56 protein-coding genes and 1 pseudogene (1 of these 57 only partly in view) are annotated in these 54,450 nt (G+C 71.0%); 28 read left to right on the top strand and 29 right to left on the bottom strand.

All coding sequences use genetic code 11. The features are described 5' to 3' along the window. On the bottom strand, positions 1-1,719 hold the 5' portion of the coding sequence (locus ACIQ8J_RS29400; protein ID WP_403275661.1) for a bifunctional FO biosynthesis protein CofGH. The gene continues 903 nt to the left of window position 1, outside the view; 1,719 of the gene's 2,622 nt are visible here — the first part of the coding sequence; the start codon lies at positions 1,717-1,719; its stop codon lies beyond the left edge, outside the window. 230 nt (positions 1,720-1,949) lie between these two features. Here ACIQ8J_RS29400 and ACIQ8J_RS29395 point away from each other — a divergent pair, with 230 nt between their 5' ends. After that, positions 1,950-3,608, top strand: a complete 1,659-nt coding sequence (locus ACIQ8J_RS29395) for a CocE/NonD family hydrolase (protein WP_403275660.1) — start codon at positions 1,950-1,952, stop codon at positions 3,606-3,608. A 44-nt stretch (positions 3,609-3,652) separates the two neighbouring features. On the opposite strand, the gene ACIQ8J_RS29390 is transcribed toward ACIQ8J_RS29395, so the two are convergent. Next, entirely contained in the window at positions 3,653-4,483 is an 831-nt protein-coding gene (locus ACIQ8J_RS29390; protein ID WP_403275658.1) for a TIGR03619 family F420-dependent LLM class oxidoreductase, read from the bottom strand. A 173-nt stretch (positions 4,484-4,656) separates the two neighbouring features. Here ACIQ8J_RS29390 and ACIQ8J_RS29385 point away from each other — a divergent pair, with 173 nt between their 5' ends. From ACIQ8J_RS29385 to ACIQ8J_RS29370, 4 genes are all read left to right on the top strand, one after another. After that, positions 4,657-6,183: a CehA/McbA family metallohydrolase gene (locus tag ACIQ8J_RS29385; protein WP_403275656.1), complete on the top strand. Its 1,527-nt coding sequence runs from the start codon at positions 4,657-4,659 to the stop codon at positions 6,181-6,183. Positions 6,184-6,268: 85 nt separating this feature from the next. Further along, positions 6,269-6,856: a Uma2 family endonuclease gene (locus ACIQ8J_RS29380; RefSeq protein WP_403275654.1), complete on the top strand. Its 588-nt coding sequence runs from the start codon at positions 6,269-6,271 to the stop codon at positions 6,854-6,856. Between the two features lie 22 nt (positions 6,857-6,878). Next, positions 6,879-7,622, top strand: a complete 744-nt coding sequence (locus ACIQ8J_RS29375; RefSeq protein WP_403275653.1) for an IclR family transcriptional regulator — start codon at positions 6,879-6,881, stop codon at positions 7,620-7,622. An 82-nt stretch (positions 7,623-7,704) separates the two neighbouring features. Then, a complete protein-coding gene (locus tag ACIQ8J_RS29370) occupies positions 7,705-8,034 on the top strand; it encodes a putative quinol monooxygenase (protein ID WP_403275651.1) in 330 nt (109 codons plus the stop codon). On the opposite strand, the gene ACIQ8J_RS29365 is transcribed toward ACIQ8J_RS29370, so the two are convergent. The 5 genes from ACIQ8J_RS29365 to ACIQ8J_RS29345 all read right to left on the bottom strand — a co-directional run bounded on the left by ACIQ8J_RS29365 (position 8,031) and on the right by ACIQ8J_RS29345 (position 14,972). Next, positions 8,031-9,485: an aldehyde dehydrogenase family protein gene (locus tag ACIQ8J_RS29365; protein WP_403275650.1), complete on the bottom strand. Its 1,455-nt coding sequence runs from the start codon at positions 9,483-9,485 to the stop codon at positions 8,031-8,033. The genes ACIQ8J_RS29370 and ACIQ8J_RS29365 overlap by 4 nt on opposite strands. 2 nt (positions 9,486-9,487) lie before the next feature. Next, positions 9,488-11,227 carry an amidohydrolase family protein gene (locus ACIQ8J_RS29360; RefSeq protein ID WP_403275649.1) on the bottom strand — a complete coding sequence of 580 codons (1,740 nt, stop codon included), beginning with the start codon at positions 11,225-11,227 and terminating at the stop codon, positions 9,488-9,490. An 801-nt stretch (positions 11,228-12,028) separates the two neighbouring features. After that, complete coding sequence (locus tag ACIQ8J_RS29355; protein ID WP_403275646.1) at positions 12,029-13,156, bottom strand: LLM class flavin-dependent oxidoreductase; 1,128 nt, start codon at positions 13,154-13,156, stop codon at positions 12,029-12,031. A 113-nt stretch (positions 13,157-13,269) separates the two neighbouring features. Next, positions 13,270-14,055, bottom strand: coding sequence for an SDR family NAD(P)-dependent oxidoreductase (locus tag ACIQ8J_RS29350; protein WP_403275645.1), 786 nt, complete (start codon positions 14,053-14,055; stop codon positions 13,270-13,272). A gap of 8 nt (positions 14,056-14,063) precedes the next feature. Then, positions 14,064-14,972 (bottom strand): LLM class F420-dependent oxidoreductase, encoded by a 909-nt coding sequence (locus ACIQ8J_RS29345; RefSeq protein ID WP_403275699.1) that lies wholly within the window; start codon positions 14,970-14,972, stop codon positions 14,064-14,066. A gap of 230 nt (positions 14,973-15,202) precedes the next feature. Between ACIQ8J_RS29345 and ACIQ8J_RS29340 the strand changes: the two genes are divergently transcribed. Further along, complete coding sequence (locus ACIQ8J_RS29340) at positions 15,203-15,877, top strand: rhomboid family intramembrane serine protease (protein WP_403275644.1); 675 nt, start codon at positions 15,203-15,205, stop codon at positions 15,875-15,877. A gap of 185 nt (positions 15,878-16,062) precedes the next feature. Here ACIQ8J_RS29340 and ACIQ8J_RS29335 read toward each other — a convergent pair whose 3' ends face one another. Continuing rightward, complete coding sequence (locus ACIQ8J_RS29335; RefSeq protein ID WP_403275642.1) at positions 16,063-17,283, bottom strand: amidohydrolase family protein; 1,221 nt, start codon at positions 17,281-17,283, stop codon at positions 16,063-16,065. Between the two features lie 238 nt (positions 17,284-17,521). On the opposite strand from ACIQ8J_RS29335, the gene ACIQ8J_RS29330 reads away from it, so the two are divergent. From ACIQ8J_RS29330 to ACIQ8J_RS29305, 6 genes are all read left to right on the top strand, one after another. Beyond that, a complete protein-coding gene (locus tag ACIQ8J_RS29330; RefSeq protein ID WP_403275641.1) occupies positions 17,522-20,533 on the top strand; it encodes a BTAD domain-containing putative transcriptional regulator in 3,012 nt (1,003 codons plus the stop codon). A gap of 370 nt (positions 20,534-20,903) precedes the next feature. Continuing rightward, on the top strand, positions 20,904-21,113 hold the full coding sequence (locus ACIQ8J_RS29325; RefSeq protein WP_403275639.1) for a hypothetical protein: 210 nt from the start codon (positions 20,904-20,906) through the stop codon (positions 21,111-21,113). Between the two features lie 188 nt (positions 21,114-21,301). Next, positions 21,302-21,451 carry a hypothetical protein gene (locus ACIQ8J_RS29320; RefSeq protein ID WP_403275638.1) on the top strand — a complete coding sequence of 50 codons (150 nt, stop codon included), beginning with the start codon at positions 21,302-21,304 and terminating at the stop codon, positions 21,449-21,451. 151 nt (positions 21,452-21,602) lie between these two features. Continuing rightward, the gene (locus ACIQ8J_RS29315; protein WP_403275637.1) at positions 21,603-21,962 is read left to right on the top strand and encodes a hypothetical protein; all 360 of its coding nucleotides are present in this window, start codon (positions 21,603-21,605) and stop codon (positions 21,960-21,962) included. After that, on the top strand, positions 21,955-22,224 hold the full coding sequence (locus tag ACIQ8J_RS29310; RefSeq protein WP_403275636.1) for a hypothetical protein: 270 nt from the start codon (positions 21,955-21,957) through the stop codon (positions 22,222-22,224). The genes ACIQ8J_RS29315 and ACIQ8J_RS29310 overlap by 8 nt, the downstream gene beginning before the upstream one ends. Before the next feature lie 104 nt (positions 22,225-22,328). After that, positions 22,329-22,799 (top strand): SRPBCC family protein, encoded by a 471-nt coding sequence (locus ACIQ8J_RS29305; RefSeq protein ID WP_403275634.1) that lies wholly within the window; start codon positions 22,329-22,331, stop codon positions 22,797-22,799. A 21-nt stretch (positions 22,800-22,820) separates the two neighbouring features. On the opposite strand, the gene ACIQ8J_RS29300 is transcribed toward ACIQ8J_RS29305, so the two are convergent. Then, positions 22,821-23,060, bottom strand: coding sequence for a hypothetical protein (locus ACIQ8J_RS29300; protein ID WP_403275633.1), 240 nt, complete (start codon positions 23,058-23,060; stop codon positions 22,821-22,823). A gap of 145 nt (positions 23,061-23,205) precedes the next feature. Between ACIQ8J_RS29300 and ACIQ8J_RS29295 the strand changes: the two genes are divergently transcribed. Together ACIQ8J_RS29295 and ACIQ8J_RS29290 are read left to right on the top strand one after the other, a co-directional pair. Further along, on the top strand, positions 23,206-24,087 hold the full coding sequence (locus ACIQ8J_RS29295; RefSeq protein ID WP_403275698.1) for a Scr1 family TA system antitoxin-like transcriptional regulator: 882 nt from the start codon (positions 23,206-23,208) through the stop codon (positions 24,085-24,087). 80 nt (positions 24,088-24,167) lie between these two features. Further along, positions 24,168-24,239 carry a DUF397 domain-containing protein gene (locus ACIQ8J_RS29290; protein WP_403275697.1) on the top strand — a complete coding sequence of 24 codons (72 nt, stop codon included), beginning with the start codon at positions 24,168-24,170 and terminating at the stop codon, positions 24,237-24,239. Here the strand turns inward: ACIQ8J_RS29290 and ACIQ8J_RS29285 are convergent. Further along, positions 24,229-25,839: a FadD3 family acyl-CoA ligase gene (locus ACIQ8J_RS29285; RefSeq protein WP_403275632.1), complete on the bottom strand. Its 1,611-nt coding sequence runs from the start codon at positions 25,837-25,839 to the stop codon at positions 24,229-24,231. The genes ACIQ8J_RS29290 and ACIQ8J_RS29285 overlap by 11 nt on opposite strands. Positions 25,840-25,928: 89 nt before the next feature. Between ACIQ8J_RS29285 and ACIQ8J_RS29280 the strand changes: the two genes are divergently transcribed. From ACIQ8J_RS29280 to ACIQ8J_RS29265, 4 genes are all read left to right on the top strand, one after another. Continuing rightward, complete coding sequence (locus ACIQ8J_RS29280) at positions 25,929-27,077, top strand: lipid-transfer protein (protein WP_403275629.1); 1,149 nt, start codon at positions 25,929-25,931, stop codon at positions 27,075-27,077. 3 nt (positions 27,078-27,080) lie between these two features. Beyond that, the gene (locus ACIQ8J_RS29275; protein ID WP_403275627.1) at positions 27,081-27,512 is read left to right on the top strand and encodes a Zn-ribbon domain-containing OB-fold protein; all 432 of its coding nucleotides are present in this window, start codon (positions 27,081-27,083) and stop codon (positions 27,510-27,512) included. Next, the gene (locus ACIQ8J_RS29270) at positions 27,509-28,282 is read left to right on the top strand and encodes an enoyl-CoA hydratase/isomerase family protein (RefSeq protein WP_403275625.1); all 774 of its coding nucleotides are present in this window, start codon (positions 27,509-27,511) and stop codon (positions 28,280-28,282) included. The genes ACIQ8J_RS29275 and ACIQ8J_RS29270 overlap by 4 nt, the downstream gene beginning before the upstream one ends. Positions 28,283-28,624: 342 nt before the next feature. Beyond that, on the top strand, positions 28,625-29,179 hold the full coding sequence (locus ACIQ8J_RS29265) for a hypothetical protein (protein ID WP_403275624.1): 555 nt from the start codon (positions 28,625-28,627) through the stop codon (positions 29,177-29,179). A 4-nt stretch (positions 29,180-29,183) separates the two neighbouring features. Here the strand turns inward: ACIQ8J_RS29265 and ACIQ8J_RS29260 are convergent, their stop codons facing one another. The 3 genes from ACIQ8J_RS29260 to ACIQ8J_RS29250 form a co-directional block, all read right to left on the bottom strand. Then, positions 29,184-29,972 (bottom strand): putative protein N(5)-glutamine methyltransferase, encoded by a 789-nt coding sequence (locus ACIQ8J_RS29260; protein WP_403275622.1) that lies wholly within the window; start codon positions 29,970-29,972, stop codon positions 29,184-29,186. Between the two features lie 81 nt (positions 29,973-30,053). After that, positions 30,054-32,417 (bottom strand): PQQ-binding-like beta-propeller repeat protein, encoded by a 2,364-nt coding sequence (locus ACIQ8J_RS29255; RefSeq protein WP_403275621.1) that lies wholly within the window; start codon positions 32,415-32,417, stop codon positions 30,054-30,056. A 163-nt stretch (positions 32,418-32,580) separates the two neighbouring features. Then, the gene (locus tag ACIQ8J_RS29250; RefSeq protein WP_403275620.1) at positions 32,581-33,357 is read right to left on the bottom strand and encodes a VOC family protein; all 777 of its coding nucleotides are present in this window, start codon (positions 33,355-33,357) and stop codon (positions 32,581-32,583) included. 343 nt (positions 33,358-33,700) lie between these two features. Here ACIQ8J_RS29250 and ACIQ8J_RS29245 point away from each other — a divergent pair, with 343 nt between their 5' ends. Next, on the top strand, positions 33,701-34,348 hold the full coding sequence (locus tag ACIQ8J_RS29245; RefSeq protein ID WP_403275619.1) for a TetR family transcriptional regulator: 648 nt from the start codon (positions 33,701-33,703) through the stop codon (positions 34,346-34,348). Between the two features lie 109 nt (positions 34,349-34,457). Here the strand turns inward: ACIQ8J_RS29245 and ACIQ8J_RS29240 are convergent, their stop codons facing one another. Further along, positions 34,458-34,916: a nitroreductase family deazaflavin-dependent oxidoreductase gene (locus ACIQ8J_RS29240; protein ID WP_403275696.1), complete on the bottom strand. Its 459-nt coding sequence runs from the start codon at positions 34,914-34,916 to the stop codon at positions 34,458-34,460. A 38-nt stretch (positions 34,917-34,954) separates the two neighbouring features. Beyond that, positions 34,955-36,142: an acyl-CoA dehydrogenase family protein gene (locus ACIQ8J_RS29235; protein ID WP_403275617.1), complete on the bottom strand. Its 1,188-nt coding sequence runs from the start codon at positions 36,140-36,142 to the stop codon at positions 34,955-34,957. 170 nt (positions 36,143-36,312) lie between these two features. Here ACIQ8J_RS29235 and ACIQ8J_RS29230 point away from each other — a divergent pair, with 170 nt between their 5' ends. From ACIQ8J_RS29230 to ACIQ8J_RS29220, 3 genes are all read left to right on the top strand, one after another. Further along, positions 36,313-37,497, top strand: coding sequence for a thiolase C-terminal domain-containing protein (locus ACIQ8J_RS29230; protein ID WP_403275616.1), 1,185 nt, complete (start codon positions 36,313-36,315; stop codon positions 37,495-37,497). Positions 37,498-37,544: 47 nt separating this feature from the next. Beyond that, a complete protein-coding gene (locus ACIQ8J_RS29225) occupies positions 37,545-38,198 on the top strand; it encodes a pyridoxal 5'-phosphate synthase (protein WP_403275613.1) in 654 nt (217 codons plus the stop codon). Between the two features lie 62 nt (positions 38,199-38,260). Next, complete coding sequence (locus ACIQ8J_RS29220; RefSeq protein WP_403275612.1) at positions 38,261-39,274, top strand: NAD-dependent epimerase/dehydratase family protein; 1,014 nt, start codon at positions 38,261-38,263, stop codon at positions 39,272-39,274. Here the strand turns inward: ACIQ8J_RS29220 and ACIQ8J_RS29215 are convergent. Further along, positions 39,271-39,531 carry a hypothetical protein gene (locus tag ACIQ8J_RS29215; protein ID WP_403275611.1) on the bottom strand — a complete coding sequence of 87 codons (261 nt, stop codon included), beginning with the start codon at positions 39,529-39,531 and terminating at the stop codon, positions 39,271-39,273. The genes ACIQ8J_RS29220 and ACIQ8J_RS29215 overlap by 4 nt on opposite strands. A 59-nt stretch (positions 39,532-39,590) precedes the next feature. Here ACIQ8J_RS29215 and ACIQ8J_RS29210 point away from each other — a divergent pair, with 59 nt between their 5' ends. Then, complete coding sequence (locus ACIQ8J_RS29210) at positions 39,591-39,890, top strand: hypothetical protein (protein WP_403275610.1); 300 nt, start codon at positions 39,591-39,593, stop codon at positions 39,888-39,890. A gap of 3 nt (positions 39,891-39,893) precedes the next feature. On the opposite strand, the gene ACIQ8J_RS29205 is transcribed toward ACIQ8J_RS29210, so the two are convergent. The 3 genes from ACIQ8J_RS29205 to ACIQ8J_RS29195 form a co-directional block, all read right to left on the bottom strand. After that, positions 39,894-40,568, bottom strand: a complete 675-nt coding sequence (locus ACIQ8J_RS29205) for a pentapeptide repeat-containing protein (protein ID WP_403275608.1) — start codon at positions 40,566-40,568, stop codon at positions 39,894-39,896. Between the two features lie 151 nt (positions 40,569-40,719). Then, positions 40,720-41,277: a GNAT family N-acetyltransferase gene (locus ACIQ8J_RS29200; protein WP_403275607.1), complete on the bottom strand. Its 558-nt coding sequence runs from the start codon at positions 41,275-41,277 to the stop codon at positions 40,720-40,722. An 8-nt stretch (positions 41,278-41,285) separates the two neighbouring features. Next, positions 41,286-41,708, bottom strand: coding sequence for a Zn-ribbon domain-containing OB-fold protein (locus tag ACIQ8J_RS29195; RefSeq protein ID WP_403275606.1), 423 nt, complete (start codon positions 41,706-41,708; stop codon positions 41,286-41,288). A 153-nt stretch (positions 41,709-41,861) separates the two neighbouring features. On the opposite strand from ACIQ8J_RS29195, the gene ACIQ8J_RS29190 reads away from it, so the two are divergent. Then, positions 41,862-43,004 (top strand): flavin-containing monooxygenase, encoded by a 1,143-nt coding sequence (locus tag ACIQ8J_RS29190; RefSeq protein ID WP_403275605.1) that lies wholly within the window; start codon positions 41,862-41,864, stop codon positions 43,002-43,004. 408 nt (positions 43,005-43,412) lie between these two features. After that, positions 43,413-43,569: pseudogene (locus ACIQ8J_RS29185) on the top strand (ISKra4 family transposase); the annotation flags it as partial. 175 nt (positions 43,570-43,744) lie between these two features. Here ACIQ8J_RS29185 and ACIQ8J_RS29180 read toward each other — a convergent pair. The 5 genes from ACIQ8J_RS29180 to ACIQ8J_RS29160 all read right to left on the bottom strand — a co-directional run bounded on the left by ACIQ8J_RS29180 (position 43,745) and on the right by ACIQ8J_RS29160 (position 46,142). Further along, positions 43,745-44,089 carry a hypothetical protein gene (locus ACIQ8J_RS29180; protein ID WP_403275604.1) on the bottom strand — a complete coding sequence of 115 codons (345 nt, stop codon included), beginning with the start codon at positions 44,087-44,089 and terminating at the stop codon, positions 43,745-43,747. A gap of 107 nt (positions 44,090-44,196) precedes the next feature. Next, positions 44,197-44,475, bottom strand: coding sequence for a hypothetical protein (locus ACIQ8J_RS29175; RefSeq protein WP_403275603.1), 279 nt, complete (start codon positions 44,473-44,475; stop codon positions 44,197-44,199). Positions 44,476-44,592: 117 nt separating this feature from the next. Then, positions 44,593-44,901, bottom strand: a complete 309-nt coding sequence (locus ACIQ8J_RS29170; protein ID WP_403275602.1) for a hypothetical protein — start codon at positions 44,899-44,901, stop codon at positions 44,593-44,595. Positions 44,902-45,271: 370 nt separating this feature from the next. After that, the gene (locus tag ACIQ8J_RS29165; RefSeq protein ID WP_403275601.1) at positions 45,272-45,622 is read right to left on the bottom strand and encodes a hypothetical protein; all 351 of its coding nucleotides are present in this window, start codon (positions 45,620-45,622) and stop codon (positions 45,272-45,274) included. Between the two features lie 277 nt (positions 45,623-45,899). After that, the gene (locus tag ACIQ8J_RS29160; protein WP_403275599.1) at positions 45,900-46,142 is read right to left on the bottom strand and encodes a hypothetical protein; all 243 of its coding nucleotides are present in this window, start codon (positions 46,140-46,142) and stop codon (positions 45,900-45,902) included. A 346-nt stretch (positions 46,143-46,488) separates the two neighbouring features. Here ACIQ8J_RS29160 and ACIQ8J_RS29155 point away from each other — a divergent pair, with 346 nt between their 5' ends. Then, positions 46,489-47,898, top strand: coding sequence for a condensation domain-containing protein (locus ACIQ8J_RS29155; protein ID WP_403275598.1), 1,410 nt, complete (start codon positions 46,489-46,491; stop codon positions 47,896-47,898). A 526-nt stretch (positions 47,899-48,424) separates the two neighbouring features. Here the strand turns inward: ACIQ8J_RS29155 and ACIQ8J_RS29150 are convergent. The 5 genes from ACIQ8J_RS29150 to ACIQ8J_RS29130 form a co-directional block, all read right to left on the bottom strand. Then, positions 48,425-48,733 (bottom strand): hypothetical protein, encoded by a 309-nt coding sequence (locus ACIQ8J_RS29150; protein ID WP_403275597.1) that lies wholly within the window; start codon positions 48,731-48,733, stop codon positions 48,425-48,427. 194 nt (positions 48,734-48,927) lie between these two features. Next, positions 48,928-49,098 (bottom strand): hypothetical protein, encoded by a 171-nt coding sequence (locus tag ACIQ8J_RS29145; protein WP_403275596.1) that lies wholly within the window; start codon positions 49,096-49,098, stop codon positions 48,928-48,930. Between the two features lie 371 nt (positions 49,099-49,469). Further along, positions 49,470-49,682 carry a winged helix-turn-helix domain-containing protein gene (locus tag ACIQ8J_RS29140; protein WP_403275595.1) on the bottom strand — a complete coding sequence of 71 codons (213 nt, stop codon included), beginning with the start codon at positions 49,680-49,682 and terminating at the stop codon, positions 49,470-49,472. Positions 49,683-50,117: 435 nt separating this feature from the next. Next, on the bottom strand, positions 50,118-50,402 hold the full coding sequence (locus tag ACIQ8J_RS29135; protein ID WP_403275594.1) for a hypothetical protein: 285 nt from the start codon (positions 50,400-50,402) through the stop codon (positions 50,118-50,120). Positions 50,403-51,664: 1,262 nt separating this feature from the next. After that, positions 51,665-52,147 (bottom strand): hypothetical protein, encoded by a 483-nt coding sequence (locus tag ACIQ8J_RS29130; protein ID WP_403275593.1) that lies wholly within the window; start codon positions 52,145-52,147, stop codon positions 51,665-51,667. A gap of 531 nt (positions 52,148-52,678) precedes the next feature. On the opposite strand from ACIQ8J_RS29130, the gene ACIQ8J_RS29125 reads away from it, so the two are divergent. Both ACIQ8J_RS29125 and ACIQ8J_RS29120 read left to right on the top strand, forming a co-directional pair. Then, positions 52,679-53,476: a hypothetical protein gene (locus tag ACIQ8J_RS29125; protein WP_403275592.1), complete on the top strand. Its 798-nt coding sequence runs from the start codon at positions 52,679-52,681 to the stop codon at positions 53,474-53,476. Positions 53,477-53,550: 74 nt separating this feature from the next. Then, on the top strand, positions 53,551-53,826 hold the full coding sequence (locus ACIQ8J_RS29120; protein WP_403275591.1) for a hypothetical protein: 276 nt from the start codon (positions 53,551-53,553) through the stop codon (positions 53,824-53,826). Positions 53,827-54,450: the final 624 nt, after the last annotated feature.

Genomic DNA, 54,450 nt, shown 5'->3' with positions numbered 1-54,450 from the left:
GTAGGCGTCGGCGTCCGTGCGGCGCTGCGCGAAGGCGCAGAAGCGGCAGCCGGTGTAGCAGACGTTGGTGAAGTTGATGTTCCGCGTGACGATGTACGTCACGTCGTCGCCCACCACCGACTTGCGGACGTCGTCGGCCACCGCGCACAGCGCGTCCAGCGCCTCGCCGTCCGCGTGCAGCAGGGCGAGCGCCTCGGCGTCGGTCAGCTTCGTCGGGTCGTCGGCGGCCACCGCGAGCGCCTGGCGTACGTCCGCGTCGATGCGGGAGGGGACCATGCCCGGGGCCGCCGCCTCGCGCAGCGCGCCCCAGTCGCCGTACACGGAGTCGAAGTCCTCGCGGCGGTCCGAGGTGCGGCCCTCGGTGTCGATGGTGTGGTGCAGGTCCGTGCGGCCGGACGCCGCGAACCCTTCGTCCGGCTCCTGCCAGGGCAGGCCCCGGACCTCCGCCGCCTCGTTCGCAAGTCCCGTCTCCGGGTCCGCGAGGGCGCGTACGTGCGGAAGCAGCCGCGGGTCGAGCCACGGCTCGCCGCGCTGCACGAACTCCGGGTAGATGCACAGCCGTTCACGCAGCGCGAAGCCCTCCGCCCCGGATTTGGCGGCCAGTTCGTCGATCTGCGGCCACGGGCGCTCCGGGTTCACATGGTCGATGGTGACCGGCGAGACACCGCCCCAGTCGTCGATGCCCGCGCCGATGAGCCGCCCGTACTCCCCCGCGACCAGGTTCGGCGGCGCCTGCAGGCAGGCCGCCGGGCCCATGATGTGCCGGGCCACCGCGACCGTCGCCACCAGGTCGTCCAGGTCGGCGTCCGGCATGCCGCGCATCGCCGTGTCCGGCTTGGCGCGGAAGTTCTGGATGATCAGTTCCTGGATGCCGTGGTACGAGCGCGCGACGCGGCGCAGCGCGAACAGGGACTCCGCGCGCTCCTCGTACGTCTCGCCGATGCCGATCAGCAGACCGCTGGTGAACGGCACCGACGAGCGGCCCGCGTCCTCCAGCACCCGCAGCCGCACGGCCGGTTCCTTGTCCGGGGAGCCGTGGTGCGGGCCGCCCGGCTCGGACCACAGCCGGGTCGCGGTCGTCTCCAGCATCATGCCCATGGAGGGGGCGACCGGCTTGAGGCGCTGGAAGTCGGTCCACGACAGCACCCCGGGGTTGAGGTGCGGCAGCAGCCCGGTCTCCTCCAGGATGCGGATCGACATGGCGCGCACATACGCGATGGTGTCGTCGTAGCCGTGCGCGTCGAGCCATTCGCGGGCCTCGGGCCAGCGGTCCTCGGGCTTGTCGCCGAGCGTGATCAGGGCTTCCTTGCAGCCGAGTTCGGCGCCCCGGCGGGCGATGTCGAGCACCTCGTCGGGGGACATGAACATCCCGTGCCCGGCCCGGCGCAGCTTGCCGGGCACGGTGACGAAGGTGCAGTAGTGGCACTTGTCCCGGCACAGCCGGGTGAGCGGGATGAACACGCTCTTGGAGTACGTGATGATCCCCGGCCGGCCCGCGGCTTCGAGGCCCGCGTCGCGGACCCGGGCGGCGGAGCCGGTGAGGTCGGCGAGGTCGGCGCCGCGCGCCTGGAGCAGCACGGCGGCCTCGGCGACATCGAGCGCGACACCGTCCCTGGCGCGTTTCAGCGCGCGCCGCATCGAGTTGGCGGTCGGTGCGGCGGAGGCCTGCGGAGCGGGGCCGGATCCTTCTGCCTGCGGGGGCTGCGCGCTGGAAGTCATCCTCCGAGGATACGAGCGTGCGTTTGACCGCGCGGCGGGCACCACCCCCGGCCGCCATCTGCCGCCCGCCGCCTGGTCGTTTCCGGCCAATCTGCTCGAAAGGGCCTCAATACGCAGCGCGTCCGCACCGATACTGGGGGTCGCTCCGGGCCCGAGCGCGACACCCGTGCAAGTCGACGAAGTGGGATGGGACCGACGTGACTTCAAAGGGAACGCGACCGGCAGCCGCAGTGAGCCTCTACCCGGAACTGGACGAAGCAGCGCTCGCGCAGGTCGTGGAGGCGCTGCGCTCCGGCGACACCTCACGGCTCGCCCCCGCGCGGGCCGCCGAGGTGGCCGAGGCACGGAAGGCGGCGACCTTCCTGGACGGCGTGGGGGTGCCGGTCGGCGACGGCGTGGAGCTCGACGCCGCGTTATGGCTGCACAACGGCGCCGGACCGCACCCGCTGATCGTGATGCCCTCGCCGTGGGCCAAGCAGGGCTGGACCGTCTACGCGGTGCAGGCGCTGCGCTTCGCCCGCCGCGGCTATCACGTACTGGCCTACACCGCGCGGGGCTTCGGCGAGTCCGGCGGCGAGGTCGAGGTGGCCGGTGACGCGGACATCGCGGACGGCATCAAGGCGCTCGACTACCTCATCGCCCAGGCCGGCGGCCCGAGCGCGACGGGCCGGATCGGGTTCCTGGGCGACTCGTACGGCTCCGGCATCAGCCAGCTGGTCGCCGCCGAGGACCCCCGGGTGCACGCCGTGGTCGCGCTCAGCACCTGGGGCGACCTGGGCGAGGCGTTCTACGAGAACGACACCCGGCACGTCGCCGCCGTGAGCACCCTGCTCGGCGCGGCCAAGACCGCCCGGCTCAGCGCGCGCACCCAGCAGGCCTTCGACGACGTACTGGCCAACCGGAACGTCGAGGAGACGCTGAGGTGGGCGGCCGCGCGCTCGCCGTACCACCGGGTCGGCAAGCTCAACGAGCGCCAGGTGCCGGTGCTGTTCGCGAACGCCTGGCACGAGACGCTGTTCCCGAGCAATCAGACGCTGAAGATGTTCAACGCGCTGAGCGGCCCCAAGCGGCTGCTGCTGTCGATCGGTGACCATTCGGGTCCGGAGATGACCGGCATCCTGGGGCTGCCCAACCGGATCTGGCAGGAGGCGCACCGCTGGTTCGACCGCCACCTGCTCGAAGGGGACGGCGCCGGCGCGGAGAGCACCGCCGTCTTCGACGCCGACTCCGGCGCCGAGGACCAGATCGTCAGCGAGATCATGTGGAGCCGCGCGCTGGAGACCCGGCCCACCTGGCACGCGGCCACCGGCGACCCGGAGCGGTTCTATCTGGCCGGGCCCGCCGAGGGTGCCAAGGACGGCGGGCTCCTGGACAAGCCCGGCAACGGCTGGCGCACCACGTTCACCACCGGCACCGACACCCCCGCGACGGTCGCGGACGCCATCCTGCTCACCGGGTACGCCGAGCTGGCCGGGCTGCCCAAGGCGTACCGGACCGGCCGGATCGACCGGGGCGCGGCCGGGGTGTGGAAGACCGCGCCCCTGCCGTCCCGGCACCAGCTGCGGGGCGTGCCCCGGCTGCGGGTGACGGTCGCGCCGAGCGCGGCGGAGTCGACGTTCGTGGCGTACCTCTTCGACGTGAACGCGCTCGGGATCGCCCGCATCATCACGCACGCGCCGTACACCGTGCTCGGCGGCGCTCCCGACGCTCCGGCCACGGTCGACATCGCGCTCCAGGCCACCGGGTACGACGTGCAGGCCGGGCACCGCCTGATGCTGGTCCTGGACTCGGTGGACCCGTTCTACGGTCCCGCCGCCGAGACGCCCGGCACCATCGCGGTCACCTCGCCCGACGAGGACCCGTCGTATCTGGAGCTCCCGCTGAGCTGAGGACCGGGGGCGGCCCGCCGGACCGGGCCGCCCCTCCCGCGGGCCTACAGGTACCGCGCGTACTCATCGAGGACCTTGAGCACCCCCGTCTCGTCCGCGGGCGGCAGCTGGAGGACAACCTCCTCGATGCCGAGGTCCGCGTAGTGCGCCAGCTTGCCCGGGGCCGGCAGCACCGCGTAGGGCACGACCTGGAGGTCCTCGGGCGCGCGCCCGGCCGCCTCCCACGCCCGGCGGAGCACCGGCAGCGACTCGGTGAGGCCGCGCCCGCCGATCGGCAGCCAGCCGTCCGCGTACTCGGCGATGTGCGCGAACAGCCTGGGTCCCGCGGCCCCGCCGATCAGGGTGCGCGGCGCCCCGTTCCGCACCGGCTTGGGATGGGCGTACGAGGCCTTCACCGAGCCGAACTCGCCTTCGTGGGCGGTCGGTTCGGCCGCCCACAGGGCGCGCATCAGGGCGAAGCGGTCCCGGCCGAGGTCACGCCGGGCCGACCACTGGACGCCGTGGTCGGCGGCCTCCTCCCGGTTCCAGCCGAAGCCGAGACCGAGTGTGAAGCGCCCGCCGGAGAGGTGGTCGAGCGTGGCGATCTGCTTGGCGAGGCCGATCGGATCGTGCTGGGCGATCAGCGTGATCCCGGTGCCGAGGTGGAGGTCCTCGGTCACCGCGGCGGCCTGGCCGAGCGCGACGAACGGGTCGAGGGTGCGGCCGTACTCGGGCGGCAGCTCACCGCCCGCCGGGTACGGGGTGACCCGCTCCACCGGGATGTGGGTGTGTTCCGGCAGGTAGAACCCGGAGAAACCGCGCTGCTCCAGCTCGCGCGCGATGCGGACGGGCGTGATCGTCTCGTCGGTCAGGAAGATCGTGGTGGCGATGCGCATCGGCATACCTTCCGGTCGGTCTGCGGTGGGGGTCACTTCCTATCGGGAGTGCCGCGCGGCCGCAAGGGACGGCTCAACTCCGCGACTCCCCGCGTTCACGCGCGGGTACGACAGTGAGCGGGCACCCCCCAGCACCTCCTCCCGCACCCCTCCAATCACTGGGAGCTCCGGTCATGACCGAGAACGGATCCGGATCCATCGGCAGACGAGGACTCATCGTGACGGGCGCGGCCGCCGCCCTTACCTTGGGAACCGTGAACTTCGCGAACGCGGAACCCGGCGGCGGCGCGAGCGCCGGTCGCCCCGACGAGACGAAGACAGTGCGCGGCACCCTGCCGCCCGGCTCCCCCGACTTCGTGTACCTGCCGGTCGAAGTGCCGGACGGCGTAAGGGAGTTGGCGGTCTCGTACACGTACGAGAAGCCCACCGTCCCGGCCGGCACCCAGGGCAACGCCCTCGACATCGGCGTCTTCGACGAGCGCGGCACGGCGCTCGGCGGGGCGGGCTTCCGGGGCTGGTCGGGCGGGGCGCGCACGGAGTTCTTCGTCCGCGCCGACGACGCGACCCCGGGCTATCTGCCGGGCCCGGTGCACGCCGGGACCTGGCACATCGCGCTCGGCCCGTACACGGTCGCCCCGCAGGGCCTGGCGTACACGGTGACGATCACGCTGAAGTACGGCGCCTCCTCCCCCACCCCGAAGCCCGTCTACCCGCCGCAGCGCGCCAAGGGCCGGGGCCGGGCCTGGTACCGGGGCGACTGCCACTTGCACTCGGTGTACTCCGACGGCAAGCGCACCCCCGCCGAGATCGCGGCGCTGGCCCGCGCGGCGGGGCTGGACTTCATCAACACCTCGGAGCACAACACCAATTCGGCGCACCGGGCGTGGCAGGGCCTGTGGGGCGACGACCTGCTGATCATGACGGGCGAGGAGATCACGACCCGCAACGGCCACGTGGTCGCCCTCGGGCTGGAGGGCGGCACCTTCATCGACTGGCGCTACCGGGCCCGGGACAACCGCTTCGGCCACTTCGCGCGCGAGGTCCGCCGGGCGGGCGGCCTGGTCGTCCCCGCCCACCCGCACGCCACCTGCGTCGGCTGCAACTGGAAGTTCGGCTTCGGCGAGGCGGACGCGGTGGAGGTGTGGAACGGCCCCTACACCCCGGACGACGAGGTGACCCTCCAAGAATGGGACAACTCCCTTACGGTTGCCCTCCGTTCGGACAGGCCGTGGACCCCCGCGATGGGCAACAGCGACGCGCACCGCGACCCGGACCGCATCGGCGGCCCCCAGACCGTCGTGCTGGCCGACGACCTGACCCGCGAGTCGATCCAGGCGGGCCTGAAGGCGGGCCGCTCGTACGTGGCGGAGTCCGCGGCGGTGTCGCTGTCGTTCTCCGTCGCCGGGGGCCGCGGCCGGCACGCGGGCATCGGCGAACGCCTGCGAGCAGCCCCCGACGAGACGGTCACGGCCCACCTGGAGGTCACCGGCGCCCCCGGCTGCTCGATCGCCTTCGTCACCGACCAGGGCACCCTGTACACCACCCAGCTCCCCGCTTCGGGCACGGGCACCGCGGAGTGGCAGACGACCCCGGCCTACGCGACCTACGTACGCGCCGAAGTCCGCCACGCCCCGATCATCCCGGGTCTGCCGGGGCAGCTGGCGGCGTTCACGAATCCGGTGTTCCTGGGCGGCCGGTAACCCGGCGTAACCCCGCTGCCGTGCTTATCGTTGTACTGCGCGGCTGCACTCGATCAAGCGGGCGGCAGCGGGGAGGAGCGCCAAAGTGACTGTTCTTGAAGAAGACAGGATCAACATGGCCGACCACGGCGACGATCTCGACAGCTGGTTCGAGCGACTCGAGCGGATGCCCGTCCCCGAGGGATACAGGGTCGAGATCGTCGAGGGGGCCGTCCATATGACGCCGCAGCGGAACGTGCACTGGCAGATCATCCGCAGGATCCTGCACGCCCTTGAGGCCAGGTTCGGGATGGATGTCGTCGTGCTGTCGGATGTGCGCATCGACTTCCCCGGGCATCTCAACGGATTCAGCCCGGACCTGGCCAAGGTCCGGGACGGTGTCGGGGAGGATGCCCACGGCCGCTGGCGTTACCAGGACATCGAGTTCGTGGCCGAGGTCATCTCCAAAGGGACCGCGACCAACGACTACGGCTCGAAGAAGCTGACGTATGCCACCGCAGGCGTGCCCGTGTACATGATCGCCGACCCCTACACCGGCAAGTGCCACGTCTACACCGACCCCAAGAAGGGCGACTACCGGACCGAGCTCAGCGTCGCCTTCGGAGCGGAGATCGATCTGACCGGGACCGTGGTCGACCTCACACTCCCCACCGACGGATTCCCTCGCGACTGAGCCCCCGCCGTACCCTCGCCCCATGACCAGCAGTACTCCCCAGTCCGTCGACCGTGCCCTGGCGATCCTCGATGCCGTGGCCGACGCGCCGGGCCCGGTCGGGGCCAAGGCGCTGGCCCGGGGCCTGGGGTGTTCCCTGTCGACCGTGTACCACCTGCTCGGGCCGCTCACCGCGCGCGGGCACCTCACCCGCACCGCCGAGGGGTACGCGCCGGGCCCGCGGGTGCCCGCGCTGCACCGGTCCTTCCAGCGGCATCTGCGCCTCGCCCCCGGCATCGGCGAACTCCTCCCGCGACTGCGCCGGGCCACCGGCGCGGAGGCGTACTACACCGCGTACCGGGGCGGTCTGATCACCGTGGTCGACAGCACCGCCCCCGTCACCGACACCGCGAACCCCTTCACCCCGGGCCCCGAGATCCGCGCCCACGCCACCGCTCACGGCAAGGCGCTGCTCGCCGGGCTCCCCCGGCCGGTGCGGCGCCGCTACCTCGCCGATCACGGCATGGCCAGGTTCACCGACCGTACGATCACCGCCGCCGACCGCTTCGAGGCCGAGCTGGCCCGGGTGCGCGGGCAGGGCTTCGCCGTGTCGATGGGCGAGGCGGACCCGGCGTACACCTGCCTCGCCGTGGCCCTGCCGGGCCCGCGCGCGGACGGCACGGTGCATGCCCTGTCGGTGTCGCTGGAGACCGCCGAGTTCCGCGGGCGGCACGGCGCGATCCGGGCGGCGGTGACCCGGGCGGCGGCGGAGCTGGCCGCGGCTTGACCGGCCCCCCGCTTTCCGACCCCCTCGGAATCCTGCCCACCCCCGCTTGCAGCGCCCCCGCGCCACCGGCACCGTGGAAGGCATGATCTTCATCGCTGTCAGGTTCACCGTCCGCCCCGAGCACGCCGACGACTGGCCGGCCATCGTGGACGACTTCACCCGGGCCACCCGCGCCGAGCCGGGCAACCTGTTCTACGACTGGTCGCGCAGCCTGGACGACCCGAACCAGTACACCCTCCTCGAAGCCTTCGCCGACTCGGCCGCGGGCGCGGCGCACGTCGACTCCGAGCACTTCCGGGCGGGCATGGAGTCGATGGCCGGCGCCATCGCCACCACCCCGGAGATCATCAACGTCGAGGTGCCGGGCCAGGGTTGGAGCAAGATGGCCGAGCTGTCCCCGAAGAACGGCTAGCCCGGCCAGACGATCGACTGGAGTTCGCTGTACGCGTGCAGCGCGTACGAGCCGACATCGCGCCCCACCCCGCTCTTCTTGAAGCCGCCGAACGGCGCCTCCATGTTGCGGCCGACGGTGTTCACGCCGACCCCGCCCGCGCGCAGCCGGCGGGCGACCCGGAAGGCCCGCGCCACGTCGCCGGACCAGACGTAGTCGAGCAGCCCGAAGTCGCTGTCGTTGGCCAGCGCGATGCCTTCCTCCTCGTCGTCGAAGGGGACGACCACGACGACCGGTCCGAAGATCTCCTCCCGGACCACCCGCATGTCGTTGGTGCAGTCGGCGAGGAGGGTCGGGGCGACGTAGAACCCCCGTGGGAAATCCGGGCGTTGGCCGCCGGCCACCACTCTCGCCCCCTCCTTCCTGCCCAGTTCGACGTAGGCCTCGACGCGGTCGCGGTGCGCGGCGGAGATCACCGGTCCGACCACCGTGCCCCGCGCCGCCGGATCCCCCACCGTCATGAAGCCGAGGTATCCGGTGAGCCTGTCGATCAGCTGGTCGTGGACGCCGCGCTGGACCAGGACGCGGGTCGGCGCGGTGCAGATCTGCCCGCTGTAGAAGGCGAACGTCGTGCCGATGCCCGAGGTCGCCGAGTCGAGGTCGGCGTCATCGAACACGAGCGCCGCGCCCTTGCCGCCCAGCTCCATCAACTGCCGCTTCATGTCCCGCCCGCACACCTCGGCGATGCGCTGCCCCACCGACGTACTGCCGGTGAAGCTCACCATGTCGACGTCCGGCGAGTCGACGGCCGCCTCCCCCACGGCGGGAGCCGACCCGGTGACGACGTTCACGACCCCGCGCGGCACCCCGGCCTCCTCCAGCGCCTCGGCCATCCTGAACACGGAGAGCGGATCCTGCGGGGCGGGTTTGACCACGACGGTGTTGCCCATGGCGAGCGCGGGCGCGACCTTGCCCGCCGGGTTGGCCCAGGGATTGTTGTACGAGGTGATGCAGCTGACCACCCCGACCGGCTGCCGCACGGCGAGCGCCCCGAACACCCCGGCCTTCCCCATGGGCCCCGCTTCGTTGATCTGCGGCACAAGAGCCTGCTCGGCCGGCTCCAGGGCACCCTTCGCGTACCGCCGGAACCGCGAGACACCGACCCCTACCTGCATGCCGCGCGCGGTGGCGGTGGTGGCGCCGGTCTCGGCGCGGGCGAGTTCGGCGTTCCGGGCGAAGTCGCGCTGCATGAGGTCGGCGGCCCGGTCGAGGATCGCGGCCCGCTCCTCGGGACGCGTACGGGACCAGGCCCCGAAGGCCTCCCGAGCGGCCGCGGCAGCCCGGTACACCTGGTCCCGACTGGCCTCGGGAGCGAACCCGACAAGGTCCTCGGTGGCGGGGTTGACGATCGGATAGCACCCGCCGTCCCCCTCAACCCACTCCCCGCCGATGAACAACTTCCGTGCGTCCACGCTCACTTGGTGGTCACCGTCCTGGTGTCGCGTCCGGACCGGAGCACCGTGCCGGGCACGGCACCCGTCACCCGGTCGTCGCGGATCGTCTCGACGCCGTTGACCCGGACCGAGACGATCCCGATCGCCTTGGAGTCGAGCCGGGGGCTGTCGCCGGGCAGATCGTGGACGAGGGTGGCGGGCCCGGCCTCGATGCGAGCGGGGTCGAAGAGAACGAGGTCGGCGTGCCACCCCTCCTCCACCCGCCCCCGCTCCCTGAGCCCGAACAGCCGGGCGGGATCGTCGGTGAGCATTTGCACCGCCCGTTCCAGGGGGACGAGTTTGCGGCCGCGCAGACAGTCGCCGAGGAAGCGCGTGGTGTACGGGGCCCCGCACATCCGGTCGAGGTGCGCCCCCGCGTCGGACCCGCCGAGCAGTACGTCCTCGTGCTCCCAGGTCTCGCGCCGCAGCGCCCAGGTGGCGGGGTCGTTGTCGGTGGGCATGGGCCAAAGGACCGTACGCAGACGGTCGTTGGCGCATATTTCGACGAGGCAGCGGAAGGGATCGAGCCCGCGCTCGGCAGCGATGTCGTTGACGACCCGCCCGGAGAGCCCCTCGTTCTCAGGACTGTAGGTGTCCCCGATGACATACCGCCCGAAATTGGCAAGCCGCCGAAAGATCCCGGCCTCCTTGCTGTCGGCGCGGCGCAGCATCTCGGCCCGTACGTCGGCGTCGAGCAGCTGGGTGATGCGTTCGGGGAGGGGAAGGCCGAGGATCTCGCCCCAGCCCGGGATGAGGTTGAGGGCGCAGAAGGTGCCGAGGGACATGTTCATGGGGGTGAGGATCGGCATGGTGAGGGCGACGATGCGGCCACCGGCCTTGCGGGCGCGCTCACTTGGGACGAGCTGGCGCGGTACGCGTTCGGGTACGGCGGCGTCGATGGTGAGGACGTTCCAGTTGAGCGGCCGCCCGGCAGCGGCACTCATCTCCACAAGAAGCTCGATCTCGTCGTCCCCGAACTGATCGAGACACCCGGCGACGATGGCTTCGAGCTGGGTGCCCTCGTGCTCCCCAACAGCCCGGCTGAGAGCGAGGAGTTCACCGGGAAGGGCATGACGCGACGCGACAGGTCGCCCGTCCCCGTCGGAATGGGTGGAGGACTGGGTGGTGGAGAGCCCCCAGGCACCGGCGTCCATGGCGTCGTGGAGGAGGGCGAGCATGGCGTCGAGCTGGGCGGGAGTGGGCTGACCACCAACAGCATCGGCCCCCATGACATGCCGCCGCAGCGCACAGTGCCCCACCATGAACCCGGCATTGACGGAGATGCGCCCGTCGAGCGCGGCGAGGTACTCCCCGAAGGATGCCCACCCCCAACCGACCCCCTCCTCAAGGGCCTTGAGGGACATGCCCTCGACCTTGGACATCATGCGGCGGGTGTAGTCGGCGTCCTCGGGGCGGTCCGGGTTGAGCGGGGCGAGGGTGAACCCGCAGTTGCCGCCGGCGACGGTGGTGACGCCGTGGTTCATGGACGGCGTGGCGTACGGGTCCCAGAAGAGCTGGGCGTCGTAGTGAGTGTGCGGGTCGACGAACCCGGGGGCGAGGACGAGGCCGGTGGCGTCCTCGCGCGTGCGGGTGTCCTCGGTGACGGTGCCGGGGTCGGCGACGACGGCGATCCTGCCGTCCCGGATCCCGACGTCGGCGAGCCGGGCCGGGGCCCCGGTCCCGTCCACGACGGTGGCCCCGGTGATGAGGTGGTCGAGCATGGCGGTCCCTTTCCTGTCCTGGTACGCGGGTGTGCCCCCGCCTTGCCGGGTACGCGGGTGTGCCCCGGCCGGAGGCCGCCGCGATGGCCTCCGGCCGGGGCCGGTTACGAGGCGGCGATCCGGGAAGACACCACCCCGCGCCTGCCAGGCCGGGGCTCATGCCCCAGCACCCCCTTTACTGGGGCTGCGCCCCCGCCCCGGCACCCCTGCGGGGAGCTACGTCCCCAGGCCCCGGGGCCCGGCCACTCTGGGGGCTGCGCCCCCAGGCCCCCAACGCCTTCGTCCGCGGACCGTGCCCGGTTGTGCCCACCCTCCCCCAAGCTCTTAAGGAGCAGGGGGGACCCCCATCGCCCTGCGGAACGCCTGCCCACAACCGGGGGGGGCGGGAAAGGTTGGCCCAGCCAAGTCCACCGCTCCCGAGCAGATCCAGCGCTGGCCGGCAAAAATCAAGCCCCTCCGGCGCTTGAGGAGCGGGGTCCGGGGCGGAGCCCCGAAGGGGGTGCAGGGGGCAAAGCCCCCGCCGGGGTTCGAGGGGCGGAGCCCCTCAGGGGGTCTGGGGCGCAGCCCCAGGGCTCAGCCTTCCCAACCCCCGTCACGGGCAGGCGGGTGGGCAAACCCGCCGGGGGTGCAGGGGGCAGAGCCCCCGCAGGGTCTGGGGCGCAGCCCCAGGGGCCGGGGCATCCAACCCCCTGCACGGGCGGGCGGGTGGGCGAACCCCCCGGGGTCTGGGGCGGAGCCCCAGGAGGGCCGGGGCATCCAACCCCGCGCAACACCGGGGCATCCAACCCCGCGCAACAGGGGTCAGGCCCCCGACGCCGCCCGGAAGCGGGAAGTCCGGTGCACCGGATCCGTATCGATCCGCGGAATCACATGCTCCCCGATCAACCGAATCGACCGCATCGTCTCCTCGAACGGCACCCCGATGGGCAACCCGAACGACAACTGATCCGCCCCCGCCTGCTCCCACCGCTTGCACTGCGCGGTGACCTCATCCGGATCCCCGCAGATCATCAGCTCCTCGGCGATCAACAGCTCGATGATCTCCGCGTTGTACTCCGGCAGGGTCTCCGGCCACTCCGGAATCCCCTCCGGCCGGGGGAACGTGTCGTGGTAGCGGAACACCAGCGACTGAAGCCGGTTGAGCCCGCCCGCCACCGCGATCCGCACCGCCTCGTCGTGGGTCGGCGCACAGATCGCCGTGGACGTCACCATCACGTTGTCGTTGACGAAGTCCGCGATCGGCTCCGCCTCCTGGATGGCCGTCTTGTACTGCTCAAGGACCCACTCCATGTCGGAGACCTTCTGGACCGAGAAGCCCAGCACCCCGAGCCCCTTCTTCGCCGCCATGGCGTACGAGGACGGCGACCCGGCGGCGTACCACATGGCCGGGTGCGACTTCCCGTACGGCTTGGGGAAGATCTTCCGCGGCGGCAGCGACCAGTGCTTGCCCTGGAAGCCCGGGTACTCCTCCTGGAGCCACATCTTGGGGAACTCGGCGATGGTCTCTTCCCAGATCTCCTTGGTGTAGTTCATATCGGTGACGCCCGGTATGAACCCGAGGATCTCGTGCGACCCGGCCCCCCGCCCGCTGCCGAACTCGAAGCGCCCCTCCGACAGATGGTCCAGCATCGCCACCTTCTCGGCGACCTTCACCGGGTGGTTGACCTGGGCCAGCGGGTTGAAGATGCCCGAGCCGAGGTGGATGCGCTCGGTGGCGTGGGCGAGGTAGCCGAGGAAGACCTCGTTGGCCGACAGGTGCGAGTACTCCTCCAGGAAGTGGTGCTCGGAGGCCCAGGCGTACTTGAAGCCGGACTTGTCGGCCTGGATGACGTACTGGGTCTCCTCCATCAGCGCCTTGTGCTCCGCCTCCGGGTCGACCGCGGACCGTGCGGCGGGCACGTATCCCTGCACAAAGAGTCCGAATTCCAAGGGACTTCTCCTTCACGAGATATCACGAGTTTCTGACGCATCGTCAGATTGTGATGCCGTCGACTGTTCCACCGGCCGCGAGCACCGTCAATACCTGACGATGAGTCAGACCGTCAGAACAGGGCCACGCCCGCCAGCCATCCGCCGTCGATCACGAAGGGCTGGCCCGTGATGTACGAGGAGTCCGCGGTGGACAGGAACAGGGCCAGCGCCGCCACCTCCTCGGGCCTGCCGACCCGGCCCAGCGGCACGAGCTTCCGGTACAGCGCGTCCAGGGCCGCCGAGGTCTCGGCCGGGTCGGCGGACGGGTCGAGCTGGGCCGGGTTGGACATCGGGGTGTCGATCGCCCCCGGGCACACCGCGTTGACCCGGATCCCCAGATGCGCGAGCTCCATCGCGGCGACCCGGGTGAGCCCGAGGATCGCGTGCTTGGTGGCCGCGTACGTCCCCACCGCGCTCATTCCGGTCATCGCCGTGTACGAGGCGGTGTTGACGACGGTGCCGCCGCCCGCCGCCCCGATCTCGGGCGCCACCGTCTTGATGCCGAGGAAGCAGCCGACCTGGTTGACCCGGACGACCTGCATGAACTCGTCCAGCGGCGTGTCCACCAGCGCGTTGAAGCGCAGGATTCCCGCGTTGTTGACCAGTCCGTCGATCTTCCCGAAGGCGTCCTTGGCCGCGGCCACGGCGGCCACCCACTGCGCCTCCTGGCTCACGTCGAGGTGGACGAAGCGGGCCCGCTCCTCCCCCAACTCCTTGGCCAGCGCCTCCCCTTGGTCATCGAGTACGTCCGCTATGACGACCTTGGCGCCTTCGGCCGTGAACAGCCGCGCCTCCTGCTCACCCTGGCCGCGCGCCCCGCCGGTGATGACGACGACCCGTCCGTCGAGCTTGCCCATGCCTACTCCTAGTCGTTGAGGTGCGGGGCGACCTCGGCCCCGAACGCCGCCATCTGGTCGATGAGTTCGCCACGCTCCCGGGACCGGAACCGCACCTGGATCTGGTCGACCCCCATCGCCCCGTACTCCCGCAGCGACTCGGCGAGCGCCTCCGGTTTCCCGGTGAGGGTGCGGCGGCCGGTCTCCCAGCCGGGCTCGCCCACGTACAGCGCCTCGGTGATCGCGCCGACCACGATGGGCTCGGCGATCCCGGCCTGTTCGCGGATGTTCTTCAACTTGGCTATCTGAGACGGAAGTTGTTCTCTCGGGTCGCCCTGCGGCAGCCAGCCGTCGCCGCGCAGGGCGGCCCTGCGTACGGCGGCCGGCGAGGAGCCGCCCACCCAGAGGGGGACGCGCCGCTGTGCGGGCCTGGGCCGCTGGCCGAGCCCGCCGAAGGCGAACCGCTCGCCGTGGAACTCCGGGTACTCCTCGGGCCCCAGCGCGGCCCGCAGCGCGTCGATGGTCTCGTCGAGGACGGGGCCGCGCCGCTCGAAGTCGGCCCCGACCGCCTCGAATTCCTCCCGTACGTGTCCGGCCCCCACCCCCAGGATCAGCCGGCCCCCGCTGAGGTGGTCCAGGGTCGCGTACTGCTTGGCGGTGACCAGGGGGTGGCGCAGGCCGACGACCGCGACGTGGCTCATCAGCCGGACGCGTTCGGTGATGCCCGCCAGGAAGGCGAGGGTGGCGACCGGGTCGTACCAGACGGTGCTCATGGGTCCGGCGAGGCGGCGCGGGATCGCGAGGTGGTCGCAGCTCGCGATGTAGGCGAAGCCGCCCCGGTCGGCGGCCCGCGCGATCTCGGCCAGATCGCCGGGCCCCGCGTCCGCCTCCCAGCCCTCCGCGTAGATGGTGCTCTGCGACTGGACGGGGAGCTGCATCCCGTACACCAGTCGCCCGTCCGGAAGTATCCGCACCACGCGCCCGCCTCCAGCCTGATCTGACGATCCGTCATGTGACTTGGCGGACCCATCGTCGTAGCTGACGGTTCGTCAGACAAGGGGTGTGCGGCAACGTGCGGCTCGCGGTCGCGGCAGTGCGGACAAATGTCACCGGGGTCTCGCTACGGACCGCTCTGCCTTGCCCCGGACCGGCTTGTCATGCTGGGGCCATGAACTTCCACACGGTGATCCTTTACGGCTGCGCGGTGGCCGTCGTACTGCCCGGCGCGAGGATCATCCAGTCCGAGGCGGGCGGGCGCCGCGTCAGCCCGCCCGAGCTCCTGCGCGTCCTGTGGCGGCGCCCGGTGCCGTGGGCCGCGGCCGCGATGGCCGCCGTGATGGCCGCCATGGCCGTGGTGCAGAGCGCCGCCCCCGCCGTCATGGACCACCTCCAGCGCGAGCCCGGCGGGCCCTGGTGGCGGGCGGTGACGGCACTGCTCGTCCAGACCTCCGGCTGGTTCCAGCTCGGCTTCAACCTGGCGGCGGTGCTCGTCATCGCCCCGGTCGCCCAGCGGCTGCTCGGGCCGGTCCTGATGCCGCTGGTGTTCCTGGTGAGCGGGGTCGCGGCCCAAGCGGTGAGCATGGCGGGCTGGAGCGTGACCGGCGGCGGTGACTCGGTGGGGCTGTGCGGGCTGGTCGGCGCGCTCGCCGTGGCGCGTGCCCTGTGCGCCACGGACCCTGTGACGCGGCGTCCCTCCCTCCTGGTCCCGGCGGCCGGGCTCGTCCTGTGCGCGCTGAGCAACAACCACGGGGTGGGGGTGGTGACGGGCTGCGTGCTGGGTGCGGCCGCGGTGGTGTGGGGGCGGGTACGGGTTGGCGCCGTTGCCGCCCAGGCGGTGCGCTGACCGCTGCGCGGGCTCTGCGCCGGTCGCTGCGCGGGCTCTGCGCCGGTCGCTGCGCGGGCTCTGCGCTCGGTTCTCTGCGGGCCGTGCGTGGCTGATCGCGCAGTTCCCCGCGCCCCTCAGCAGAGTGCCCCTCACCAGCCCTGGACCCTCGGCCCGCCAGTTCCCCGCGCCCCTGAACGGCCGCTCTACCTCCCCGGCCACAGCCCCTCTCCCGTCAGCCCCAGCAGTTCGATCGCGTTGCCCCGTACGATTCGGTTCACCACGTCCGGTGTCAGGTGGCCCATCTGGGATTCGCCGACCTCCTTGGACTTGGGCCAGGTGGAGTCGGAGTGCGGGTAGTCGGTCTCGTACAGCACGTTGCCGACGCCGATCGCGTCTAGATTGCGCAGCCCGAACGCGTCGTCGAAGAAGCAGCCGTAGACGTGCTCGGCGAAGAGTTCGGACGGCGGGCGGTGGACCTTGTCGGCGACGCCGCCCCAGCCCCGGTTCTCCTCCCAGACCACGTCCGCGCGTTCCAGGATGTACGGGATCCAGCCGATCTGCCCCTCGGCGTACATGATCCGGAGGTTGGGGAAGCGCTCGAACTTGCCGCTCATCAGCCAGTCGACCATCGAGAAGCAGCAGTTGGCGAAGGTGATGGTGGAGCCGACGGCGGGCGGGGCGTCCGGTGAGGTGGACGGCATCCTGCTGGACGAGCCGATGTGCATGGCGACGACCGTGCCGGTCTCGTCGCAGGCGGCGAGGAAGGGGTCCCAGTCGTCCGTGTGGATGGAGGGCAGGCCGAGGTGCGGGGGTATCTCGGAGAAGGCCACCGCGCGCACCCCGCGCGCCGCGTTGCGGCGCACCTCGGCGGCGGCGAGTTCGGCGTCCCACAGCGGGATCAGGGTGAGCGGGATGAGCCGGCCGTGCGCCTGGGGGCCGCACCACTCCTCCACCATCCAGTCGTTGTACGCCTGGACCGCGAGCAGGGCGAGTTCGCGGTCCTTGGCCTCGGTGAAGGTCTGGCCGCAAAAACGCGGGAAGGTCGGGAAGCAGAGGGCGGACTGGACGTGGTTGACGTCCATGTCCGCGAGCCGCTCGGGCACGCTGAACGACCCCTTGCGCATCTGCTCGTACGTGATGACTTCGAGCTTGATCTCGTCCCGGTCGTAGCCGACGGCCGTGTCGAGGCGGGTGAGCGGGCGGTGCAGGTCCTCGTACACCCACCAGTCGCCGATCGGCCCGTCGTCGCCCTTCGCGCCCATGACCGGCGCGAACTTCCCGCCCAGGAAGGTCATTTCCTTCAGGGGGGCCCGCACGATGCGCGGTCCGGTGTCGCGGAACCGGGACGGGAGCCGGTCCCGCCAGACGTTGGGGGGCTCAACCGTGTGGTCGTCCACCGAGATGATCTTCGGGAAGGTCTCCATGCCGTCCACGGTAGACCCGATCTGACGATCCGTCAGCTACTTGGCGGGCGCCCGCCGTGCGACCGGTGGGCGCATACCGCCCGGTCGGTGGCCATTTCCCGCCCCACCGGCGCTTGCGTCGAGCGTGAAGGGCATATGTCGAGGCCTTGTGCAGAGCACACCCGCTGCTGACGCGACCCCTCCGGACAGGGCAGACTGGCAGGGGCACACCAGGAGTACGGGGGTACAGGGGGCAGCTATGGACCGTGACGGCGGGCCGCGCGTACCGGAGCAGCGCGCTCCGCAACCGACGCCGCAGCGCGCGAGCGAGCACCACGCCGAGGAGGCGGCCGAGCACGGCCCGCAGGCACCGGGGGCCGGGCTCCGCTTCGGCGTACTCGGACCCGTACGGGCCTGGCGGGGCGACCAGGCCCTGCCGTCCGGTTCGCCGCAGCAGCGCGCCCTGCTCGCCGCCCTGCTCATGCGCGACGGCCGCACCGCCACCGCCGGGGAACTCATCGACGCCATCTGGGGCGAGGAACCGCCCTCGCAGGCGCTGGCCGCGCTGCGCACCTACGCCTCCCGACTGCGCAAGGTCCTCGACCCCGGGGTCCTGGTCAGCGAGTCCGGCGGCTATGCGATCCGGGTCGGCGCCGCCACCCTCGACCTCGCCCGCGCGCAGGAGCTGGCCATCGCCGCCGAGAAGGCGCGGGCCGGCGGCGACCAGGAGCGCGCCCGCGACCTGCTCAACAGCGCGCTCGCCCACTGGGACGGCGAACCGCTCGCCAACGTGCCGGGCCCGTACGCCGAGGCCCAGCGCACCCGGCTCGCCGAATGGCGCCTCCAGCTCACCGAGGCGCGCCTCGACATGGACCTGGAGGCGGGCTGCCACGCCGAGGCCGTCTCCGAGCTGACCGCGCTCACCGCCGCCCACCCGCTGCGCGAGCGCCTGCGCGAACTGCTGATGCTGGCCCTGTACCGCAGCGGCCGGCAGGCCGAGGCCCTCGCGGTGTACGCGGACACCCGGCGGCTGCTCGCCGACGAGCTCGGCGTCGACCCGCGGCCCGAACTCGCCCGCCTCCAGCAGCGCATCCTGCAGGCCGACGAGGACCTGGCCCGCCCGCCCGCCGAGGCACCCGCCTCCGCACCGGCTCCGGTGCGTCCGGCCCAACTCCCCGCCTCCGTACCGGACTTCACCGGCCGCGCCTCCTTCGTGCGCGAGCTCACCTCGCGCCTCGCCGAGGCCGAGACCACCGTGATGGCGGTCTCCGCGCTGGCCGGCATCGGGGGCGTCGGCAAGACCACCCTCGCCGTGCACGTGGCCCACGCGGCCCGGCCGCACTTCCCGGACGGGCAGCTGTACGTCGACCTCCAGGGCGCGGGCGCGCGTGCCGCCGAACCCGAGACGGTGCTCGGCGCGTTCCTGCGCGCGCTCGGCACCCCGGACTCGGCGATCCCCGAGTCGACGGAGGAGCGCGCGGCCCTGTTCCGCTCGACGCTCGACGGCCGCCGGGTCCTGGTGCTGCTCGACAACGCCCGGGACGCCGCCCAGATCCGGCCGCTGCTGCCGGGCACGGCGGGCTGCGCGGCGCTCGTCACCAGCCGGATCCGCATGGTCGACCTGGTCGGCGCGCACCTGGTCGACCTGGATGTGATGTCCCCCGACGAGGCGCTCCAGCTGTTCACCAGGATCGTCGGCGAGGAGCGGGTGTCCGCGGAGCGCGAGGCGGCCCTCGACGTGGTCGCCGCCTGCGGGTTCCTGCCCCTCGCCATCCGCATCGCCGCGTCCCGCCTCGCCTCGCGCCGCACCTGGACGGTCTCGGTGCTCGCGGCGAAGCTCGCCGACGAGCGCCGCCGCCTGGACGAGCTCCAGGCCGGCGACCTCGCGGTGAAGGCCACCTTCGAACTCGGCTACGGCCAGCTGGAGCCCGCCCAGGCCCGCGCCTTCCGCCTGCTCGGCCTGCCCGACGGGCCCGACATCTCGCTGGCCGCCGCGGCCGCCGTGCTCGACCTCCCGATCCAGGAGACCGAGGACCTCCTGGAGTCCCTGGTGGACACCTCGCTGGTCGAATCCGCGGCCCCGGGCCGCTACCGCTACCACGACCTGGTGCGCCTCTACGCGCGTTCTTGCGCGGAGCGGGACGAAATGCCGCCGGTGGAGCGGGAGTTGGCGATGTCGCGGCTGCTCGACTTCTATCTGGCGACGACGGCGGAGGTGTACGCCCTGGAGCGGCCGGGCGACCGGCTGGTGGACCACCTGGAGCCGACCGGCCGCGCCGGGCTGCCCTTCGCGGACCGCCATGCCGCGCAGGACTGGCTGTACGCGGAGGCGATCCCGCTGCTCGCGTGCGTACGGCAGGTCGCGGACCGGCCGGACGCGCTGCGCCGGGCCGTGGATCTCCTGTGGTCCGCCCTCGACCTCGCCGAGTCGGGCACCAACTCCAAGGAGTACGTGCTCACCGCCTCCGCGCTCCAGGTGTCCGCCCACGCCTACGGCGACGTACGGGCGGAGGGGCGCGCGCTGACCGCGCTGGCCAACGCCCGGCACACCGCGGGCAGTTTCGACCAGGCGGACCGGGAGGCCGCCGAGGGAATGCGGCTGGCCGAGGTCGTCCAGGACCCCCTCCCCGGCTGCTGGGCCCCCAACATCCGGGGGGTCATCGCGCTCTACCAGAACCGGTACGAGGAGGGCGAGAAGCACCTCACCACGGCGATCGAGAACTACTCCCGGGGCGGGGACCGGCCCGGCGAGGCCAGCGCGCTCTGCAACCTGTCGCGGATCCATCTCGCGATGGGCCGCACGGCCAGCGCGGTGACCCTCGCGCAGAACGGCATCGCCATCTACGACGGGCTCGGGAACTCGCTGCGCGGCGCCAACGCCCGCTACGCCCTGGGCCTCGCCCTGGCGAAGAACGGCCAGCACGCCGAAGCGGTGCTGCGGCTCCAGGAGGCGCTGGACGTCTTCCGGGACAGCCGCCAGCACCTGTGGGAGGGCATGGCGCTATTCCGCCTGGCCGAGGTCGACGTCGTCGCCAGGCGCCCCGCGCAGGCCGCGGCCAACGCGGAGATGGCGCTGACCCGGCTGCGCGGCATCGGGGGCGACTGGCGGCGCGGGAACGTACTCACCGTCCTGGGCCGGGCGCTGGACGCGGTCGGCCAGAGCGGCCGGGCGCAGGTCTGCTGGCGGGAGTCGCTGGAGCTGTTCGAGGCACTGGGCGCGCCCGAGGCCGATACCGTCCGCGCGCTGCTGACCCCCGCGCGGGCCGCGTAGGGGGTGTCCGGTGGGTCAGGGTCGGACAGGGCGCGGTGGCTGGTGCGGTGCATCGCAAGGCGCCGGAGCGTCTTGATAGCGGAGCTATCGGGACGTTTCGGCAACGCGGCGAGGTGCCGTGCCAGGCGCCGCGACCCCGGCCATGATCCACCGGACACCCCCTAAGCGCTGGGACAGGTCGTTCATCGTTCGTTTATCGCCGCCCGGCACTCTCTACTTAGTCGTTCCGTGGTGCCGGGGGGCAAGCGGGAGGGCGAACGGCCGCGGTATTACTCTGAGCGGCCCTGAGGGACCCGTCCGGAAGCCCACGGGGGAGCGGCCGGACGGGTCCGATCCATCAACACAGCAAGGCCAACGGGAGAGATACACCATGGGCGACATCAAGAGCACCGACCCGGTCATCAAGCCACTGGACGTCCACGCCACGGCGCTCGCCGACGACGGCACGGTCAAGCCCCTGGACGTGCACGCCACGGCCGCCGGGGACCTCGGCACGGTCAAGCCCCTGGACGTCCATGCCACCGTCACCGGGGACGACTCGACGGACGATGTCCACGCCACCTCGGAGCCGGTCAAGTAGCTCCTTCTGAGCGGGGGACGGCCGCGACGGCGCGGAGGGGAGCCGTCGCGGCCGTGGCATGTCCGGAGCCGGCGGATTCGAGCGTTCGGCCGACCCTTGCCGCGGGAACAGGCGAACATACATACGTCTGACACCGATGCCACACATGCCCCACAGAACCAACACCCCGCACAGCACATGGAGTTGAGATGACCCGCACCACCCGCCTGCTCGCCACGCTCGCCGTCGCCATAGCGGCCGCCATCGGCGCCGCCACCCCGGCCCTGGCCGCGGGCGACGCGACCGCCCAGGACATCCACGCCACGCTGACCACCCCTCAGGACATCCACGCCACCTGAACCACCGCCGCTCGCGCCGTGCAGTTCGGACCGGGGGAGCCGCCGCGGCCATGACATGTGCGGCTCCGCCTCACCACCGGCCTCCTGGATCGCCCCGCGCCACCGTGACGCCTGTCGTACTGTGGCCCCTGGCACCTCAGGAAGGACCAGGATGAGCGCACAGCACACCGAGCCCGGCGGCCCCCTCATCCCGCGGCCGGAGCGGACGCCCGCGGCGCTCCGGGTCGCCCTGGCCCAGATCGCGCCGCACCGGCTGGCCGAGATCGAGCAGCAGAAGGACGAGGCGATCGCCCTCGCGGCGCGCACGGACTCGCTCGGTCCGATCGTGCAGTTCCTGGAGGCCTGGGCGATCGTCATCGAGATCGCCCGGTTCCCCGCCCTCGCTGCGCGCCTGCACTCCGCCGAGTACGCCGCGCAGATCCTCGACCGGAACGATCCCGCCTGGCAGGAGGCCATGGCCGAGATCCGCGCCGTTTACACCACGGCCGGGGAGTCGCTCGCGCATGAGTGAGTGGCGCTGGGAGTACGAGCCCAACGAGACCCACGTCGTCGGAGGCGAGACACCTCCACCCCCGCTGCTGGTCGCCGCGGTGGAGAAGCGCGCTGCCGAAATCGCCAGAGCCGCAGCGGCTCTCCACCTCGACGGCACGCGCTACCAGGGCTTGGGGGATGGCGTCCAGACCGCCTTCGTTCCCGGCGGCATGTTCCTCTACCTGACGATCGTGCGGCACCAGTGCGTCTACGTCCTCCAAGTGACCGCCTCCCCCGTGTGACGCGCGCCACTGCCGATGGCGTCACACTCCTGGCCTCCGGTCCGTCCACCTGTCGGGCGCGGTCACCGCACCGCGCCGCCACCGACCAGGAGAAGGGACGAACCATGGAGACCTTGACCGTGCGACGCGTCATCGCAGCGCCCATCGCCGACGTATTCGACTGGTGCGCCACGAGCACCAACTACACCCGCTCCCCGTACATCCTCAAGGCCCGGCTGGCCCGGCCGGGCGCGGGGGCGCCGTACGGAGTGGGCGCCGTCCGGCTGCACACCTGGACGATCGGCTACTTCCGCGAGCGCATCACGGCATACGACGCGCCACACAGCTTCGACTACACCGTCGAACGCAGCGTCCCGGCGTCCCGGCACGAGCTCGGCCGCATGACCTTCACCGAGGTCCCCGGCGGCACGGAGGTCGTCTGGACGACCAGGTTCGAGGTCCGCGCCCCCTTCGCCGCCACCCTCACCCGCCTGGCCAAGCCCCTCATCGCCCACGCCTTCGGCAACATCCTGGCCACCGCCGACCGAGCCCTCACGGCCAACCCGACCGCCGCCGGCCGCGGGCGCGGTCGGTAGCCGGTGGCCGCCCGGCCGGCGCTACCCCTCCGCCCCACGCAGAGCCTCCGCCAGCCTCCGTGCCGTATCGGTGTTGCAGTTGCCGAGCGCGACCAGGCCCGACGGGGCGGGGTACCGGCTCACGAAGCTCGGCAGGTCCAGGCGGAGGGACGGCAGGATGATGCCGTGCGCCGCCAGCGCGCGGCGCAGCTCTTCCACGCAGCGGGTCATGTCGTCGGCATCCGGGCGGTCGGAAACGGGGTGGTTCTCGTGGGGGCTCATCGGTCAGCGCCTTCCTGCGGGTGCGTGCGTTCCGTGACGATTCAGCCACAGCGTGACGCGAAATCCCGTACCGTAAAAGGGGTTTGGGTTCCCGTGCGCGAACTGTGAAGCGTCGCACGGACGTTGTGGAATGGGCGGGCAGACCATGGTGCGACGCAAAGACATCGACGGCTCGGAAAGCGTGCCCTGCTTCTACGGCAAGGAACTGCGCTGGAAGCGGGAGGCAGCGGGGCTCACGCTGCAACAGCTGGCTGAGGGGAGCTTCTACGGCTTGAGTCACCTCAGCGAGATCGAGCGCGGGCACCGCCGCATGCCACATGACCTGGCCGAGCATGTAGACCGGAGGCTCAAGACAGACGGCTTCTTCGCCCGAAACTGCGAGGCTGTACGCAAGGCCAAACGGGCGGACTACGGCTCGTACTTCAAGCGGATCCTGGAGGTGGAGAAGAACGCCGAGTACATCGAGGAATGGTGCGCCACCTGGATCCCTGGCCTCCTCCAGACCGAGGCTTACGCCCGTGCCGTGGTCCGGGCCGGGCACCCGTTGGAGCCCCAGGCCCAGACGGATGCCAAGGTGTACGAACGCCTCGCGCGGACCGAGCTCTTCGACACCGACCGCTTGCGGCCCGAGCACTGGGCAATCCTGCACGAGTCACTGCTGCGTCAGCCGATCCTGTCGCCGTCAGAGATGGCTGAACAGCTCAACCACATCGCCGAGTTGGCCCACCAGCGCCGATTCACTCCACAAATCCTTCCGTGGAACTCCACGGCGCAACCTGTGATGGCCGGCACGGTCATGTCCCTGGGCTTCCCCGACGCTCCGCCGCTGGTCTACACAGAGTCGTCGTACAGCGGCGACACCATCGAGGATCCGGTCCACGTGAAGCTGTACCGCCGGTCGTACGAGCGACTCAGGGCCGCCGCTCTGCCGCCAGAGGAGTCACTCGCCATGATCGAGAACGCGGCTGAGAACTTCCGAAATCGCAAGCACCAACTGCAGTTTGAGGGGCGCGCCTTGACGCAATAGCGCCAATAGCAACGGGGCGGCGAAAGCTGCGTCGACGTCACCGACGGCCTCCCGACCTCGTCCCCGTCCGCGACTCAAAGGTGCAGGAAGGCCCCGTCCTGCTCTTCCGCGCCCCCAGTTGGGCCGCCTTCGTGGCCGACGTCAAGGGCTGAGCCGGGAGTCACCAGCACAGGGGCGTCCCCGTAGCTCACCCTTCACCACCTTCCCGCTCGCGTTCCGCGGCAGCTCCCCCACGAACTCGACCTCCCTCGGGACCTTGTAGTTCGCCATCTCGCGGCGGGACCAGGCGATCAGGTCGTCCGCCGTCAGGGGGGAGCCGGGGCGGCGGACCACGTAGGCCTTGCCCGCCTCGCCGAGGCGGGCGTCCGGGATGCCGATCACCGCTGCGTCGGCCACCTCCGGGTGCAGGAGCAGGAGTTGCTCGATCTCCGCCGGGTAGGCGTTGAAGCCGCCGACGATGAACATGTCCTTGATCCGGTCGGTGATGCGGAGGTTGCCCGACGGGTCCAGGACGCCGATGTCCCCCGTGTGCAGCCAGCCCTGCGGGTCGATCGCCTGCGCCGTCTCCGCCTCGTCCTCGAAGTAGCCCCGCATGACGTTGAAGCCGCGCACCAGGATCTCGCCCGGCTCACCCGGATCAGCTGAAACGCGCACCTCCGTGCCGGGTATCGCACGGCCCGATGTCGAGGCGATCACCCCCGCCTCGTCGCCGCGCCGGCACATAGTGACGATGCCGCTCGCCTCGGACAGGCCGTACGCGGTCAGTACGGTGCCCACGCCCAGTTCGCCCCGCAGCCGTTCGACCAGGCGCAGCGGGACGACCGCCGCGCCCGTCACCACCAGCCTCAGCGCGCTCAGGTCGTGCTGGTCGCGGGCCGGGTGGTCCAGGAGGGACTGGTGGAGGGTGGGCGGGCCCGGCAGGACCGAGATGTGTTCCGCCGCGATGTTGGCGAGCGCCGTGTCCACGTTGAACACCGGCTGCGGCACCATCGTCGCGCCCCGCATCAGACAGGCGATGATGCCCGCCTTGTAGCCGAAGGTGTGGAAGAACGGGTTCACGATCAGGTAGCGGTCGCCCTCGCGCAGGCCCGCGAGCTCCGACCAGATGGCATAGCCGCGCAGCGTCTGGGCGTGGCTGATCACCGCGCCCTTGGGGCGGCCGGTGGTGCCCGAGGTGAAGATGATGTCGGAGGGCGCATCGGGCGTGATCGCGTCCGCGCGCGCCCGCACCTCCGCCCCCGAGACGCCCTCCCCGCCCGCCAGGAAATCCTTCCACGTACGGAAGTTGTCGGGGGCGTCGTCGGACAGGACCACCACCTGCTCCAGGTGCGGGAGCGACGGCAGCGGGCCGGGTCCGCTCCCCTCGGCCGTCGCCCGGCGCAGCGAGGCGACGTACGAGGTGCCCAGGAACGCGCCGGTCACGAACAGCAGCTTCGCGCGGCTGCGTTCGAGGACGTACGCCGCCTCCGCGCCCTTGAACCGCGTGTTCAGCGGCACGAGCACCGCGCCCGCCGTCACCGCGCCGAGCGCCGAGACGATCCAGTCCAGGGTGTTGGGCGCCCACACCGCGACCCGGTCGCCCGCTTCGACGCCCGACGCCATGCACGCGGCCGCCGCCCGCTCCACGCGCTCGCCGAGTTCCGCGTACGGGATCCGGCTGCGGCCCTCCACCACGGCCTCCCGCTCGCCGTACCGTTCGGCGGCGCTCCGCACCAGGTGCGCGATCGTGGCCCACTCCAGGTCTGTGCGCATCGAAAGCCCCTCCGGCTAGCTGACTATCCGTCAGATTAGCTGTAGCCTCCTCCGCTGTCAGTACTGGTGACGCTCGTGGAGGTGGGGCCATGGCCACCCTGAAGGACGCGACAGCCATCGTCGGGATCGGGCAGACGGCCTTCGCCAAGCAACTCCCCGACTCTGAGAAGGCGTTGGCGTGCCGGGCGATCCTCGCCGCCCTGGACGACGCGGGCATCGGCGCGTCGGAGGTGGACGCGTTCGCCTCGTACACGATGGAGGAGACCGACGAGGTGGAGGTCGCCAAGTCCATCGGGGCGGGCGATGTCACCCACTTCTCCAAAGTGGGCTACGGCGGCGGGGGTTCGTGCGCCACCGTCGGCCATCTCGCCGCCGCGATAGCCACCGGCCAGGCGAGCGTCGGTGTCGCCTGGCGGTCCAGGAAGCGGGGCAGCGGGCCAAGACCCTGGAAGAACACGGCGGTTCAACTTCCCACCCCGGCCCAGTGGACGCGTCCCTTCGGCCTGCTGCGGCCCGCCGACGAGATCGGGATGCTGGCCCGTCGCTATCTGCACGAGCACGGCGCCACCCGCGACCACCTCTTCAACGTCGCCCTCGCCTGCCGCAACCGCGCCAACCAGAACCCGGCCGCGATCATGTACGAGCGCCCGCTGACCCGGGAGATGTACATGACGTCGCGCTGGATCAGCGAGCCGCTCTGCCTCTTCGACAACTGCCTTGAGACGGACGGGGCATTGGCGTGTGTCGTCGTCTCCTCCGAGCGTGCGCGCGACTGCCGACAGAAGCCCGTGTACGTGCACTCCGCAGCCCAGGGGCTGCCCGCCCAGCACCACGGCATGGTCAACTACTGGAACGACGACCCGCTGACCGGCCCTGCCTGGACCGCCGCCCGACACCTGTGGAAGCAGGCGGACTTCGGGCCGGATGATGTCGATGTCGCCCAGATCTACGACGCGTTCACCCCGCTCATCCCGCTGTCCCTGGAGGGCTACGGCTTCTGCGGGCGCGGCGAGGGCGCCGCGTTCACCGAGGGCGGCGCGCTGGAGATCGGCGGACGGCTGCCGATCAACACCGGGGGCGGCGGGCTCAGCGAGGCCTACGTCCACGGGTTCAACCTCATCAACGAGGGCGTGAAGCAACTGCGCGGCATCAGTACCGCCCAGGTCCCGGACGCCGCGACCTGCCTGGTCACCGCGGGCGAGGGGGTCCCCACCTCCGCCCTGCTGCTGAGGAGTTGAAAGATGCTGACACCTGTGGTGGACGACGACGGCGCCCCCTTCTGGGAGTACGCGGCCCGGGGCGAACTCCGCGTCCAGGCCTGCGCCGCCCCCGACTGCGGCCGGCTGCGCTTCCCGCCCCGGCCGTGCTGCCCGCACTGCCAGTCCTTCGACAGCGAGTGGCGCCTGATGTCGGGGCGCGGCCGCATCTGGTCGTACGTCTTCCCGCATCCCCCGCTGCTCCCCGACTACGCGGCGCAGGCCCCGTACAACGCGGTGGTCGTGGAGCTGGCGGAGGATCCGCTGATCCGGCTCGTCGGCAATGTGGTCGCCGAGCCGGACGCCCCGCTCGACTCGGTCGACCCGGCGCGGCTCAGGATCGGGGCGCGCGTGCAGGTCGCGTTCACCGGGACCGGCGGGATCACCGTGCCGCGCTGGCTCCTGGAGCGGTCATGAGCATCCTGGTGGACCGCGACAAGGAGACCGGCGTCGCGATCGTCACCCTGAACCGCCCCGAGCGCCTGAACGCCGTGGACCTGGGCATGGCAGGTCAACTCTCCGCCTTGTGGGGGGAGTTGAGGTACGACGACTCGGTGCGGGCGATCGTGGTCACCGGGGCCGGGGAGCGGGCGTTCTGCACCGGCATCGACCGCTCGGCCGAGGTGCCGCAGCCCTCGTCGCCGTACTCGACCGACGATCCGCTCCTCACGATCGGCCCGAAGGCCAACGACCTGTGGAAGCCGGTGATCGCCGCCGTGCGCGGGATGGCCTGCGGCGGGGCGTTCTATCTGCTGGGCGAGGCGGAGTTCGTGGTCGCGGCCGAGGACGCCACGTTCTTCGACCCGCACACGACGTACGGGATGGTCAGCGCGTACGAGTCGATGTATCTGGCGCTGCGGATGCCGTACGGGGAGGTGGCCAGGCTGGCGCTGATGGGGACGGCGGAGCGGATGTCGGCGCGGCGGGCGTACGAGGTGGGCTTCGTGAGCGAACTGGCCGTGCCTGGCGGGGAGTTGGGGGCGGCGGTGCGGTGCGCCGAGACGATCGCGGGGTATCCGACGGAGGCCGTGCAGGGGACGGTGCGGTCGGTGTGGGCGGCGAAGGAGGGCGGCCTCGCGCGTGCGGTGTCCCTGGCGCCGCACCTCGTGTCCCTCGGGAACATGCCGCCGGACCGGCAGGCCTCGCTGTTCGCCGAGCGGCGGTCGAAGGACTTTCGTGTGCGGTAGCGCTCCGCTGGGTGTGCGGTTGTTCTGCTGCGGGCCGGGCGTGGCTGGTCGCGCAGTTCCCCGCGCCCCTGAGACGGCCGTTGTTCGGCTGCCGGCCGGGCGTGGCTGATCGCGCAGTTCCTCGCGCCCCTCAAAGGCCGTTGTTCGGGTGCCGGTCCGTCGTGGCTGGTCGCGCAGTTCCTCGCGCCCCTAAACGGGCCGCCGTGGCTTGGCGGGCCGTTCCCCGCGCCCCTAAAGGGGCGCGGTACCTCGCTGGGGCATGGCGGGCGGGTTGCCCGGTAGCGGGGTGGGCTTGTCGGGCGTAGCGTCGGCAGCGGGAGTCGGGTGGAAGGAGGGCCGGAGATGGTCCGTAACATCCTCGGCTCGATCCTCGCTCTCATCGGAGCGACGGCCGCCGTCTGGAGCCCCTTCCGTGCCTGGTACGACGGCCGTCACGGCAGCACCTACCGCATCGACGACCTGTTCAGCGGCATATCCGCCGACAAGGCGGAGGTCGCGGGCTCGATGCTGCTCCCCTTCGCCTTCGCGGCCCTGGTGACGCTGGTGGGTCTGGGGCTGCGCTCGCGGATCCTGGTCGGCGTCGCCGGACTGATCGTGCTCGGGTTCACCGTTTTCTGGATGGTGCGCCAGGGGCAGGCGGCCGGGAGCCTGACCATCGACTCCTCGGGGCGGGGCCTGGGGCAGGGCGTCGCCGTCGCGCTGGGCGGCGGCGTGGTGCTGCTGCTGGCCTGCGCCCTGATGTCCGGCCGCCGCGGGGCCGCGCCCCCGCCGCCCCGCTCCGACGTGCCCGCCCTGGACACCCCGTACGAGCGCCCTGACGAGCCGCCGTACCAGGCTCCCCGTGAGCCGCCGTACGAACCTCCCTATGAGCCGCCGGACGCCCCGCACCGGGGCTGACCGGTCAGACCCGCATCCCGGTCACCACGTTCGCGTACAGCTCGTCCGAGGTGACGAGCCGGGCCCGCAGGCCGCCCGCGGTCATCGCCGCCAGCGCCCCCGGCACCTGCCGCTCGCTGGTCTCGACCAGCAGCGTGCCGCCCGGGGCGAGCCAGTCCGGGGCCTCCAGGGCCACCCGGCGCATGATGTCCAGGCCGTCGCTGCCGCCGTCCAGGGCGACCAGCGGCTCGTGGTCACGGGCCTCCGGGGGGAGCAGGCCGACCTCGTCGGAGGGGACGTACGGGACGTTCGCGGCCAGGATGTCGACCCGGCCGCGCAGCGACGGCGGGAGCGGGGCGAACAGGTCGCCCTCGTAGACCAGGCCGCCGAGCGCCGCCACGTTGCGGCGGGCGCAGCGCACCGCGGCGGGTTCGATGTCGGCGGCGTGCAGTTCGGCGTGCGGCAGCGCCGAGGCCAGGGCGGCGCCCAGCGCGCCCGAGCCGCAGCACAGGTCCACGACGACGGCCGGGGATGCGGCATCGGTGAGCGCCAGCGCCTGCTGGACGAGGAATTCGGTACGGCGGCGCGGCACGAACACCCCGGGGTCGACGGCCACCCGCAGACCGTGGAACCCGGCCCAGCCCAGGACGTGTTCGAGGGGCAGCCCGGACACCCTGCGCTCCACCATCGCGGCGAGTTCGGCGGGACCGTCGGCCGTGGCGAGGAGCAACTCCGCCTCGTCCTCGGCGAATACGCACCCGGCGGCGCGCAGCCGGGTCACGACGGTGGAGGGGGAGAGCGGTTCGACTGGCATACGGGGAAGTATCCCGGCCCCGTCACCGCGTTCGGACGGGAGCCCCCCGGTCTCCGCCCCTCCTCACCGAGTTCACCGGGTTCACCGCGAGCCCGAGGTCGCCGTTCCCTTCACCGCGTCCAGCGCGTACACGCAGCGGTCCTTGCTGCACGCGTAGACGACGCCGCCGCGGGCCACCGGCGAGCCGGTGATCTCGCCACCGGTGGCGAGCTTCCAGCGGAGCTGGCCGCCCGCCGCGTCCAGGGTGTAGAGGCAGTGGTCGGCCGAGCCGAAGTGGATGCGGCCGTCGGCGACGACGGGGGTGCCCACCACCTCGCCGCCCGCGGCGAAGCGCCACTTGGGGGTCGAGGTCACCGCGTCCAGGGTGTAGAGCGCGTTGCCGCTGCCCACGTGGACGTTCCCGTCGGCCACCAGGACCGGTTCGACGGACTGGCGGGACTCGGTGGCGATCCGCCAGCGGTCCTTGCCGGTCGCCGCGTCCAGGGCGTACACGGTGCCGAGGTAGTCGGCGAGGTACACGCCGCCGCCGGCCACCGCGGGGCCCGGCGCGAACGTCGGCGGGCAGAGGAAGACGGCGGGCGCCTCGAAGTGCCAGCGGACGCGGCCGGATGCGATGTCGACGGCGAGGACGCGGGTGCCCGCCGAGACGTAGACGTAGCCGTCCGGCGCGGGGGCGACCCGCACCGGGACGCCGCCGCAGGACGCCGCGTCGCCGACCGGGTAGGACCAGCGCTCGGAGCCGGTGCGGGCGTCCAGGGCGCGCAGCCGGGCGTCCTGCCAGACGTACACCGTGCCGTCGAAGACCGCGGGTCCGGCCTCGGGGGTCTCGAAGTCGGTCTGGGCGCCGGAGATCTCCCACAGCTTCTCGCCGTTGGCGGCCTCCCAGGCCTGGACGCCGCCGCCGCGGGTGCCGGTGACGACGGTGCCGCGGTCGGTCTTCAGGGAGTACACCCAGGCATCCGTCGGCAGCCGCCACAGCTCGCCGCCGTCGGTGGCGTCCAGGGCGTACAGGGTGGGGCCGTCGGACGCGTGGATGCGGCCGCCCTCGACGGCCATCGCCCAGGCGACGTCGCGCGTCTTGAACTGGCGGCGGCCGCTGGCCACGTCGAGGGCGTGCACCTCGAAGGAGGTGACGTACAGCAGGTCGCCCGCGACGACCGGGGTGCCCCACACGTCGTTCGACATGCGGAAGCGCCAGGGGCGCCAGCGGCCGGGGGCCTCGGGCGGATGGGCGGGCGGCGGTACGGGGGCGGCGGCCACCGCGCCGTTGGTGACGGCGGGGGCGCCGGGCCTGCGCACCCAGCCGGTGGTGGGCCCGGCGTCGACGGAGACGCGGGCGGAATCGGCCCGCGGGCCCGGACCGATGGGGACCTTGGCGCCGGGCAGCAGCACCGGCTCCTCCGCCTGGAGGGGCGGATAGGTGACGGGGGCCGCGCCGTGCCGCGCGACGTACGGCGGCTCGGCCGGGCGGGGCGGCGCCGCGGGGCCGCCCCTGGAGCGCAGGGACGAGCTCGGCGAGGGGTCGGCGGGCTTGGCGACGGGCTGCACGCGGCCGCCGCCCCTGCGCTGCTCGATCATGGCGACCGAGCGGGGCGGCAGCCAGGCCGACGCCGTACCGCTGTCGTCCGAGCCGGAGGCGAAGAGGTGCGGCGCGAGCTGGGCCTGGAGGTCCTCGGGGGAGGGACGGTTGGGGTGCTCCATCTGCATGCAGGACTCGATGAGCGGGCGCAGCTCGTCCGGCAGCCCGCTGATGTCCGGGCCCTCGCGCAGCAGCATGAAGACCGTCTCGACCGGGTTCGCGCCGTGGAAGGGCGCGTGGCCGGTGGCCGCGAAGACCAGGGTGGAGCCGAGCGAGAACACATCGCTCGCGCCGGTCACGCTGCGGGAGTCCTTGGCCTGCTCGGGCGACATGTAGGCGGGGGTGCCCACCGCCACGTTCGTCATGGTCAGGCGGGTGTTGGAGACCCCGGACGCGATGCCGAAGTCGATCACGCGCGGCCCGTCCTCGACGACCAGGACGTTCGACGGCTTCAGGTCGCGGTGCACCAGACCGGCGCCGTGGATGGACTGCAGCGCCTCGGCGATGCCGGCCGCGAGCCAGCGCACCGCCTGGGCCGGGAGCGGCCCGCACTCATTCACTATTTCTTCGAGGGAGGGCGCCGGTACGTACGCGGTGGCCAGCCACGGCACCGCGGCGCGCGGGTCGGCGTCCACGACGGCCGCCGTGTAGAAGCCGCTCACCGCGCGGGCCGCCTCCACCTCGCGCGTGAAGCGGACCCGGAAAAGCTGGTCCTCGGCGAGCTCGGTGCGCACCGTCTTGATCGCCACGCGGCGGCCGGAGGCCGAACGCGCCAGATAGACGAGGCCCATGCCGCCGGCACCGAGCCGTCCCAGCACCTCGAAGGGGCCGATCCGCCTCGGGTCGTGCTGCGTCAGCTGCTCCACCGGCCTGCTACCTCCCCGTACGGGCCCTGCATGAATTCGGCCCCGTGCAGCGTCTCACGCGGCACCCCGATTCTCCCTGCCGGAGGTGGCCGGAGGCCAACCCGGGTCGAGACCGGGATGTCTCCACCCGATCCGGGACACCCCGGGCAGCCGGTCGGCGGGACTATCCCTGGAGAACGGCGAAGGTGGCGCCCTGGTTGTCGTTGAGCACCGCCATCCGCCCGTATGGAATGTCGAACGGCTGTGCCGTGACCCGGCCGCCCAGGCGCGCGCAGGCGGCGGCCGTCGCGTCGCAGTCCTCGACGGAGAAGTAGACGAGGAAGTGGTCGGGCAGCTCGGCGGGGAAGGCCTCCGACATCAGGCTGCGGCCGCCGATCGCGGTGCCGGGTTCGGTGCCGGGCAGCGACCAGGTGCGGAAGTCGGCGCCCACCTCCTCGGGGCTGCCCGGACTGCCGCCCCGGTAGCCGAAGACGGACTCGTAGAACGCGTCGGCCTGGTCCTTGTCGCGGGTGTAGACCTCGGTCCAGCAGAAGGATCCGGGCTCGCGGGTCAGCTCGAAGCCGGTGTGCGCCTCGGCCTGCCAGAGTCCGAAGACCGCGCCGCCCGGGTCGGCGGCGACCGCCATCGTCCCGTACGGGGGAACCGGCACCGGGTCGGTGATCAGTTGCCCGCCGGCCTCCCGGATCCGGGAGGCGAGGGCGCGGGCGTCGGGGGTGGCGAGGTAGACGGTCCAGGTGGTCGGCAGTCGGCCGTCCCGCTTGGGCTGGAGGGCGGCGACGCGCTTCCCGTCCTTGAAGGCGCTGGTGTAGTGCCCCTGCCGCTCGCCGGTGTCCTCGTCGAAGGTCCACCCGAGGAGCTCCCCGTAGAACCGCTTGCCGGCCGCCACATCGGACAGCGAGGCGTCGGCCCAGCACGGCGCGCCTTCCGGATATCCGCCCATGCGCCTGATTCCTTCCTGAGGTGCCCCGTCGCGAGGCCGTCCCGGGGTCAAATTAACGACCCATCACATCCGATGCGGTCGCACAATTCGAACATACGGCCAGATTTCGGCGGCCGGAGGGGCGGTGACCCAAGTCCCGCTTGCCTTGTCCACCAAAGTTGTCCACAGCTTGTTGATAACGCCATTCGAGTGGCCGCCCCCGGCTCGGCACACCCGCCGGGCGAGCCGATCGGCGGTCACCCGGGGCAACCGCTTCCCCGTACCGATCAGGACCTATCACCCCCTGGCCCCCATTTGCACTCGGCCGAATCGCGCTCCGATCACCCCTCGGTAAGCTGACGGCATGACAGGACAAGTACGCACCGTCGACGGCCGAGTGGCCGGCCGACGCGGCCAGGCGACACGGCAGAAGCTGCTCGACTGCCTCAGTGAGATGCTCAGCTCCTCGCCGTACCGGGACGTGAAAGTCATCGACGTGGCCCGGAAGGCGGGCACTTCACCCGCGACCTTCTACCAGTACTTCCCCGACGTCGAGGGCGCCGTCCTGGAGATCGCGGAGGAAATGGCCAAGGAGGGCGCCGGGTTGACCTCTCTGGTCGAGGGCCGCTCCTGGGTCGGGCGGGCCGGCTGGCAGACGGCCGAGGAGCTCGTGGAGGGCTTCCTCGACTTCTGGCGCAAGAACGACGCGATCCTTCGGGTCGTCGATCTGGGCGCGGCCGAGGGCGACAAACGCTTCTACAAGATCCGCATGAAGATCCTGAACTCGGTCACCAACTCCCTTACGGACGCGGTCTCCGAGCTCCAGTCCAAGGGCAAGGTCGACAAGGACATCAGCCCCGCGGCGATGGCGGGCTCGCTCGTCGCGATGCTCGCGTCGGTGGCCTCGCACCAGAAGGGCTTCCAGACCTGGGGCGTGAAGCAGGCCGAACTCAAGCCGAATCTCGCCCTGTTGGTCCACCTCGGCATCACGGGCAGGAAGCCGACGAAGTAGGCAGGGGTACGTCGGCCGATATTCCACAGTCCTGTCGCGCCGGCGGCGGTTCATCCCCGAAGCGGGGTGGGCGCCGCCGGCGTTCCCGTATCCGCGCCCCGGGACACCGTCAGACGGCCCGCCGTTCCAGCCGGAAGAGCCGGATCTCGCGCTCGATCCGGGCCTGGTAAGTGGCGTACGGCGGCCAGAAGTTGAGGGCGGCCCGCCAGGCGGCGGCCCGTTCCTCGCCTTCGAGCAGCCGGGCCCGCACCGCGATGTCCCGTCCCTTCCAGCTGATCTCCGCGTCCGGGTGGGCGAGCAGGTTCCCGGTCCACGCGGGGTGGCCGGGCCGCCCGAAGTTGGACCCGATGAGCACCCAGGTACCGGCCCCCTCCTCCGGCATGCAGGCCAGCGGAGTGGTGCGCGGCAGACCGGACTTGGCGCCGCGCGCGGTGAGCACGACACCGGGCAGCATCTGCGCGCTGAGCATCACCCTGCCGCGAGTGAGGCGGTGTACGGCGCGGTCCATCGCCGGAATGACGTGCGGGGCGATCTTCGCGAACGCACGGGTCGAGGACACCTTCTGCATGAGCCGCACCCCGGGTGCGGTGCGGGTCGTCCCGGCCCTCACGCCGTCGCCTCCGCCGCGGCCGGGCCGAACAGTCCGGCCCGTTCGGCGGCGTGCCCGCGCAGGCGGTGCACGGGCCCGAAGAGGAGGTCGTCGGCGGCGGCCCGCTTGAAGTAGAGGTGCGCCTCGTGCTCCCAGGTGAAGCCGATGCCGCCGTGCAGCTGGACGGCCTCCGAGGCGGCGGCGCGCAGGGCCTCCAGCCCCTGGGCGAGGGCGAGCGGGCCGGCGCCGGGGTCCCAGGCCGCGTAGTAGGCGGCCGACCGCGCCGCCTGCACCTGCACGTACAGGTCCGCGAGCCGGTGCTTGACCGCCTGGAAGGAGCCGATGGCCCGGCCGAACTGCTCGCGCTCCTTGACGTACGCGACCGTACGGTCCAGCGCCTCCCCCGCCGCCCCGACCGCCTCGGCGGCGAGACAGGCGGCGGCCGTGCGCCCGGCGCCCGCGAGCGCGCCGGACATGTCCGGGGAGTCATCGCTGCCGAGCAACTCCCCTTCCACATCGCGGAGTTGAATCAGCGCCTGCGCCCGGGTCTCGTCCAGAGCGGTCTGCCGGGTGCGCCGTACGCCGTCCGCGTCGCCGGGTACGAGGAAGAGCAGGGTGCGGCTGCGGGCGAAGCCGCCGGTGTGCGCGGCGACGAGCAGCAGGCCCGCGCTGTGCCCGTCGAGCACCTGCCCCGCCTCGCCGTACAGCCGCCAGCCGCCGTCCGGTGTCCGCCTGGCCTGCATCCCCCCGGCCCGCCCGCCACCGGCCCAGCCGTCGCCCTCGTTGGCGCCGGTGAGGCCGAGGGCGAGGGCGAGGCTGCCGCCGGGGACGGCGAGGGTGGCGGTCAGCCCGCCTCGGGCGATGCGCGGGAGCAGGGCGGACTTCTGCGCGTCGGTGCCGAGTGCGGTGACGAGGGGGGCGGCGAGGGCGGCGGTGGCGAGCAGCGGGGAGGGCAGCAGGGCGCGGCCGGTCTCCTCGCAGGCGAGGACGAGTTCGGCGGTGGTGCAGCCGACTCCCCCGTACTCCTGCGGCAGCGCGAGGCCGGGCAGCCCGAGCTCGGTGGCCAGCCGGCCCCAGAGCGCGGTGTCGTGGCCGACCGGGGTGCGGACGGCGTTCTTCACGTCCTGTGGGCCGCAGTGCTTGGCGAGCAGTTCGTGCAGGGTGCGGCGGATCTCGTCCTGCTCCGCGGTGAAGGCGGCGTCCATCGTCGAGCTCCTCCCCCAGAGGCGGGGGCCTCTGATCTGACGGACCGTCATGTTAGGTGCGGCGGACGCAGATGCCCAGGGCGCGGGGGAAGTCGCTTCGGGGCTTCCCGCCGGAGACGGACGACATCCGACCAACCCCGAGCGGAGTTATCTGATGTACCGTCAGATCCATGCCACCGTCTGCCTCAACTCTCCACCCCCGCAAGGTCGCTGTCGTTGGCGTGGCGCTCTCGGAAACCGGGCGCGTGGACGACGCCACCCCCTACGCCCTGCACGCCCAGGCGGCCCGGCGGGCGCTCGCGGACTCCGGGCTCCCGCGCGAGGTCATCGACGGCTTCGGGTCGGCGGGCCTCGGCACGCTCGCGCCGGTCGAGGTCGCCGAGTACCTCGGCCTCCGGCCCACCTGGGTCGACTCCACCGCCGTCGGGGGCGCCACCTGGGAGGTCATGGCCGCGCACGCCGCCGACGCCATCGCCGCCGGGCACGCGGACGCCGTTCTCCTCGTGTACGGATCGACCGCACGCGCCGACATCAAGGCGCGGCGGCGCACCTCGAACCTCTCCTTCGGCGGCCGGGGCCCGCTCCAGTTCGAGGTGCCGTACGGCCATACGCTCATCGCCAAGTACGCGATGGCGGCCCGGCGCCACATGCACGAATACGGAACCACGATCGAGCAGTTGGCAGAGATAGCGGTGCAGGCGCGGGCGAACGCGGCCACCAACCCGGACGCGATGTTCCGCGACCCGATCACGGTCGAGGAGGTGCTGTCAGGACCGATGATCGCGGACCCGTTCACGAAGCTGCACTGCTGCATCCGCTCGGACGGCGGCTGCGCGGTGCTGCTCGCGGCCGAGGAGTACGTACCGGACACGGCCAAGTCGCCGGTGTGGGTGCTGGGTTCGGGGACATCGGTCTCGCACACGACGATGTCGGAGTGGGAGGACTTCACGGTGTCCCCGGCGGCGGTCTCGGGCCGGCTCGCCTTCGAACGGGCGGGGGTGCGACCGGCGGACATCGACCTGGCGGAGATCTACGACGCGTTCACGTACATGACGCTGGTGACGCTGGAGGACCTGGGGTTCTGCGCGAAGGGGGAGGGCGGGGCGTTCGTGGCGAAGGGCAGGCTGCTGCGGGACGGCGAACTCCCGGTCAACACGGACGGCGGCGGCCTGTCCGCCTGCCATCCGGGCATGCGGGGCCTGTTCCTCCTGGTAGAGGCGGTACGGCAGTTGCGGGGCGAGGCGGGCGGAGGCCAGGTGCGGAGGGCGGACGGCAGCCTCCCGGAGCTGGCGGTGGCGTCGGGGACGGGCGGGTGGTTCTGCTCGTCGGGGACGGTGGTGCTGGGGAGGGGGTGAGGGGGGTCCGCGAGCCGGGGTGGCGGGCGGGGGTGAGGATGGGGGGCATGGAATTCAGCGAGTTTCTGCACACGCTGCGGGTCTGGGACGTACCGCTTCCGCACTTCGACCCGGACGCGGCACCCGCCTCCCCCCTCCCCCTGTTCCAGGAGTGGCTGATGCACGCGGCCGGGGCGGGTCAGGCCGAGCCGCACACGATGTCGCTGGCGACGGTGGATGCCGAGGGACACCCCGACGTACGCACCCTGATGCTGCACGACGCCGATGCCGACGGCTGGCACTTCGCCTCGCACTCCACCAGCGCGAAGGGGCGCCAACTGGCCGCCCACCCGGCCGCCGCGCTGGGCTTCTACTGGCCCGCGGTGGGCCGCCAGGTCCGGGTGCGCGGAACCGTCACCCCGGCCGGCGATGCGGCATCGCAGGCGGACCTGCACGCACGGTCCACGGGGGCGCTGGCGGCGGCGCTGGTGGGCCGGATGAGTGAAGTACTGCCGGAGTACGGGGAGTTGGAGCGGGCGTCGGAGTCGGCGTGGGCACGGGCCGCAGCGGACCCGGCGACGCCCGTACCGTCCTGGACGCGGTACGTCCTCGCCCCGGAATCGGTGGAGTTCTTCCAGGGCGAGACCCGGCGCAGGCATGTGCGGCTTCGGTATCGCAGGGTCGAGTCCGGGGGGTGGGGGCGCGAGCTTCTTTGGCCTTAGGCGACCTGGCGGGGGCGCTGCCGCTGGTGCAAGCACTCCCGGGCGCGGCAGGATCAGGCCCCATGACGACCTCTGTTCTGGTGATGGGTGGCTCACACTTCCTGGGACGTGCGGCAGCGACCGAAGCGCTTGGGCGTGGCTGGGCCGTGTCCGTGTTCAACCGCGGCAAGACCGGGAGGAACCCGGAGGGTGTCCGCGCCATTCAAGGCGACCGTACGAATCCCGAAGACCTGGCCCGGCTGGCCGACATGGGTCCGTGGGACGCGATCATCGACACGTCCGGCATGTCGGCCGATGTGGTGGACCTGGCAACGCGCGCACTGGCCGACGCCACGTCGAGGTACGTGTACACGTCCACGGTTTCGGTGTATGCCGGATGGCCTCTCCTCCCCCTCACAGAGGACTTGCCGACCTTGACCGAAGCGGGACCGATGACCGACGTTCCATCCGATGTGAACGTGGCCTACGGCATGGACAAGGCCGCGGCGGAGAAGGCCGCGCGTACGAACCTGGGAGAAGGCCTGACCATCCTGCGTCCCGGCGTGATCCTGGGACCGGAGGAGTACGTGGGCCGCCTGCCGTGGTGGCTGCGCCGGATCGAGCGCGGAGGGCGCGTTCTCGCCCCCGGGAACTCTGAGCAGCCCATCAGCCCGGTGGATGCCCGCGATGTCGCGGCCTTCGCCTGCGACCGGGCGGCGAGCGCCCGGACAGGCGAGATCTTCAACATCACGGCCCCGTCGAACCACGCCACCATGGACGGCTTCCTGCGGACCTGCGTCGAGGTGGTGGGGGCCGACGCCACCCTGGAGTGGGTGGACGGCGACTTCCTCCTTCGTAACAGTGCGAAGCAGTGGACCGAGCTCCCGCTCTGGCGCACCTACCCCGGCACGTGGGCGGTGTCAGGAGTGCGGGCCCAGAAGGCCGGCCTCCGGTGCCGGCCGCTGTCGGAAACGGTCGCTGACACCTGGGCCTGGCTGTCCGGCGGGGAGACGGCTGTGGACCACGAACGGGCGGACCTCCACGGGCTGGCCGAGGAGAAGGAGGCCGCTCTGCTGGGGGCCTGGGACGCTCGCTAGTGTCCGATCTCGTAGCGCGGGGCTCCGGGCAGGGTGGAACTGGCGGAGTCGCGGCTGAATCCTTCAATGGACCGGCCCAACTCCCCGGCTTCACGGTTCCGTTGGAAGGCTGGTGCAGTGAGCTGGCTGCGGACGCCGGTGAGGCGGGAGAGCAGTCCGTCGACGCGTTGCTCGGGCGGCAGCTCGAACACTGGGGCCAGCGTCACCACCGCGGAATCGAGATCGCCGCTCAGGAGCTGCGCGAGGGCGAGATCCACCGTCGCCTCCATCTCAACCTTGATCGACCGTTCCGCCTTCGGCCTGCGCGCTCTCGGCCGTGAAGATCGGGCAGAAGCGTCCCCTGCACGCAGCCCTCCACGCGGCGGCCGTCGCGGTCCCACTCATGTTCATGGAGCACCAGCAGGGCGAGTACGTCTTGGTGGACCAGTACACCGCCTCGCTGCGGGACGCGTGCAAGGACATGCAGACCAAGCGTGATCTGTTCACCGACTACGGCCGGATGCTCCTGGACGAGATGGCCGAGTGGGCCGAGACCGATCCGCTCGACTTCGACCGGATCGGGCACGGCCCCACGAGTCCCAAGTTCGCGGGGTACGACCCCGCCCTCGCGGTCTGACGGCTACTCGAAGACGATCCCGGTCTCCCGTGCCAGGCTCAGGGCCAGCTCCATCGCCCCTGGGCCTGCCACGGTCGTTCCCTTCAGGCTCACGACCCCGCCGACATCCAGCAGCGTGCAATTGTCGAACCGCATGGAGCCGATCTGGGCATTCGCGAATTGCGCTCCACTGAGGTCACAGTTCACGAACTTCACGTTGTGCATCTCAGCGAACTGAAAGTCCGCTCCAGTCAGTCGACAGTCCTCGAACTCGACGGCGTACAGCTTCATGCGCCTGAACATTCCGGGTGCGGAAACACATCCGGAAATCCTGACGTCGCGGAAAGTTCCAGACTTCCACGAAGATCCCGTGAAGCGACTTCCGTTGACCGTACAGCGAATGAACGAGACATCGTTCGCAGAAACCTGCGAGAAGTCACAGGTGTCGAACTGACAGTCGCTGAACTGACTTTGACGCAGGCGGGCGCCAGTGAATCGCGTGTTGGCGAACTGGCACGTCTCGGCTTCCGCGGCATCGACTTCAACCCCCACGAAGGGAGCCCCATCGAACCTGACCCCTTTGAGAATGGCGTCGTCTTCAAGCACATCACGCTCGATGTCAGCGGCTCGGAGAGCACTTGGAATTCTGGGCACTGCGGGCGCCCTGACCCTTCCGCCTTGCCGGGTGATCTGAACCACGTGAGATCAATCCATTCTCTGGGGAAGCGGACACCAGAGTCTATCCCTAAACCGCCTAAAAATAAGGGCGATTGACCTCGCCCAGAAGAGCGAAAGCAATCAATGCCCCCACCCGCACGGGGTGTTGCGGAGTCCCCCCTCGGGGAGGGAGCTAGTCCGTGGAGAGCCTCGCGTGGAGGTGCAGGTCGCGGAAGGCGTCTCTGCGTTGCGCCTCGAACGTCGCGCCTCGCAGCGTGCCCTCCGCCGCGTAGCCGCCTCGCTCTGCGACGCGGCAGGACACCTCGTGGCCCACCGCGTGACCCAGCTCGATGCGGTGCAGGCCGACCTCCTTGAAGGCCCAGTCGGTGATCAGGGACAGCGCGTGACCGGCCACGCCGCGGCCCCGTACTTCGGGGAGCGTCCAGTAGCCGACCCGGGCGCAACGCATGGCCCATTGAATGGAGCTGAGGCCCACGTGGCCGAGGATCGCACCGCTGCTCTCGTCCGTGACGCAGTACGTGGCGAACTCGCCCCGCGCCCACCCCAGCGCCCGCAGCCTCAGCAGTTCCGCAGCGGCCGCCTCGTCCTCGACGGGGGACGTGTGGGTGTTCCAGCGCTGGTATTCGGGGTCGGTCACCGCTCGCAGGAGGGTGTGGACGTCGTCGTCGCGCCAGGTGCGCAGCCGCAGGCCGTGGCCCCGCAGGTCGGCCGGTATGAGCTGGAGATCCATGCCGCCATTCAAACCCCTCGGCGGCGGGGAGCAGGAGTGAATATCGGGATCGCGTGGCCCTCGCCTCCCGGCTCCGGGCGGAACGCCACGTACAGCTCCATCCCCACCCGCAGGTCCGCCTCCTCGCACCCCGCCACCTCGCTCATCATGCGCGGGCCCTCGGCCAGTTCGACCACGGCGGCGACGTACGGCACGCGCTCGCCGAACGGCGGGAGGTCGTTGCGGTGGACGACCGACCAGGTGTAGAGCGTGGCGCGGCCGCTCGCCTCGCGCCATCGCACGTCCTCGCTCCAGCACTGCGGGCAGAATTCGCGCGGGTAGTGGTGCGGGCGGTCGCAGGCGTCGCAGTGCCGGATCAGGAGGCGGCCCTCGGCGGCCGCTTCCCAGTACGTGCGGGTGAAGGCATCCGCTTCGGGGGTGGCTGCGGTCATGAGAAGTCCCTCTCGTGAGCACGTTTCTGACGGTACGCCAGTTCAGCGGATGCCCCGCCCGCGCGCAAGGGGTGCGTGCGCGTGATCAGATCGCAATCGATTCCGGTCTTGACCGAGACCCATCAAGTGTTCGCGCCGTTACGCTCAGCAGTCATGGCCGACATCACCACCCCCGCCAGCCCCGTCTACGTGATCGGCGCCGGGCCCGGCGGCCTCGCCGTCGCCGCCGCGCTGCGCGCGCGGGGCGTACGGGCCGTCGTACTGGAACGGTCCGACGACGTCGGTGCCTCCTGGCGGCGGCACTACGACCGGCTGCATCTGCACACCACGCGCCGCCTCTCCGCGCTGCCCGGACTGAAGATCCCGCGCAGGTTCGGGCGCTGGGTGTCCCGCGACGACCTCGTGCGGTATCTGGAGAAGTACGCCGCCGTCCACGAACTGGAGATCGTCACCGGCGTCGAGGCCGACCGCATCGAGCGGGGGCCGCAGGGGCAGGGCTGGATGCTGCACGCGAGCGGCGGGCGGCGGCTGTCCGCGCGGGCGGTGGTGGTGGCCACCGGGTACAACCACACGCCGTACGTTCCCGAGTGGGCCGGGGTCGAGGAGTACACCGGTGAGCTCGTCCACGCGAGCGGCTACCGCAACCCGGCTCCGTACGCCGGGCGGGACGTGCTGGTCGTCGGGGTCGGCAACACCGGTGCCGAGATCGCCGTGGACCTCGTGGAGGGCGCGGCCGCGCGGGTGCGGCTCGCGGTGCGCGGCGCGCCGCACATCCTGCGCCGCTCCACGGCGGGGTGGCCCTCGCAGGCCACCGGCATCCTGGTGCGGCGGCTGCCGGTCCGGCTGGTGGACCGGGCGGCGGCGGTGACCGAGCGGCTCTCCGTGCCCGACCTCTCGGCGTACGGGCTGCCCCGGCCGACCAGCGGGCTGTACTCACGGGCGCGGCAAGGGGCCATCCCCGTCCAGGATGTGGGGCTGATCGACGCGGTGCGGAACGGTCGGGTCGAGCCGGTCGCGGCGGTCGACTCCTTCGACGGGGGCAAGGTCGTCCTCGCAGACGGGACGCGGATCTCGCCGGAGGCGGTCATCGCGGCGACGGGGTACGCGCGGGGGCTTGAGGGGCTGGTCGGGCATCTCGGGGTGCTGGATGAGCGGGGGCGGCCGATCGCGCGGAGTGCTCGTACGGTGCCGGGGCTTGAGGGGCTGTACTTCACGGGGTTCAGTACGCCGCTCAGCGGGACGCTGCGCGAGCTGGGGATCGAGGCGCGCGCGATCGCGAGGGGGCTTGCGGGTTGATGCGGGGCGGGTTGGCGGGGCCGGCCGCACCACTGGGGCTCCGCCCCAGCCCCCGGGGAGTTTCCCACCCACCCGCCCGTTGCTCGGGGTTGGGAGGACTGAGCCCTGGGGCTGCGCCCCAGACCCCCCCGGGGGCTTCGCCCCCTAGACCCCCACGAGGGGCTCCGCCCCTCGAACCCCGGCGGGGGCTTCGCCCTCTGACCGACGGCGCCTGCCACCAGCTCAAGTTGATCCAGACCGAAGCCGACGTCGTCGGCCACCTCACCACGATCCTCCGCGGCCAAGCCGCACGCGTCGCGACCCGGGATCGCCACCCAGGCAGATCGGACCGGGCTGCGCGGGACCCGGCGCGAAGGAGCCGACGCCTGCGTCCGCTCCCTCAGCGGCCACCTCACCGGCCGCGTCGCCCGCCTCCGCCACGACACCGCGCTCACCTCGGGCCGGCCGATCGCCGGCGGCCCGATCGACGGCGCCTGCCGCCACTTGACCGGCGACCGCCTCGACATCACCGGCAGCCGCTGGGGACTGGACGGCGCCGAAGCCGTACTCAAGCTCCGCGCTCTCATCGAAACCAGCGATTCGACAGCTGTCGAGACCTATCGACATCGACACCTACTGGGCGTTGCACCTCGCCCAGGAGCACCAGTGCCTCTACCTCACCCCCGACCGGCACAACTACCAACTCACCGCCTGATCACCAACGTCCCCACAGAGGAGCTGCGCCTCTCGCCGATCGCGCCTCAGAATTTGAAGTGAGGCACCTTGACGCCCTCGGGCAGCTTCACGTTGTTGGAGCAGTCCACAACCGGCCCGACGTTCTTGGTCCCCGTCTTCATGTTGTCTGCGGGGATCACCAAGCGCGGCCGGTCGGTCGTCGAGCATGCCTGCGTCTGATTGACGACGTAGCTGCCGTTCTTGTCGGTGCGGACGGTCTCGGTCTTGTGGATGCAGGTGGTTTCGCCCGCGGAGGAGGTCTTGCACTCGCCCTTGGGCTGATCGGCGTGCGCCTGCGCGGCGCCGACGCAGATCACGGCGAGACTTCCGAGGAGCCCCGAGACGGTTGCGATCTTCTGCCGACTGAACATGTGCTGCGTTCCTTTGCAATCGAGGCCCGGACGCCTGCGCCGTTGATCGGCGTGCGCCCGAGCCTTGGAGAAATTCGAAATTCGGGGACCCTGCGCCTGACGCGTCTTCAGCCGCGTCCGGCGACGGGAGCGTTGCAGCCCGGACGCGCACCCTGATGGGTTTGTTGCGCGTCCGGGCTGCCCTTGCCATTGAGGGTGTTGTCCAGCACACCGTTGAGCAGCCCGAGCTGATCCAGCACATGGACTTTCAGGTCGTGCGACTCGCACACGGTGTTTTGACGGATGTCGATGCGCCTGCTGCAGCGCTCCGAAGCGATGTGCGGCCCCATGGTCCGCGAGGCGACCGGTTGCTGAGCCGACCAGGGTGCGGGCTGCGGCGCGGCCACCTGCGAAACGGTCTATGGGGCCCACCGCGGCGTGGAGTACGGAGTCACTCGACCCGCGACCGCCGCGGCTGCGACCACAGCACGCCGGAACTTGCGCATCGAGCTTTCGGCAGTTCCTTACTGACCGTCCTCGTTGTCCGGGCCCTGCTCCGGGCCGTGCTCCGGGCCGTGGTCCCCGCCCTTCTCCCCGCCGTGCTCCCCGTAGCTGACGCCAGCACCGTTCTCCGGCGCGAACACCGGACCGCCCTCGCCGTGGCGCTCCCGACCGTCCGAGCCGCCGCCGCCGTAGTTGGCCACGGCGTTGGCCTGCGAGGAAGCCACCGCGGTGACCCCGCCGCCGTCGTGGGCGAAGCTGACGCCGGCACCGAGGGTGGACAGCCCCGCAATCGCTGCAGCTACGACGGCAGCCCGCTGAAACTTGCGCATAATTCGACTCTTCCTTGTCTAGGTGTGAAGCCCTGACCGGACTTAATGTGAGCATATACATACGGAGTGTAGTCATTTGGGATCTTTGGCCTTCCTGTGCGTCGTGTCGGCTTATGGCGAGGCACCCTTCGTCCGCCATGGACTTGAAGGGGATGAGGGAGCCGGTGACGCGGCTGCTCGCGCGCTCACCGCTCTCTCCTGAAACGACACTTCCCGGGGGGCAAGTCACGGGCAGTCAGGGGCGGTCACTCATTTGCCCGTCGGCACGGAAACACCCACTGACACGGAAACAGCGGATGGCCGGACCAGTCGCCCGGTCCGGCCATCCGCTGCTTGAAAAGGTGGGGTGTCGGAAGGTTCCGCCCCGGACTCAGCTCAGCAGGCCAAGGGGGTTCAGACCCCCCTCCTCACCCCTTTCGGGCGCCGGGTTGTTGGGGGAACAGGTCACCTGGGGTCCGATCTGCATGTTCCCACGGTTCAGCAGGCCCGCGACGGGCAACGTCAGGGGCTGCGTCGGCACACAGCCCTCCGACTGGCGGACGATGTACGCGTCACCCTCGGGAGTGCTGCCGACGACCCGGTTGACGCAGGTGACGCTGCCGTGCTTGTCGTTGGTGCACGTGCCCCCTGCCGCGGCATACACCTGGGTGACGCCGGCACAGGCCACGGCGAGGCCGCCAAGAAGCCCCGAGACGACCGCGATCTTCTTCCTACTGAGCATGTGATGCGTTTCCTTTGTGAGGGGCGCCCGAGCACCGTGCGCCGCGAGCCGGCCGCGCCGGGCCCTGGGGATTCCGGAGAGCCCGGCTCCAGCGTCCGACCCACGTCCGGGACGTCCGGGTCCATTTCGCTTACGAAGTGAAGGGCTTGCCTATGGAAGGCACTGTTACTGCAGTCAGCGGCCTCGCGCTCCGGGCGGCCGCACATGAACGGGCCCCTTCGGGGAGTGACCCCGAAGGGGCCCGCGGAAAGCGTCGGGCAGGATTACGCCGCCGACCTCACCGAGTGAATGCGTTGTTGAACTGGCCGCAGGTGGTGTCGTAGGACTGGGAGAGACCGAGAACGCCGATCGGGATGTCGTTCTCGGCCACCGTCTGCGGGCTGCACTCCTGGTAGGGGCGGTAATGGTCGGTCTGCTGCACGCCTTCACTGGCGTTGGCGGTACCGGCGCCGGCGCCGACGGCGGCCAGACCGCCGGCCGCCGCCACTGCTGCGATCATGGCCTGCTGAAACTTACGCATGGAACCCTCGGTCCTCCATTGCCTGTACATCAAGGCTGGTTGCCTACCGTTACTGGTCGAACACCAACTGTAACGATGCGGTCCCTCAGAAGTCGCGCCCACTCCTCCGACAATGACCCTCCTGGGCTCGAAGGACTCTGCGCCCTCAAGCTCGGTCCCCTCGTGGGCCAAGACGTGTGGGCTGACGCCGCCGGATGCCCGGTGGACCGATTGGCTCACATCCGCCGATCACTCAATCCACTCAAAAGTGGGAACACATCATGTTCCGGGTGTCTCCGTTCGCGCTCGCGGCATTCCCTTGAACCGGTCCGCCCGATCCGGGCTCCAACTGCGAACGGAGACGCCCGTGCGAATCACCGACATCCAGCGTTGCGAGGTCCGGCCCGGACGGCTCGTCGAGTGGGCGCTCAGTCCGGCGACCGTCACGGCGGCGGCGGGCCTTCCGGAGGACCCCCGGCCGCCGGCTTACGTCCAGGAGTCGCACATCAGGACCGCCCGATCCGTGCACGAGGACGGCCTGTTCGTGCCGACCTGGGTCGGTACGGCATTCGACATCCCGGGCAGGGTCGACCTCGACGCACTGCAGGACGCGCTGCACAGCTGGACGCTCCGGCACGAGACGCTCCGCAGCGGATTCCGCTGGGACGGCGACGAGATGCGCCGTTTCACGCTCGACACCGAGGACGTGTCCCTCCACCGCGAGGTGGTCGGCGACTTCCCCGACGCGGCACAGCTCGTCCAGCACCTCCAGGACCGCTTCGACACCGCCGCGAGCGCGCTGAGCTGGCCCAACTTCCTCTACGCGGCGGTCATCAGGGACGACGGCACCAGCGTGTACATGGCCTTCGACCACAGCAACGTCGACGCCTACTCCGTCCAGCGCATGCCCGCCGAGATCCACGAGCTCTACGCGGCAGCCGCCGAGGGCCGCCCCGTGGAGGAGTCGCCGGTCGGCAGTTACGTCGACTTCTGCGAGATCGAGCGGGCGGACGCGGACCGGATCGACGGCAGCCACGCGATCGTCGGCCGCTGGCGGGAGTTCATCCGGCGGTGCAACGGGAAGCTGCCCAACTTCCCCGTCGAACTCGGTCTGGAGCCCGGCGGCCCCCTGCCCACGCAGAAGCTCATGCGCGAGATGCTCGTCGACGCGGACGCCGCCGCGGCGTTCGAGTCGTACTGCCGGCCCTTCGGTGGCAGCCTCGTCGGCATCCTGGCCGCCACCAGCCTCATCGTCCACGAGATCAGCGGACAGCCCGTGTACCGCACCGTCCTGCCGTTCCACACCCGGGTGAAGTCCAAGTGGTCCGACTCCGTGGGCTGGTACGTCGGCGGCGCGCCCATCGAGGTCCCCATGGACCAGGCACCCGATTTCCGCGGCGCCCTGACAGCCGTGCGCGCCGAGCTCCAGGCCAACAGGTCGCTGGCCCGCATGCCCCTTGCCCGAGTACTGCGCCTGCTCGGCTCGGACTTCCGCCCGACCTCGCCCGACCTGTACTCGATCGTCTCGTACGTCGACGCGCGAGGCATCCCCGGGTCGGAGCGCTGGGACGAGCTGGCGGCCTATGCACTCATCAGGGTGTCCTACGGCGACCAGGTGTGCGTCTGGCTCACCCGACTCCACGAGGGTCTGTGGTTCACCTGCCGCTACCCCGACACCGACGTCGCGTACAAGAACATGCGGCTGTACGCCGAGCGGTTGGGGGACATCATCCTCTCAGTGGCCAGCGAGCAACGCGCCCACGAACTCGCCGGGTAAACGATCCGCCACACCCCGCTTGCCACTTGCCGGCCACAGCCGACACGAACAGCAGACCCCGCCCCAACTCGCCCCCGACCACACCGTCGGGGGCACCACGCCGACCGCGCTCGCCGCGTCGTCGCCCGGGGAGACCTCGGCGCGCGGATGCCGACCCGGTGCTGTCCTCGCTGGAGTACGCCACCCTGGCCCAGCCGCGAAGTCGAGCCCGGCACGCTGGTTCATCACGCGGCCCACGGGTGTCGACGCACGTCCGTCAAGCTCACAACACGTCTATTACAGACGGGACTTGGGACGCCCATGGGCAGTCAGGGCTGAATCGCGAGGCTGCGAAAGGTAGCCGTTTGGGACGGTCCGTGGCCGATGATGCGGGCGGCCCGGCGAGGCCCGTGCGCCAGCAGACCAGCTTCTCCAGGGCCCCGGTATCGCGGGCGGCGCGCCGCTCCTTCACGCACAGGGCTTTCCGGCGACATAAAAGCCTCGGTGCCCCGGCCTGTGGCCGGGGCACCGAGGAAGGCTGTGCCTTTTACTTGCCGAAGGCGGTGTTGCTGCAGCCCATGCTCGAACCCATGGAGGTCTGCTGCGAGCCCGCGTTGCCCTCGCCGTTCAGCAGGTTGCCGCCCAGGCCGTTGAGGATGCCGACCTGACCGAGGATGTCGACGTTGGCGTCATGCGACGTGCAGGTGCTGCTCTGCGTGACGTTGAAAAGATTGCGGTCTTCGCCCGAACCCTGGCCGCCATGACCCCCGCCGTGCGCCTGAGCGGTGCCGGCGGCCAGCATTCCGAGGCTGCCGAGGGCAGCGACCAGGACGGCGGCCTTGCGAAGCTTGTGCATGTCATCTCCGTTGGAGTGAAGTGGACTCGATCTGCGACAGATCGACTTCGTGTAGTTACAGAGGTAATACGAAGTATCCCTAAATCACCTGACGGCGCGCCGAATTCGGGGAATCCCTCACCGCCTTGGTCGATTGCGGGAAATAACCCGCCCCGTGAGTGCTGAGGTTGAACTGGCAGGGGCGGGTGGGTCGATCAGTTTTCATTGAGGGTCAGGCCGGTCCGGGCGAGGCGGCCGTCGATGAGGTCGGGCCGGTACTGGACCCGCTTCGGGCCGCATCGCATCACCTGGATCAGTTGATCGAGTCCCGCGGCGGCCAGATTGGCAGGCACGGCGCGACGGATCGCGGACCAGATGCCTTCCACGCAGTTCAACTCCCTTGCATATGCGGGCAGCTGGTAGAGATGGTGAGCCGGCCGGAGCGTCCGATGAACTCCTGCATTCTGTGGTGCAGATGCACACTCAAATTGTCCCGGACGAGAACAACGGGGCTACCGGGGCATGGCGTGAACGCGCCTCACCATGTCCCGGCAGTCCCGCCAGATGAAGCTCTTCGTCTCACCTTTGCGGCGCAATTAGACGTGCAGGTTATGGAAATGGAAGAAGCGGGAGCGATGACCGGACTGGTAATAGCAAAAGCCCACAATGGTGGCCTCGCCCTTGCCGCGCCCACAGGGCCCCCACACCACCGGCCTGCTGGCGCACCTGCCCCCGGTCCTGGCCTCAGGCGGCCGCGTCAACTGTCCCACCCCCGCCCTCGAAGACGATCAGCGCACCGAGGGCCGCCGCGGTGCTTCCACCCGCGGACGTATCCCCTTCGCCCGGGTCTCGTCTCCACCACCGCATCGTCACGCTCAAGGGCCCGCCGCCGCGCGGGCACCTGGCACGACCACCCGTTACGCACCAGCAGCTCGCGCACGCCCTGGATCGGGTAGCCGACGTGGAACATCCGGCTGATCAGAGTCTCGATCCGCGCCAGCGTCCAACGCTGATCAGCGAAGCCGTGCGCCAGCGGGCACCGCCCCAACCCCCGCTCCGACCCCCCGCTCCCGCCTCGTGAACCGGGTCTCGCTCAGACGGGGCAGCGATGCCGGCCCCTGCCACTTCGGGGCGCGGCACCTCCCACGCGCCACCGCTGCCGCCACTTCTCGATCGTCCTCACGCGGATCCGTAGATCAGCGGCGATCTCCCCGAACTTCTCACCCCGCCCGAACCGCTCAGCCACCTCAAGGCCCACCGGCTCCCGCCGCCCCCTCGGCTCGGTTGCCGTCGACGATGCCGATCGATGGCTACGTCGACACAAAAGGGGTCCCGGCACCGGGCCTTGCGCTCGGTGCCGGGACCTGTTTCCCGCTTTCGGCCGCCTATGTGACCGGACAGGTGCTTAGAAGGCGCTGTTGTTGCAGCCCATGCTCGAACCGATGTGGGTGTTCTGAGCACCCGGGTTGCCCTCGCCGTTGAGCGCGTTGCCCAGCAGGCCGTTGAGGATGCCGACCTGGCCGAGGACGTCGAGGTTCAGGTCGTGCGACTTGCAGTTGCTGCTCTGTCCGATGTTGAAGCGGTCGCCGCCCTTCTCGCCCCCGCCATGCGCCTGGGCGGTGCCGGTGGCCAGCATTCCGAGGCTGCCGAGGGCAGCGACCAGGACGGCAGCCTTGCGAAGCTTGTTCATGTGATCTCCGTTGGAGTGAAGTGGATGCGATCCGTGGCAGATCGATTCCTTACGGTCACGGAAATTAATACGAAATACCCCCAAACCGCCCGATGACGCGCCGAACGCCGCGATGTTGTTGTGGAAGCACTCTGAAGTCGTATCGCCTACGAGCGGGCCTTTCGGCGTCATCCACCTCCCACACCCGCGGGCGCACCGCGGCGACCGCCCGGCGGGCCAACCGCTGCCGCACCGCGGTGACCGGCCAGGTCGAGGAGGTCACGAACTGCTGCAACCTCCGGTGATCCACCCACCGAACTACGGAAACCGCCCCGTCCACAGCCGGGGAGACCATCGAGGACACCGAGATGGGCATTCGGGCCGTACGCCACGCCCGAAGCCTGTTCGAGAGCGTGCACACCCTGACCGACACCGGCCGGAACCACAGTTCCGTGGCCCGGGAACTCGGCCTGGACCGCCGCACGATCCGCAAGTACGCCCGGCCCTCACCTGACAGCAGGAGGTCGTGTGCCGCCCGCCTCGTCGGCCCTCCGCCTGGAGCGCGAGGCCGCACGCTGGATCACCACCCGCCCGGACCGCCGCAGCCCAAACTCCACCGACCGCCTGCACCGGTTCCTCGGCCGTCGCCCGGAACTCAGGCGCACCCACGGGCTGGTCCGCGTTCGCCGCCATGCTCGACAACCGCGACGCCACACCCCCGCCGACCCGGCTCGAAGAGCTCTCCAGCAGTGGCCCGATGCCCCGCGCCGGTATCGCCGGAGCCCCTTCGCGAAGACCGGCACGCGGCCGCCCGGAGGATCACCACCCGCTCCAACTCGGGTGTCAACGAAGGCCGCAGCACCGAGGCCAAGCTCCAGAAGCGCCTGACGGCCGGACGCGTCGACGTCTCGATCGCCCACCTCCTCCGCCGCCGCCGATGCGCGGACCGGCCGCAAGTACCGACTGTCGCGGCTCTTCCCGGTTGAACCGCCGCACGAACCGCCCGTGCACCGCGCTCAGTTCCCCAACCCGCAACCCGACAGTCCTCAATCCGACGTCAGCGAGGTCCCCACCCACAACCAGGTCAGCGACGAAGCCGGCCACCAGTCACGGCAAGCACCGTTGCAGCACCAGAGCGCCTCTGACGGCTCTTGGTCAGACGTCATCCGGCAAAGAGCCATCACGCAAGATGGCTCGTGAGGCTTTCCTCGCCTCAACAGGCCCATCCATGACCGTCGCGAGACGGCTTCAAGAACCATCGGAAGCGGCCTGGTGACAAAGCCCTAGTGGTGGGAGGTGGCGACGGCGTTCGCCTGATTGTTGTCCTGGGCGCAGCTGACGCCCTTGGTCTCGGCGCCGGCGAGTACGGCGATGGGGAGATTCGCGTTGAGCAGGTTCTCCGGGCTGCACTCCTGGTACGGACGGAAGAGGTTGTTCTGGCTCGTCGGAGCGCCCTGCGCCGGGCCGACCGGGGCTGTCTGCGGGGAGATCTGCGGGCTCAGCTGCGGGCTCAGCGTCGGGTTGACCTGCGGGCTGACCTCAGAGGGCTGCGGCAGGGACATCCGCTGCGGGGCGGGCGAGCCGGAACTGTGCGCGGTGGCCTGTGAGGCGGACCACGAGCCGGCCTGGGCGTCCGGCTGCGGAACAGGGGTCGGAGTAGCGCCGCCGTACCCGGCGGGCGCGGCGGCCAGGCTGGGGCCGACGCCGATGGCGGACAGGCCGCCGGCTGCTGCGAAGAGGAGCGCGGCCTTATGAAGCTTTCGCATGGAACCCTCGGCCCTTCATTGACCTGTGCGTGGAACGTATCGGGATGCAGATGAGCCAGTGCAGTCGCTGCTGTTTTCGCTGCCCTGTGCGGCTGCGACGGACCATCGTCCTGGCCCAGTGCGGAACGAGATGAGTGCCGATCCCGTTACGGGAGCTGGGGCGTGGTCACCCATTTGCCGAGCGGTGCGAATCATCATGTAAATCGTCAACAGAGGAGTGCGGGCGCCGCACTTGTTCTTGACAGGTCGACACGTCCTCACTCATCCGTGGTGCGACGAGCGATGGCAAACGGGTGACGGAATTTTGGATCCCGTGACCGGGCCGGAGGAAATGTCGTTGCCAGCTGGGAGAACGCAGCGACCACGAATCGGAGAGGGGCAACGGGATCCGCTGTCGACTCCGGCGTGAAGTCCACATGACAGCCCCATTCCCCTGTCAGGGCGCAGTGTGAACATCAGACTGAACGCACGCAAGGCTGCACTGAATGCAACGGATTTCCCGTGTACAGGTATTGAAGGGCCGAGAGTTCCATGCGAAAGCTTCATAAGGCCGCGCTCGTCGTAGCAGCGGCCGGCGGTCTGTCCGCCATCGGCGTCGGCGTCAGCCATGCCGACTCTCCCGTCGGGTACGGAGGTGCCCCTCCGGCGCCTGGTCCCCAGTACTCGGCACCCGAGGCCGTAGCCCCTGCTCCGCAGTACGCGCCTGCGCCGCAGTACGCGCCCCCTCCGCAGTACGCACCCGCTCCGCAGTACGCACCGGCACCGCAGTACGCGCCCCCTCCGCAGTACGCACCGGCACCGCAGTACGCGCCCCCTCCGCAGTACGCGCCCGCACCGCAGTACGCGCCTCCCCCGCAGTACGCGCCCGCACCGCAGTACCAGGCACCGCAACAGAATGGTTCGCAGGCCACGGCAATGTCCAGCGCGGCGGGCACGTCACAGTCCCCCGCTCCGCAGCTGTACGCCCAGCCGATGATGCAGGCCCCTCCCCCGGCGCCTGCCCCGCAGCAGGCCGCCGCCTTCGCCTCGTCGGCGGGTGTCGCGCAGGCCGGACCTCAGCAGCCGGCGCAGATCGTGCCGCAGTTCACCCCGCAGGCTGCGCCGCAGGTCACTCCGCAGGTCGCCCCGCAGGTCGCCGTACCGCAGGTCTTCAACCCGGAGCCCGCGCCGCGTGTCGCCCCTCAGGTGAACCCTCAGGTGAACCCGCAGGTGAACCCGCTGATCAACCCGCTGGTCGCGCCGATCAGCGCCCCGCAGGTACCCGGGCTCGGCCTCGGACAGCTCGCGGCGCCCCCCGTGGGCCAGCTGGGTCTGCCCCGACTCGGCTGACGGCCTCCCCGCGACTGTCCACCGTCGCAACTCCAGCTGTTGCACATCACATCCGCAAGACCAACGGAGAAGAAATGCGCAAGATCCAGAAGGTCGCCCTCGTCGGCGCCGTCCTCGGCAGCATCGGCGCCCTCGGCGGCACGGCCTTCGCACACGGCGAGCAGGGCGCGCACGACACCGACATCATGCAGAACTCCGAGTGCCGCTCGCACGACATGAACATCGACGTCCTCGGCAGCGTCGGCGTCCTCAACGCCCTGGCGGCCAACGCGCTCAACGGCGAAGGGGCCCCGGGCGCGCAGTCCAACCACCTCGGTGCGGACATGGGCTGCAACAGCAAGGTGGGCTGAACAGCCGCGCTGCACGCATTCCCCCAAGACCCCGCCCTCGTCATGTTCTTCGCGGTCCTGCACGAGGGCCACTGGCCTCCCGGGCCCGGCATGACTCCCCCGGCGATCGGATGGACCTGGGGTGATGTCACCGGGCCGGGAGGCGCCGTGGGGTCGTGATGAGAGGTGGGCGTCTTCCTGGGTCTGGGCGTCGGCAAGACTGCACATCACGGCCACGGTCCGCCCCCGGCGCGCCCATTCGGCGTCCTAACCGTGCCCCTCGGCGACAGCACCGGCGTGTCCCCCAGTAGCACCCATCTCGCCTCGACGCACTGAACTCGCCACGGCCACCGGGGCCTTGGCCAAGGGCTCCCGTCCCATCGTCGGCCGCCGGCCGCTGAACCCAGCGCCACGGCGCCACAGCGCTGTCAAATTATCTGTGGGGCGCGGGAGATCTCGGTCTCGATCGCGGGGTCACCGTGTCCTTACGAGACCATCCAGGCCTGGTGTGCCGCCAGCAGCGCCGACCGGGTGACAAGTGGCATCTCAATGAACCTCTTTCATCCTGAATAGCTGCAGGTGAGGAGGGTGTGAACGGCCGCGACGATCTGTCCAACGCGGTTGGTGGAGCATCTGGTCCGGCGC

Origin of the sequence: Streptomyces sp. NPDC094147 (assembly GCF_044764265.1) — a bacterium.
In the GTDB taxonomy this organism is placed as follows: domain Bacteria; phylum Actinomycetota; class Actinomycetes; order Streptomycetales; family Streptomycetaceae; genus Streptomyces.
The sequence above is the reverse complement of the archived record's forward strand: the minus strand, read 5'-3'. Positions and strand labels throughout refer to the sequence as shown.

Coding starts and splice junctions, on each gene's coding strand:
- ACIQ8J_RS29390 (WP_403275658.1), bottom strand. CDS start 4,483: ATGCGCATCGCCACCACGATCTTCCTGACCGACGAGACGATCACGCCC.
- ACIQ8J_RS29385 (WP_403275656.1), top strand. CDS start 4,657: ATGACCGAGAACGGATCCGGATCCATCGGCAGACGAGGACTCATCGTG.
- ACIQ8J_RS29375 (WP_403275653.1), top strand. CDS start 6,879: ATGACCAGCAGTACTCCCCAGTCCGTCGACCGTGCCCTGGCGATCCTC.
- ACIQ8J_RS29370 (WP_403275651.1), top strand. CDS start 7,705: ATGATCTTCATCGCTGTCAGGTTCACCGTCCGCCCCGAGCACGCCGAC.
- ACIQ8J_RS29360 (WP_403275649.1), bottom strand. CDS start 11,227: ATGCTCGACCACCTCATCACCGGGGCCACCGTCGTGGACGGGACCGGG.
- ACIQ8J_RS29350 (WP_403275645.1), bottom strand. CDS start 14,055: ATGGGCAAGCTCGACGGACGGGTCGTCGTCATCACCGGCGGGGCGCGC.
- ACIQ8J_RS29345 (WP_403275699.1), bottom strand. CDS start 14,972: ATGCAGCTCCCCGTCCAGTCGCAGAGCACCATCTACGCGGAGGGCTGG.
- ACIQ8J_RS29340 (WP_403275644.1), top strand. CDS start 15,203: ATGAACTTCCACACGGTGATCCTTTACGGCTGCGCGGTGGCCGTCGTA.
- ACIQ8J_RS29335 (WP_403275642.1), bottom strand. CDS start 17,283: ATGGAGACCTTCCCGAAGATCATCTCGGTGGACGACCACACGGTTGAG.
- ACIQ8J_RS29330 (WP_403275641.1), top strand. CDS start 17,522: ATGGACCGTGACGGCGGGCCGCGCGTACCGGAGCAGCGCGCTCCGCAA.
- ACIQ8J_RS29325 (WP_403275639.1), top strand. CDS start 20,904: ATGGGCGACATCAAGAGCACCGACCCGGTCATCAAGCCACTGGACGTC.
- ACIQ8J_RS29320 (WP_403275638.1), top strand. CDS start 21,302: ATGACCCGCACCACCCGCCTGCTCGCCACGCTCGCCGTCGCCATAGCG.
- ACIQ8J_RS29315 (WP_403275637.1), top strand. CDS start 21,603: ATGAGCGCACAGCACACCGAGCCCGGCGGCCCCCTCATCCCGCGGCCG.
- ACIQ8J_RS29310 (WP_403275636.1), top strand. CDS start 21,955: ATGAGTGAGTGGCGCTGGGAGTACGAGCCCAACGAGACCCACGTCGTC.
- ACIQ8J_RS29305 (WP_403275634.1), top strand. CDS start 22,329: ATGGAGACCTTGACCGTGCGACGCGTCATCGCAGCGCCCATCGCCGAC.
- ACIQ8J_RS29300 (WP_403275633.1), bottom strand. CDS start 23,060: ATGAGCCCCCACGAGAACCACCCCGTTTCCGACCGCCCGGATGCCGAC.
- ACIQ8J_RS29295 (WP_403275698.1), top strand. CDS start 23,206: ATGGTGCGACGCAAAGACATCGACGGCTCGGAAAGCGTGCCCTGCTTC.
- ACIQ8J_RS29285 (WP_403275632.1), bottom strand. CDS start 25,839: ATGCGCACAGACCTGGAGTGGGCCACGATCGCGCACCTGGTGCGGAGC.
- ACIQ8J_RS29280 (WP_403275629.1), top strand. CDS start 25,929: ATGGCCACCCTGAAGGACGCGACAGCCATCGTCGGGATCGGGCAGACG.
- ACIQ8J_RS29275 (WP_403275627.1), top strand. CDS start 27,081: ATGCTGACACCTGTGGTGGACGACGACGGCGCCCCCTTCTGGGAGTAC.
- ACIQ8J_RS29270 (WP_403275625.1), top strand. CDS start 27,509: ATGAGCATCCTGGTGGACCGCGACAAGGAGACCGGCGTCGCGATCGTC.
- ACIQ8J_RS29265 (WP_403275624.1), top strand. CDS start 28,625: ATGGTCCGTAACATCCTCGGCTCGATCCTCGCTCTCATCGGAGCGACG.
- ACIQ8J_RS29260 (WP_403275622.1), bottom strand. CDS start 29,972: ATGCCAGTCGAACCGCTCTCCCCCTCCACCGTCGTGACCCGGCTGCGC.
- ACIQ8J_RS29250 (WP_403275620.1), bottom strand. CDS start 33,357: ATGGGCGGATATCCGGAAGGCGCGCCGTGCTGGGCCGACGCCTCGCTG.
- ACIQ8J_RS29245 (WP_403275619.1), top strand. CDS start 33,701: ATGACAGGACAAGTACGCACCGTCGACGGCCGAGTGGCCGGCCGACGC.
- ACIQ8J_RS29240 (WP_403275696.1), bottom strand. CDS start 34,916: ATGCAGAAGGTGTCCTCGACCCGTGCGTTCGCGAAGATCGCCCCGCAC.
- ACIQ8J_RS29235 (WP_403275617.1), bottom strand. CDS start 36,142: ATGGACGCCGCCTTCACCGCGGAGCAGGACGAGATCCGCCGCACCCTG.
- ACIQ8J_RS29230 (WP_403275616.1), top strand. CDS start 36,313: ATGCCACCGTCTGCCTCAACTCTCCACCCCCGCAAGGTCGCTGTCGTT.
- ACIQ8J_RS29225 (WP_403275613.1), top strand. CDS start 37,545: ATGGAATTCAGCGAGTTTCTGCACACGCTGCGGGTCTGGGACGTACCG.
- ACIQ8J_RS29220 (WP_403275612.1), top strand. CDS start 38,261: ATGACGACCTCTGTTCTGGTGATGGGTGGCTCACACTTCCTGGGACGT.
- ACIQ8J_RS29200 (WP_403275607.1), bottom strand. CDS start 41,277: ATGGATCTCCAGCTCATACCGGCCGACCTGCGGGGCCACGGCCTGCGG.
- ACIQ8J_RS29195 (WP_403275606.1), bottom strand. CDS start 41,708: ATGACCGCAGCCACCCCCGAAGCGGATGCCTTCACCCGCACGTACTGG.
- ACIQ8J_RS29190 (WP_403275605.1), top strand. CDS start 41,862: ATGGCCGACATCACCACCCCCGCCAGCCCCGTCTACGTGATCGGCGCC.
- ACIQ8J_RS29180 (WP_403275604.1), bottom strand. CDS start 44,089: ATGTTCAGTCGGCAGAAGATCGCAACCGTCTCGGGGCTCCTCGGAAGT.
- ACIQ8J_RS29170 (WP_403275602.1), bottom strand. CDS start 44,901: ATGCGCAAGTTTCAGCGGGCTGCCGTCGTAGCTGCAGCGATTGCGGGG.
- ACIQ8J_RS29165 (WP_403275601.1), bottom strand. CDS start 45,622: ATGCTCAGTAGGAAGAAGATCGCGGTCGTCTCGGGGCTTCTTGGCGGC.
- ACIQ8J_RS29160 (WP_403275599.1), bottom strand. CDS start 46,142: ATGCGTAAGTTTCAGCAGGCCATGATCGCAGCAGTGGCGGCGGCCGGC.
- ACIQ8J_RS29150 (WP_403275597.1), bottom strand. CDS start 48,733: ATGCACAAGCTTCGCAAGGCCGCCGTCCTGGTCGCTGCCCTCGGCAGC.
- ACIQ8J_RS29140 (WP_403275595.1), bottom strand. CDS start 49,682: ATGTTCCACGTCGGCTACCCGATCCAGGGCGTGCGCGAGCTGCTGGTG.
- ACIQ8J_RS29135 (WP_403275594.1), bottom strand. CDS start 50,402: ATGAACAAGCTTCGCAAGGCTGCCGTCCTGGTCGCTGCCCTCGGCAGC.
- ACIQ8J_RS29130 (WP_403275593.1), bottom strand. CDS start 52,147: ATGCGAAAGCTTCATAAGGCCGCGCTCCTCTTCGCAGCAGCCGGCGGC.
- ACIQ8J_RS29125 (WP_403275592.1), top strand. CDS start 52,679: ATGCGAAAGCTTCATAAGGCCGCGCTCGTCGTAGCAGCGGCCGGCGGT.
- ACIQ8J_RS29120 (WP_403275591.1), top strand. CDS start 53,551: ATGCGCAAGATCCAGAAGGTCGCCCTCGTCGGCGCCGTCCTCGGCAGC.